Annotated in this window: 42 protein-coding genes, 2 tRNA genes and 2 pseudogenes (1 of these 46 cut by a window edge); 13 read left to right on the top strand and 33 right to left on the bottom strand. The window is 66.5% G+C overall.

Going from position 1 to position 40,608, the window contains the following annotated elements; genetic code table 11:
* A pseudogene (locus tag ACZYZE_RS16350) lies at positions 1-969 on the top strand (HNH endonuclease); the annotation flags it as partial.
* A 191-nt stretch (positions 970-1,160) separates the two neighbouring features.
* Here ACZYZE_RS16350 and ACZYZE_RS16345 read toward each other — a convergent pair.
* Positions 1,161-1,481 carry a GYD domain-containing protein gene (locus ACZYZE_RS16345; protein ID WP_459317710.1) on the bottom strand — a complete coding sequence of 107 codons (321 nt, stop codon included), beginning with the start codon at positions 1,479-1,481 and terminating at the stop codon, positions 1,161-1,163.
* Positions 1,482-1,913: 432 nt separating this feature from the next.
* Here ACZYZE_RS16345 and ACZYZE_RS16340 point away from each other — a divergent pair, with 432 nt between their 5' ends.
* Both ACZYZE_RS16340 and ACZYZE_RS16335 read left to right on the top strand, forming a co-directional pair.
* Positions 1,914-2,471: a hypothetical protein gene (locus ACZYZE_RS16340; protein WP_463908883.1), complete on the top strand. Its 558-nt coding sequence runs from the start codon at positions 1,914-1,916 to the stop codon at positions 2,469-2,471.
* An 83-nt stretch (positions 2,472-2,554) separates the two neighbouring features.
* A complete protein-coding gene (locus ACZYZE_RS16335) occupies positions 2,555-3,037 on the top strand; it encodes a hypothetical protein (RefSeq protein WP_459317707.1) in 483 nt (160 codons plus the stop codon).
* A 10-nt stretch (positions 3,038-3,047) separates the two neighbouring features.
* On the opposite strand, the gene ACZYZE_RS16330 is transcribed toward ACZYZE_RS16335, so the two are convergent.
* The 4 genes from ACZYZE_RS16330 to ACZYZE_RS16315 form a co-directional block, all read right to left on the bottom strand.
* The gene (locus ACZYZE_RS16330) at positions 3,048-3,560 is read right to left on the bottom strand and encodes a mycothiol transferase (RefSeq protein WP_459317706.1); all 513 of its coding nucleotides are present in this window, start codon (positions 3,558-3,560) and stop codon (positions 3,048-3,050) included.
* Between the two features lie 149 nt (positions 3,561-3,709).
* The gene (locus ACZYZE_RS16325) at positions 3,710-4,102 is read right to left on the bottom strand and encodes a VOC family protein (RefSeq protein ID WP_463908881.1); all 393 of its coding nucleotides are present in this window, start codon (positions 4,100-4,102) and stop codon (positions 3,710-3,712) included.
* Positions 4,103-4,137: 35 nt separating this feature from the next.
* Positions 4,138-5,964, bottom strand: a complete 1,827-nt coding sequence (gene ggt / locus ACZYZE_RS16320; RefSeq protein ID WP_463908879.1) for a gamma-glutamyltransferase — start codon at positions 5,962-5,964, stop codon at positions 4,138-4,140.
* A 167-nt stretch (positions 5,965-6,131) separates the two neighbouring features.
* Positions 6,132-6,611, bottom strand: coding sequence for a plasmid pRiA4b ORF-3 family protein (locus tag ACZYZE_RS16315; RefSeq protein ID WP_459317703.1), 480 nt, complete (start codon positions 6,609-6,611; stop codon positions 6,132-6,134).
* Here ACZYZE_RS16315 and ACZYZE_RS16310 point away from each other — a divergent pair.
* Positions 6,598-8,079, top strand: a complete 1,482-nt coding sequence (locus ACZYZE_RS16310; protein WP_463908877.1) for a pectate lyase-like domain-containing protein — start codon at positions 6,598-6,600, stop codon at positions 8,077-8,079. The genes ACZYZE_RS16315 and ACZYZE_RS16310 overlap by 14 nt on opposite strands.
* Positions 8,080-8,197: 118 nt before the next feature.
* Here the strand turns inward: ACZYZE_RS16310 and ACZYZE_RS16305 are convergent, their stop codons facing one another.
* Positions 8,198-8,542, bottom strand: a complete 345-nt coding sequence (locus ACZYZE_RS16305) for a hypothetical protein (protein ID WP_463908875.1) — start codon at positions 8,540-8,542, stop codon at positions 8,198-8,200.
* A 241-nt stretch (positions 8,543-8,783) separates the two neighbouring features.
* Between ACZYZE_RS16305 and ACZYZE_RS16300 the strand changes: the two genes are divergently transcribed.
* Positions 8,784-9,461, top strand: coding sequence for an HAD-IA family hydrolase (locus tag ACZYZE_RS16300; protein ID WP_463908893.1), 678 nt, complete (start codon positions 8,784-8,786; stop codon positions 9,459-9,461).
* A gap of 138 nt (positions 9,462-9,599) precedes the next feature.
* Here ACZYZE_RS16300 and ACZYZE_RS16295 read toward each other — a convergent pair whose 3' ends face one another.
* Positions 9,600-10,451 carry a phosphatidylinositol-specific phospholipase C/glycerophosphodiester phosphodiesterase family protein gene (locus ACZYZE_RS16295; protein WP_463908873.1) on the bottom strand — a complete coding sequence of 284 codons (852 nt, stop codon included), beginning with the start codon at positions 10,449-10,451 and terminating at the stop codon, positions 9,600-9,602.
* Positions 10,452-10,715: 264 nt separating this feature from the next.
* Here ACZYZE_RS16295 and ACZYZE_RS16290 point away from each other — a divergent pair, with 264 nt between their 5' ends.
* Complete coding sequence (locus ACZYZE_RS16290) at positions 10,716-12,386, top strand: phosphodiester glycosidase family protein (RefSeq protein ID WP_463908871.1); 1,671 nt, start codon at positions 10,716-10,718, stop codon at positions 12,384-12,386.
* Positions 12,387-12,599: 213 nt separating this feature from the next.
* Here the strand turns inward: ACZYZE_RS16290 and ACZYZE_RS16285 are convergent, their stop codons facing one another.
* A complete protein-coding gene (locus tag ACZYZE_RS16285; RefSeq protein ID WP_463908869.1) occupies positions 12,600-12,776 on the bottom strand; it encodes a CsbD family protein in 177 nt (58 codons plus the stop codon).
* A gap of 349 nt (positions 12,777-13,125) precedes the next feature.
* Positions 13,126-13,311: a hypothetical protein gene (locus ACZYZE_RS16280; protein WP_459317696.1), complete on the bottom strand. Its 186-nt coding sequence runs from the start codon at positions 13,309-13,311 to the stop codon at positions 13,126-13,128.
* Positions 13,312-13,544: 233 nt separating this feature from the next.
* On the opposite strand from ACZYZE_RS16280, the gene ACZYZE_RS16275 reads away from it, so the two are divergent.
* The gene (locus tag ACZYZE_RS16275; protein WP_463908867.1) at positions 13,545-13,757 is read left to right on the top strand and encodes a hypothetical protein; all 213 of its coding nucleotides are present in this window, start codon (positions 13,545-13,547) and stop codon (positions 13,755-13,757) included.
* A 48-nt stretch (positions 13,758-13,805) separates the two neighbouring features.
* A pseudogene (locus ACZYZE_RS16270) lies at positions 13,806-14,036 on the top strand (type I restriction enzyme endonuclease domain-containing protein); the annotation flags it as partial.
* A 249-nt stretch (positions 14,037-14,285) separates the two neighbouring features.
* On the opposite strand, the gene ACZYZE_RS16265 reads toward ACZYZE_RS16270, so the two are convergent.
* Positions 14,286-14,411 (bottom strand): hypothetical protein, encoded by a 126-nt coding sequence (locus ACZYZE_RS16265; RefSeq protein WP_463908866.1) that lies wholly within the window; start codon positions 14,409-14,411, stop codon positions 14,286-14,288.
* A 20-nt stretch (positions 14,412-14,431) separates the two neighbouring features.
* Between ACZYZE_RS16265 and ACZYZE_RS16260 the strand changes: the two genes are divergently transcribed.
* Positions 14,432-14,689, top strand: coding sequence for a type II toxin-antitoxin system RelE family toxin (locus ACZYZE_RS16260; RefSeq protein ID WP_463908864.1), 258 nt, complete (start codon positions 14,432-14,434; stop codon positions 14,687-14,689).
* Between the two features lie 115 nt (positions 14,690-14,804).
* Here the strand turns inward: ACZYZE_RS16260 and nrdF are convergent, their stop codons facing one another.
* From nrdF to ACZYZE_RS16225, 7 genes are all read right to left on the bottom strand, one after another.
* The gene (gene nrdF / locus ACZYZE_RS16255; protein ID WP_463908862.1) at positions 14,805-15,779 is read right to left on the bottom strand and encodes a class 1b ribonucleoside-diphosphate reductase subunit beta; all 975 of its coding nucleotides are present in this window, start codon (positions 15,777-15,779) and stop codon (positions 14,805-14,807) included.
* A gap of 91 nt (positions 15,780-15,870) precedes the next feature.
* On the bottom strand, positions 15,871-17,991 hold the full coding sequence (gene nrdE, locus ACZYZE_RS16250) for a class 1b ribonucleoside-diphosphate reductase subunit alpha (RefSeq protein ID WP_463908891.1): 2,121 nt from the start codon (positions 17,989-17,991) through the stop codon (positions 15,871-15,873).
* 95 nt (positions 17,992-18,086) lie between these two features.
* Positions 18,087-18,584 carry a class Ib ribonucleoside-diphosphate reductase assembly flavoprotein NrdI gene (nrdI, locus tag ACZYZE_RS16245; RefSeq protein WP_459317691.1) on the bottom strand — a complete coding sequence of 166 codons (498 nt, stop codon included), beginning with the start codon at positions 18,582-18,584 and terminating at the stop codon, positions 18,087-18,089.
* 27 nt (positions 18,585-18,611) lie between these two features.
* Positions 18,612-18,857, bottom strand: a complete 246-nt coding sequence (gene nrdH / locus ACZYZE_RS16240) for a glutaredoxin-like protein NrdH (protein WP_459317690.1) — start codon at positions 18,855-18,857, stop codon at positions 18,612-18,614.
* Positions 18,858-19,317: 460 nt separating this feature from the next.
* Positions 19,318-20,679, bottom strand: coding sequence for a class I SAM-dependent methyltransferase (locus ACZYZE_RS16235; RefSeq protein ID WP_463908859.1), 1,362 nt, complete (start codon positions 20,677-20,679; stop codon positions 19,318-19,320).
* The gene (locus ACZYZE_RS16230; protein WP_463908858.1) at positions 20,676-21,407 is read right to left on the bottom strand and encodes a DUF1365 domain-containing protein; all 732 of its coding nucleotides are present in this window, start codon (positions 21,405-21,407) and stop codon (positions 20,676-20,678) included. The genes ACZYZE_RS16235 and ACZYZE_RS16230 overlap by 4 nt, the downstream gene beginning before the upstream one ends.
* Positions 21,404-22,816: an NAD(P)/FAD-dependent oxidoreductase gene (locus tag ACZYZE_RS16225; RefSeq protein ID WP_463908856.1), complete on the bottom strand. Its 1,413-nt coding sequence runs from the start codon at positions 22,814-22,816 to the stop codon at positions 21,404-21,406. The genes ACZYZE_RS16230 and ACZYZE_RS16225 overlap by 4 nt, the downstream gene beginning before the upstream one ends.
* 202 nt (positions 22,817-23,018) lie before the next feature.
* On the opposite strand from ACZYZE_RS16225, the gene ACZYZE_RS16220 reads away from it, so the two are divergent.
* Positions 23,019-23,966: a LysR family transcriptional regulator gene (locus ACZYZE_RS16220; protein ID WP_463908854.1), complete on the top strand. Its 948-nt coding sequence runs from the start codon at positions 23,019-23,021 to the stop codon at positions 23,964-23,966.
* Positions 23,967-24,158: 192 nt separating this feature from the next.
* Here the strand turns inward: ACZYZE_RS16220 and ACZYZE_RS16215 are convergent, their stop codons facing one another.
* Complete coding sequence (locus ACZYZE_RS16215; protein WP_463908852.1) at positions 24,159-25,556, bottom strand: aldehyde dehydrogenase family protein; 1,398 nt, start codon at positions 25,554-25,556, stop codon at positions 24,159-24,161.
* A 99-nt stretch (positions 25,557-25,655) separates the two neighbouring features.
* On the opposite strand from ACZYZE_RS16215, the gene ACZYZE_RS16210 reads away from it, so the two are divergent.
* On the top strand, positions 25,656-26,162 hold the full coding sequence (locus ACZYZE_RS16210) for a DUF2004 domain-containing protein (protein WP_463908850.1): 507 nt from the start codon (positions 25,656-25,658) through the stop codon (positions 26,160-26,162).
* An 84-nt stretch (positions 26,163-26,246) separates the two neighbouring features.
* Here ACZYZE_RS16210 and metE read toward each other — a convergent pair whose 3' ends face one another.
* The 4 genes from metE to ACZYZE_RS16190 all read right to left on the bottom strand — a co-directional run bounded on the left by metE (position 26,247) and on the right by ACZYZE_RS16190 (position 30,973).
* Positions 26,247-28,592, bottom strand: a complete 2,346-nt coding sequence (gene metE / locus ACZYZE_RS16205; protein WP_463908848.1) for a 5-methyltetrahydropteroyltriglutamate--homocysteine S-methyltransferase — start codon at positions 28,590-28,592, stop codon at positions 26,247-26,249.
* A 48-nt stretch (positions 28,593-28,640) separates the two neighbouring features.
* The gene (locus ACZYZE_RS16200; RefSeq protein WP_463908846.1) at positions 28,641-29,615 is read right to left on the bottom strand and encodes a methylenetetrahydrofolate reductase; all 975 of its coding nucleotides are present in this window, start codon (positions 29,613-29,615) and stop codon (positions 28,641-28,643) included.
* Between the two features lie 339 nt (positions 29,616-29,954).
* Positions 29,955-30,533, bottom strand: coding sequence for a hypothetical protein (locus tag ACZYZE_RS16195; RefSeq protein WP_463908845.1), 579 nt, complete (start codon positions 30,531-30,533; stop codon positions 29,955-29,957).
* Positions 30,530-30,973, bottom strand: a complete 444-nt coding sequence (locus tag ACZYZE_RS16190; protein WP_463908844.1) for a hypothetical protein — start codon at positions 30,971-30,973, stop codon at positions 30,530-30,532. Before ACZYZE_RS16190 ends, ACZYZE_RS16195 begins: the two co-directional genes overlap by 4 nt.
* 188 nt (positions 30,974-31,161) lie before the next feature.
* On the opposite strand from ACZYZE_RS16190, the gene ACZYZE_RS16185 reads away from it, so the two are divergent.
* Positions 31,162-31,359 carry a hypothetical protein gene (locus ACZYZE_RS16185; protein ID WP_459317679.1) on the top strand — a complete coding sequence of 66 codons (198 nt, stop codon included), beginning with the start codon at positions 31,162-31,164 and terminating at the stop codon, positions 31,357-31,359.
* Positions 31,360-31,416: 57 nt separating this feature from the next.
* Here the strand turns inward: ACZYZE_RS16185 and ACZYZE_RS16180 are convergent, their stop codons facing one another.
* The 3 genes from ACZYZE_RS16180 to ACZYZE_RS16170 form a co-directional block, all read right to left on the bottom strand.
* Positions 31,417-32,619 (bottom strand): ROK family transcriptional regulator, encoded by a 1,203-nt coding sequence (locus tag ACZYZE_RS16180; protein ID WP_463908843.1) that lies wholly within the window; start codon positions 32,617-32,619, stop codon positions 31,417-31,419.
* Positions 32,620-32,752: 133 nt separating this feature from the next.
* Complete coding sequence (locus ACZYZE_RS16175; RefSeq protein ID WP_459317677.1) at positions 32,753-33,922, bottom strand: class I SAM-dependent methyltransferase; 1,170 nt, start codon at positions 33,920-33,922, stop codon at positions 32,753-32,755.
* Between the two features lie 425 nt (positions 33,923-34,347).
* Positions 34,348-34,701, bottom strand: coding sequence for a zinc ribbon domain-containing protein YjdM (locus tag ACZYZE_RS16170; protein ID WP_463908842.1), 354 nt, complete (start codon positions 34,699-34,701; stop codon positions 34,348-34,350).
* Between the two features lie 172 nt (positions 34,702-34,873).
* Between ACZYZE_RS16170 and ACZYZE_RS16165 the strand changes: the two genes are divergently transcribed.
* Positions 34,874-35,281 (top strand): DoxX family protein, encoded by a 408-nt coding sequence (locus ACZYZE_RS16165; RefSeq protein WP_459317675.1) that lies wholly within the window; start codon positions 34,874-34,876, stop codon positions 35,279-35,281.
* Between the two features lie 30 nt (positions 35,282-35,311).
* Here ACZYZE_RS16165 and ACZYZE_RS16160 read toward each other — a convergent pair.
* The 8 genes from ACZYZE_RS16160 to proB form a co-directional block, all read right to left on the bottom strand.
* Positions 35,312-35,384 (bottom strand) — tRNA-Ala (locus ACZYZE_RS16160).
* A gap of 222 nt (positions 35,385-35,606) precedes the next feature.
* Positions 35,607-35,679: transfer RNA gene (locus tag ACZYZE_RS16155), tRNA-Ala, on the bottom strand.
* Between the two features lie 150 nt (positions 35,680-35,829).
* Positions 35,830-36,231: a ribosome silencing factor gene (gene rsfS / locus ACZYZE_RS16150; protein WP_459317674.1), complete on the bottom strand. Its 402-nt coding sequence runs from the start codon at positions 36,229-36,231 to the stop codon at positions 35,830-35,832.
* A 103-nt stretch (positions 36,232-36,334) separates the two neighbouring features.
* Complete coding sequence (locus ACZYZE_RS16145) at positions 36,335-37,618, bottom strand: hypothetical protein (RefSeq protein WP_463908840.1); 1,284 nt, start codon at positions 37,616-37,618, stop codon at positions 36,335-36,337.
* A 7-nt stretch (positions 37,619-37,625) separates the two neighbouring features.
* Positions 37,626-38,270, bottom strand: coding sequence for a nicotinate-nucleotide adenylyltransferase (gene nadD / locus ACZYZE_RS16140; RefSeq protein ID WP_463908889.1), 645 nt, complete (start codon positions 38,268-38,270; stop codon positions 37,626-37,628).
* A gap of 55 nt (positions 38,271-38,325) precedes the next feature.
* Entirely contained in the window at positions 38,326-38,565 is a 240-nt protein-coding gene (locus tag ACZYZE_RS16135; protein ID WP_463908838.1) for a hypothetical protein, read from the bottom strand.
* A gap of 82 nt (positions 38,566-38,647) precedes the next feature.
* Positions 38,648-40,003, bottom strand: coding sequence for a glutamate-5-semialdehyde dehydrogenase (locus ACZYZE_RS16130; RefSeq protein WP_463908836.1), 1,356 nt, complete (start codon positions 40,001-40,003; stop codon positions 38,648-38,650).
* 26 nt (positions 40,004-40,029) lie between these two features.
* Positions 40,030-40,608 carry the 3' portion of a glutamate 5-kinase gene (gene proB / locus ACZYZE_RS16125; protein WP_463908834.1) on the bottom strand. Its footprint extends 591 nt past the window's final position, so 579 of the gene's 1,170 nt are visible here — the last part of the coding sequence; the start codon falls outside the window, past its right edge; it ends in the stop codon at positions 40,030-40,032.

Raw genomic sequence — 40,608 nt, 5'->3', positions numbered from 1 at the left:
CGGCGCCGGAGACCGGGCAATTGTTGCTCTCGCCCGCACCGCAGCCTACCGCCGCGACCCCCGCACCGTCACTCAGCGCGCGGCCCACGCCGCCACCGACCGGCACGTCAGCCTCCGCCCCGCCCCGCCCCGGACACCATGACCTGCCTCACCGCGCTGCTCCCGGTCGCCGAAGGCGTCGCCGTGTACACCGCCCTGACCCGGCACGCCGACACCCTCCGCGCCGCCGGGGACCCCCGCTCCCGCGGCCAACTCATGGCCGACGGCCTCGTCGAACGCACCACCGGCACCCCCGGCGGGATCACCGGAATCGAACTCCAGCTCATCATGACCGACCGCACCCTCCTCCAGGGCGACTCCGAACCCGCCCGGCTCCCCGGCTACGGCATCGTCCCCGCCGGCCGGGCCCGAAACATCCTCAAGGACGCGGCACGCGGGAAAGGCACGGCAACGGTCAAGGGCACCGAGGGAACGGGACACGAGGGAACAGATAACGAGGCCGGCGAGGAGGCGGTCAACCTCTGGCTCCGCCGGCTCTACACCGCCCCCGGCACCGGAGACCTGGCCGCGATGGACTCCCGCGCCCGGCTCTTCCCACCCGGGCTCCGCCGCTTCATCCAGGCCCGCGACGACACCTGCCGCACCCCCTACTGCGACGCCCCCATCCGCCACTACGACCACATCATCCCCTGGCACCACGGCGGCACCACCAGCCTCACCAACGGCGCCGGGCTCTGCGAAGCCTGCAACCACACCAAAGAAAACCCCGGCTGGAGCGCCCACCCCAGACCGGGGCCACGGCACACCATCGAACTCACCACCCCCACCGGCCACACCTATGAGTCCACCGCGCCACCCCTGCCGGGAGCGGATCCCCTCCTCAAGAGGCCGGGGGATATCCGATACCAGCGGCGGGAACAGGTCAAGGCCCTCAAACGCACCCGGCTGCACCGCCGGCTCGCCGCCTGAGCGGACAATCGTCATGGGCGCCGCGGCGGTTTGGCCCCAGGTCCTATGAGAACGGCCACGCACCGCCGCGGCGCGCACAAATGTGTCGTGAATCCAGCGGCCCGTCAGCGCCGGCAGGATCGCCACGCCCAGCAGTCCTTGGACCGCGTAAGCGTGACCCGGCGGACAAGAGTGCGGCGGCAGCCGGTTCCCTACTGTCCGGGGGCCCGGTAAGACGGCGTTTTCTTTGCTGCTGCGTCAAGATCTTCCGGGGTCAATAGCGGTTTCAGACGCACGCTCACGGAGCCCGTCGAATTGATCATGAGAGAAAGCGCGGCGGCGTCGGCCGCCCCCGGGACTTCAAGAACCCCCAGCACATCGGTCTCCCCGAAGGCGTAGTAGAAACATTCGAGCGAGCCTCCGACTGATTTGAGGGCTTCGACGAGCGCTTCACGGCGCTTTGTGCCCCCTTCGCGCATGAGGCCCTTGATGCCCTCTCCCACGTAGTTCGCTTCGAACAGATATTTGGCCATTGTCTTTCCCATCGCGTGGTGTCCAGGACTCGCGCATCCGAAGATGTACCTGAAACCCTTGAGGGCAAGTCCCGGAGGTGGTCCCCAGAGTGGGGCTGCAGCCACATCGTAGGCCCTCCCCCTTTTCCTTACAACGGTCGGTGAAGAGTACGCCTGCCCGGCGGCCGCCGCCCACCTTGTCTTCAGCGGCCTTCAGGGCATCAGCCTGGAACGTCGCTGCTATTCTTCCGGGGAATCCTGAACCGGTCATTTGTCTTTGACGCCCCAGTCTCAGCGAGCGGCCTGGAGCAGACGACGGCGGACCCTATGACAACGCGTCCGGAGCAACTATTCTCATGCCATGAGAGTTGGGGGCACATGTCGGCGAAGGAAATCCCGCCGTCCCGGGTGGGAGTGCATGGGCCGCGCGGCGGCCCGGCGTGCGAGTGGCGTATGAAAGCCAACAGCACCCCGGCCCCTGACAACTACGACGCATTCCTGTCGAGGCTGGACGCCGCAACAACAAGCCTGAGCACGCGGGCAGCGTCGTTGGACAAGGCGCTGGCAGCCGTCTGTTTGCTCTTGAGACCCTACGAGTCTGCCCTCGGGGACTGGGAACGACGGCGCCATTACGTCAGCGGGCAGCTCACACGGCGCTCCGGGTCGCCACAGTCAACCAAGGCCCTGAGCGAACTCCACGACGTGGCAGTGAAGATGGAATCGATGCTCCGCGGCCGTGTGCTGCGTCTCACCGAAGAGCTATCGGTCATGCAAGGGCGCCGCGAGGCGATCGACAAGTCTCTGCTGGAGCTTGAGCTGAGCAGAGCCAAACTGAATTCGTCCCGGATGGTGTCGCAGGACCGCGAAAAGTTAAGCGGCGTCCTTTCGGCACTCACCGGCTCAACCGTCAGCACCTCAGCCCTGCCAGACATGGGTCTGCTGAGCGATCTCAAGGATGCACGCGAGGCAGTCATCCTGGCCGAAGCACTGATGGAAGTGAAAGGGTACTAGTCATGGCACATTCACTGCGGGATCGGTCCCCTAATGACACCGTCGCTCTTGTACGGTGGTCAAAGAAACTAGGCGGAAGCCCCGTGACCAGGTTCGTCCTGTTAAGTATCGATGGTTTGATTCTGTGCCTGATCCTGATGATCTTTGTGCCCGGCCTCAGAAATTTCGGTGCCGTCTTGCTGTTCATGATCATCTTCCCGGCACTACTTACGGTTCCCGCTGTCTCAAGTCAGAGGACATTCATGCGGGGCCTGACGAAGAGCGTAAACGACGCCCTCGCCGAGGTGACCGACACGCCCGGTGACCAATTGTCGGTCAAGGAATTCCGGCGCCTGGTCAAGAGCGGCGAGAAGCTTCCGCTCCTCGTCAGCGGGCTACCCGGTTTGAACCTGCAAGTGGCCCGGGCTTCAACGCTGGAGAGATATGCCCCCGAGAAATGGGTTGCGGTCTTTACCGTCAACCTTCCGGAAAACGGGACCGCCAGCTTCGATCGTTTGGTTGCGGCGGCAATAAATGCCGGCCCTGGCACCGCCGGTGCGGGTGCCAACAGCGCCGACGCGTCCTAGACTGTGCAGTTTAGGCTCCGCTGGCCGGGTTCAACCCCCGGACGTACGCGGCCTGCCCCACGTGCTGGAGGCAATCGGCGATGGTGCTGACCAGCCGCACCCCAAGCGTGACAGGCGGCTCCCAGCGGGTGTCGACGATGCGGTTGAAGTCCTCATCGCCGAGGGTCTTCAGGAACTCCGCGGTCTGCCGGTGAACGGCTTCGTGGTACTCGAGCAGGAGCTCCGGCGGGGCCTTCACAGCGGCGACTTGGTCTGAAGAATGTCCGTAGCCGGTGTCGCGTTCGGGCAGCGGCAGATTGAAGCGGCCCGCAAATTCCCGCGAGGTCCAGACCTGTGCCAGGCCTGCGGCGGAGGCGAGCTGCGCATCCTCGACCCGGCTGAGGTGCCAGATCAGCCACGCCACCGAGTTTCCGTTGCCGGAAGGCCGGCGGAGCAAAGACGCATAGTCAGCCCCTTCAAGAGTGGCAGCCACGGTGTCACGGATCCGCCCGAAGGCATCCAGCAGCAGCTCGTTGGATTTCATCGGGTCCCCTCACAGTGCATTCGGTGGCCCCATGTTCGCATGGAAGCCGCACCACCGGATAGGTCAAATGCGGCTGACCGCCGGGCCGCCGCGGTTGCCAACGCCGCCGATGAGCACTTGACCATGAACGACGGCGGCCGGCTGGCTCGTCAGGGATCGACTCCGGGTTCATAGGTTCCCGCACTCCACTCCTGACCTTGGGGGTCCAGAACCCGTGCGCGCCTGGCACCCCATTCCGTGCTCTCGGGCTCGATCACGGTGCTTGCCCCAGCAGCCATGGCGCGGCCATAGAAATCGTCCACGTCATCAACAAGCAGGTATAGCCCCTGTCCCGTAGATGGGCCGACCAGGGCGGGCCGTTGATACCCGGCATCATCACTCGCCACCATGATCACGGCATCACCGAGGCGGACCTCCGCGTGAATGACCTTGCCCGGAGCCCCGTCCTGACGGCGGACCACGTCGAACCCCACCTGCTCCAGCCACTCCAGCGCCGCTGGTGCATCAGGGTAGCTGAGGTAGGCAAACAGATTTGCAGTCATGACGGCATGGACACGACGGCCCCGGCTGAGCGGACCTACGGCGAGCGTTTGAGCACCATCGCCGAGCCGCCCCCTCGCCTCACGGGCTCGGCCGCCGCGATCATCCCCCCGTCGGGGCGGAACTCGATGGCGGTGGCCGCGCCGATCTCTGCTGCCGAGGTGAACGCATCCCCGGACGGCGTGAACTGATGGCCGAACGGCGCCAGCCGGCTTCCGTGCGCCGCGATGAACTCCGGCTCGGCCGTGACCTTGGCCGTGTTCCGTTGCGAGGCACGCGGTGCCGCGATGGCCTCGGAAATGCTCATGCCCAGGTCCACCCGGTTCACGATGGTCTGCAGGACGGTTGTGATGATCGTCGATCCGCCGGGCGAGCCGAGGGCGAGGAACGGCTTGCCGTCCTTGAGGATGATGGTCGGGGACATGGACGAGCGCGGGCGCTTCCCGGGCTCGATCCGGTTCGGATCGGTCGGGTTGTACACCGTGGAGAAGTCGGTCAGCTCGTTGTTGAGCAGGAAACCGCGGCCGGGGACCACGATGCCGGAGCCGCCGGTCTGCTCGATCGTGAGCGTGTACTCGACGACGTTCCCCCACTTGTCCGCGACCGTCAGGTTGGTCGTCGAGATGTTTTCGGTGTCCTTTTCGTGGGCGGGGGCCACAGCGGCAGCCGGACACGCGCCGTCGTACGCGGACACATCCCCCGGTGCGACGGGCTTCGCTGCCGCGCGCAACGGATCGATCTGGCAGGCGCGCTCCTTGCCGAACAGCGGGTCAGTGAGCGCGGCGGTGGGGACCTTGCCAAACGCGGGGTCACCCACGTACTTGCCGCGGTCCGCGAAGGCAAGCGCGCTCGCCTCCAGATAATGATGCAGGGCGCCGGGCGGACGCATCTCGGACAGGTTGACCGTGTCCAGGATGTTCAGTGCCTCGCCAACCGTCGTGCCGCCGCTGCTGGACGGCGCCATGCCGTAGACGTCCAGGTCGCGGTAGTCCACATGCGTGGGCGCCTGATCCAGGGCACGGTAGGCGGCGAGATCCGCCGTCGTCAGCTGGCCGGCGGGGGCGGGCAGCTTGGTGCCGGCAGTCTTCGGCGGAGCCTGGACCGTGGCGGCGATTTCCGCCGCGAGCGGGCCGCCGTAGAAGCCGCGCGTGCCCTTCTTCGCGAGGAGCCGGTATGTCTCGGCGAGGTCGCGATTCTGGAAGACGCTGCCGACGGCGGGGGCGTCGCCGCCCGGGAGGAAGAGTCTGCTCGTCGAGGTGAACGCCTCGAAGCGGACCTTGTTGTCGAGGGTCTGCTGACGGAACGTCTGATCGACCACGAAGCCGCGGGTGGCCACCTTGATAGCGGGCTTGAGGGCATCGCCGAGGCTCAATGTGCCCCACCGGTCGAGGGCGCGCTGCCAGGTGGCCGGTGTGCCGGGGACGCCGACAGAGACGCCGCTCGTGACGAGCTCGGGCGTGAAGCGGTAGGGCTGGCCGGTCGCCGGGTCGATGAAAGCATCGCGCGGCATCGCTGCCGGTGCGGTCTCGCGGCCGTCGATGGTGCCGACCTTGCCGGTCTTCGCGTCGAAGAACACAAAGTAGCCACCGCCGCCGATGCCGGCGCTGTACGGCTCGGTCACACCGAGGGTCGCGGCTGCGGCGACGGCGGCGTCCGCCGCGTTGCCGCCCTTGCGGAGGACCTCAATCGCCGCAGCGGATGCCTCCGGGTCCACGGTGCTCACGGCGCCGCCGTAGCCGGTGGCGGTCGGGTTCTTCACTGTCTCCCGCGGATCGGCGAACGCGGGGCCGGCGACTGCGCCGCCCGTCACGCTCAATGCCAGTGCCGCCGTGACGGCAGCAAGTCGACGTTTCACAGATGGCATGGTCGCTCCCGGGTGAGGGTGGTGCGAGTTGACGGTGGGGCCACACTACTCCGACGCGATGCGACACTCAACACTTCCCGCGGCAGGATGGTAGTGACCGCAGGACGGCTCCTCCTGGCAGCGAAGGCGCAGGTCGACGCCCGGTAGAGGACGCGCTCCGGCAGCCGTCAGAACAGTTTGGCCAGATCCTCGTTGGCCTCTTCCATGTCGAAGGACATTGGATCCAGCGTTTGGCCCGGCAGCATTCCCAGCCATTCCCGGTAATCCGTGTGCTCCTCATGGCTGGGATCGTTGACGGCCTGGACGATTGTCGCCCAGCCCCGGGTGCCGCCGCTGTCCTCCGCCGGCGCCGCGCCGCGGCCCGCGGTGCATCGCGGGAGCCGGCCGCCGCCGTCGTCCGGCAGAATTTTCTCCACCTTGAGGGTGTGGACCCAGTTGTCGCCAAAGTCGTACGTGTAGGTCATTGTGCTGCCCACGGCCGGCAGCAGCTCGCCGACCGTCGCCTGCGATTCGTCGAGGGGAGCCTCGCCGAAGAAATCATCGTCGCCGTCCGGGTCCGCCGGCGCATATGCGGGGCCGCGGAAGCCCCGGGTCTGGAACTGGTGCAGATGGTAGTCCAGCCAGCCGAACAGTGTGACCGCGGTCAACTGCATCGCACTCAACAACTTCTGGCGCTCGCTGTCCAACCTCACCATTAACGTCACCGGGCTCGACGGCTGCCGCGGCTCGGCCAACTTCTGGGCCGCCTCGCAGGCCTCCCCCATGCGGCGGGTCAACGTCACCGGCGGCAATCTCTCCCTGATGGACTACTGCACCGCCGGACCGCAGCACGCCAGCGGCGGCTTCATCTCGGATTCGAAGACCGGCAGCGTCATTAATGGCTCGCAGCAGCAGTACTTCGTGCGGGACAGCAGCATCGGCGGCTGGTCCAACGGCGTCTGGAACCAGGTCTTCTCGGGCGTGAACGGCGCCCCGGCGCAGTCCTTCCCGAATCCGCCTTACACCAACCTGGCCGGCACCCCGATCAGCCGGGACAAGCCCTACCTCACCCTCGACGCGGCGGGCCAGTACGGCGTCTTCGTTCCGGCCGTCCGCAAGGACTCCGCCGGGACCACGTGGGAAAACGGTCCGACGGCGGGCCGCAGCACCGCAATGTCCGACTTCTTCGTGGCCAGGCCCACCGATTCGGTCAAGACCATCAACTCAGAGCTGGCGCACGGCAAGAACCTGCTGCTCACACCGGGGGTCTACGACATCGACCAGAGCATCGAGGTCAAGCGTGCCAACACCGTCGTTCTCGGTCTCGGCATGGCCACCCTTACCGCCGTCAACGGCGCCGTGCCGCTGCCTGTCGCGGATGTCCCCGGCGTCGACATTGCCGGCGTGACCATCGATGCCGGTGAGGTGAACTCGCCGGTGCTGATGCGGACCGGCAAGGCAGCCAAGCCTGTCAAGGACGGAAAACCCGCGCGGGAGAGTGTTGCCGAATCCGGCAAGTCCAGTCATCACAGTGACCCCGTCAACCCCACCACGCTCCACGATGTGTTCTTCCGCATCGGCGGCCACGTGGGCAAGGCCACGTGCGGCCTGGAGGTCAACAGCGACAACGTGCTCCTGGACCACATCTGGGTCTGGCGGGCGGACCACGGCAACGGCGTCGGCTGGACCACCAACACGGGGGACAACGGCGTCATCATCAACGGCGACCACGTCACGGCCACCGGCCTATTCGTGGAGCACTACCAGCAGTACAACGTCATCTGGAACGGCGAGCACGGCAAGACCGTCTTCTTCCAGAACGAACTGCCCTACGACGCGCCCAACCAGGCCGCCTGGCAGCACGACGGGGTCCTGGGCTGGGCCGGCTACAAGATCGCCGATTCGGTCAAGACCCACGAGCTCTGGGGCGGGGGCAGCTACGTCTACAACAACGTCGACCCCACGATCCACGCCACGCGGGGCTTCGAGGTGCCGGTCACGCCCCGTGTGAAGCTCCACGGCCTGCTGACCGTCAACCTCGGCGCCGGGACCCTGGACCACGTCATCAACGGCACCGGAGCACCGGTCTCGACAGACGCCGTCGGGGTGCCCAGCTACGTCGCCAACTTCGGCTGAGACGCCGGCGGGCGGGACCCACGGGCCCGTCCGCCGGACACGGCCGGGCGAGCGCGGCCGGGCCGACACGGCCTGGCCGGCGGGAAGCGCACGTCCGGCCAAAGCTAAGGTAAGGCTGCTAAGCGCCAATCCTGCCCGAGTTCGGGAGGCTCCCGATGATGGTGAAAATCAGGGCCAGGTACACAATGAAGAACACCACCCACATGATGAATAAGCCAATCCCCACCCAGCCGAGCACCCGCCCCTCAGCCGCAGGCACGCCGTAGGCCTCAGCCTTCTTCGACCGGGCTATCGCCAGCGGCCCAAACAGGGCCCCCAGGCTGAAGACCGCCAGGATGCCGAACACTGTGGCCAGCCGGGCGTGCCGCATGCCCTCCATGTACCAGCGCAGCTGCCCCATCGTCACTGGCTGCTGATCCGGGTTCTGATGGGCGTTGAGTGGTCCGTACTGGCTGGTCGACATGGGTTCCCCTGGTGTTCCGTGGTGCTCGTGATGGTTGCCGTCACAGCATAAGGCGTTTGGTGGCACGTGAGGCCCGCATTGAGGCGGACACGGCCTGCTGGTCTGGGCGGTCGTCCGGTGGCACGCAATAGCGCGCGTGCGCGGGCCACTGGCGCCGTCACCCCATCCGAGGATAAGCTCCGGGGTGTTGTTGGTGCGTAACACTCGTCCGTCCAGCGGCGAGGTGGGCCATGATTGGCTGATGGCCATCCCCTCCCCCGCTCCACGCACCCTCACCTGCCGTGCAGTCCTGTTTGACATGGACGGCACGCTGGTGGATTCCACGCCCGTTGTGGAACAGGTATGGAGTGAGTTCGCGGCCCGGTACGGCCTGGACTCCGTCGAGATCCTGCGCACGTCCCACGGTGTGCGGGCAATCGACACCGTCCGCCGGTTCGCGCCGGCGGGCGCCGACGTCGAAGCCCTTGCGTCCGAGCTCGGTGCCATGGAACGTGTCCGGACCGGCGGGATTGTGTCACTGCCCGGGGCCGCGGAAATCCTGAGCATTCTTCCCGGCGACGCCGTGGCCCTGGTGACGTCGGCCGATCGGATCCTGGCAGACATCCGCATGGACGCGGCCGGCCTGGCCATGCCCACGACCGCTGTCACCGCAGACCTGATCACCCGCGGCAAGCCGCATCCCGAAGGATATCTGCGGGCGGCCGAGCTATTGGGTGTGGAACCCGCGGACGCCCTAGTTTTCGAGGATGCCCCTGCTGGGATCGCGGCCGGCCTGGCTGCGGGCATCCGCACGGTAGGAGTCGGCCCGAATACCGGGCCGCTCCCTGCGGGCGTGCTGCACATCAATGACTACACTTCGGTGCGCGCCACCGTGGAAACGGACGCCGCGGGCTCGCGGACCATTACTCTCCGGCTCTAAGACCGCCCACCGCCGGGTGATTCGCCCCGCCGGTCGCGGCGGGCTCTGGGCCGGTCACACATCCGTTGCGATGGCCGGCAGCGACGGCGTAGTCTCCCCCTGTCAGCCATCGGGGGACGGAAGTTCCACGTGGAGGGGTTATCCCTGCTGGTCTTTCAGGAACTGCTCCAGGGCTGCGAGGTCGTCGGTGTTGATGTGGTCAACGCCTGCCCGGTGGAGCTCGGTCCACAAGGCTTCGCGTGCCTCGCCCGGCTGGTCCGGGGTCGCCCAGAAACGGACCCGGTACCCCTTGGAGTGGGCGTCCGCTACATAGGCGTGCAGTTTGGCGCGTTCCGCCTCGGGCATCGGGCCGATACCCTGCCACGTGAACAGCTTTGTCCAGTTGTCACTGACCAGTGGCATTAACGTTGAGGGCATCCCGGAGGCAAGGTCGGATGAGCGTCCGTCGAAAAACCCGTAGCGTTTCTCGTCCGCCTGCATGGTGATCAGCGGCCTGTTGCCGCTGATCACGGCGGTCACCGGGCCGGTGCTGACTTTGCCCTTGCTGTAGTGCGTCATGAGGGCCGGGTGCTTGCGCAGTTCCTGCTCGATCGCAGCGTAGGTACTTTCGCCGTCGCTCTTGATGTCGATCAGCAGCTGTAAGCTGCCGTCCCAGCCCGGATAGACGCTGTGGCCTTCCTGCCGGACGACTTCGTCCAGCGGATCCAGGTAGAGGCTCTCCAGCGTCTTCCCAGGCTGTGCGTTCTCCCGGTCATGAGCGACCAGAAGCTTACCGTCAACCAGCCAAACGTCCGCCTCGACGCTGGTGAACCCATGCTCCAAGGCGTCAAAGAGCGGGCGGCCGTGCTCGTAGTCGTTGTGCGCATGGGCCTCCAGCAGCGGCTGGCCCAGCACAACATCCCGGGATGACAAGGCGGCAGACGAAGGGACAGCGATTCCGGTCAGGGACGCCAGGGCCACCAACACGGCGGCAGCACTCTTGAAAAGCACGGGATTCTCCTTGGAGCGGTTCAGGGGGTGTGGTTCGGCTCGGCCGGTCAGGCGCGCCGATGCCACAAACAGGCTCCCCGATCCGCACTAACAGGGAAGGGCCACGCGGTGGAGGGCCGGTAAACGGCAGTGAACGGTCGCGTTGAGCCGGTTGTTCATCTGCCCGTTCGCGCCGTGAAAACGCCGTGTGAACAGTCGGCAAAGGCCTTCCGAACTGGGACGCACGCGTGGCCGGGGCCGGTGACGGGAAGGTAGTTTCGAACCATGACAACTCCCCCTTTGCGCTGGGGCAGGGCGGCGATCGCTGCCGTTGCCCTTGGACTTCCTGCGGCGTTCCTTACTCCAACGGGCGTGTCCTTTGCAGACGCCGCAGCGCAGGCATCCCAGGTGGACGGACAGCAGGACAGCCGGAAACTGGAGCTCGGCGCCCCGGATCTTCCCGAGACGCGGACTGTCACCACGTTGGCCCGTGGACTGACACGGACCTCAATCACCCGCGGCACCCCGGACGCCTCCCTGTTCTGGACCGCCGAAGTCGCCATCCCGTCCACATCGCCCGATCCTGACGCCCCGGCCTCGGCGCTGTCCGATGAAGCAACAGCCCAGGCAGTAGCGCTCAAACTCCGGGACGCCGGAGTCCATGTCCGTGTTGAGCACGTCCAGTCCCCCCAACTCGCCGACGCCGGCGGAGACCTTGGATACCGCGTGAGGGCCGGAGCATTTCAATCCAAGGCCGACGGCACAGCAACGATCAGCCAGATCAAGGCAGCAGGCTACAACGCCTCCACCGTGTACACCGGCTGGGACGGCGACACCGAGACCACAGGCAAAACCCGCGGTCCATGGAAGCTGGAAGTCCTCACCCTTGATCCGAAGCTGTTCCGGGGAGAGCTCACCTCCGGCGTCGGCCCGGACCTGCAGGGCCGGGAAACCACAAGCCAGCTCGCGGCTGCCAAAGGTGCCCTGGCAGCGGTGAACGGCGGATACTTCGTCCTGGACCCGAAGGCCGGGGCGCCGGGCGATCCGGCCGGAACCGCCGTCGTCGGTGGCAAACTGCTCAGCGAACCTGTCGGGGACCGGCCCTCTCTCGTCATCGACGGCAAGAAAAACAAATCTTCCGTTCAACGGCTGACATGGACCGGACGTGTCTCGTCGCCCGGCCACGGCATGCCCGTGGCGCTCGACGGCCTCAACCGGGTACCGGGGCTGATCCGCAACTGCGGAGGTACCGGTGACTTCCCCACCGATCTGCCGCTGCACGACGCCACCTGCACGGACCCTGACGAGACCGTCGCCTTCACCGGGGAGTTCGGGTCCTCCACACCGTCCGGTCCAGGACTGGAAGTTGTCCTGGACCAGCATGGCACGGTGACAGCCATCAACGCCGCCCGGGGTTCAGCCGTTCCGGCCGGAGGAAGGACCGTGCAGGCCACCGGAGCGGACGTCACGAAGCTCAAGGACGTCGCAACCCCCGGCAAACGCCTCGACGTCGAGTCCGAGCTGACCAATGAAGCCGGCAAGTCCGAGAAGACGGGCGGGGCCACATCCGTTGTCAACGGCGGTCCGATGCTGGTGTCCGGCGGCGCCGCGAACATCACGGCCCGGCGGGACGGCATGGTCCATTCCGGAGACAGCAACGGCTTCTATTACGGCTGGGTCCACAAGCGCAACCCCCGGACCATCGCGGGCGTCGACGCCCAGGGCCGCACCCTCCTGGTCACGGCCGACGGACGCCAAACAACATCGCTCGGGCTGAGCATCAAAGAAGCGGCCGACGTCGCCCGGTCCCTGGGGATGGTGGACGCCATCAACCTCGACGGCGGCGGCTCCACCACCATGGTCGCCGACGGCCGGGTGGTCAACTCCCCCTCCGATGCGGCAGGCCAGCGTCCGGTGGGCGATGCGCTGCTGGTCCTTCCAAGCCGCAAGGATTGATGGGCAGGCGCCCCGGCTGCGAAACGGCGGCATCTGATGTTCAGGATGGTTCACTCATTCTGGGCAATCATGCGAGACCAGGCAGCCAAGATCATTGCTTTCGGCTTCCGGCCACACGACAACTCGCCGGGGTCAGCTTCAGACGATCCTGGCCAGCCACAAGCCAGAGGTGCGGTCCGTCCGGACCGCACCTCTGGCTTGTGGCTGCCTGTCTTAGCGTTTCTTGAAGGCGTCTTTGACTTTTTCGCCGGCCTGCTTCAGGTCCGCTTTGACTTGTTGGCGTTTGCCCTCGGCCTTAAGCCGGTCGTTGCCGGCGGCATCGCCGGCGGCCGCTTTGCCCTTGCCGTGGAGTTTCTCGGCGGCGTTGTGGATCTTGTCACCCAAACCCATGGTGGTTCTCCTTATTTGGCCGTCCCCGCGGCGTGAATGCCGTGGAGGCCGACAGTTAATTGTAGGGACGGAACCGTCAAAAAAGCCGGTGCAATGGGCGATCGGAATATCCGTCGATTTCGGCCGGAACTGTCGGTCTGTTCCGGCCGCTGGGTCCGCCACATGGATTTTGGCACCGTTTCTTCGCTGCGTGTATCCGGGTGCTATTTCGGCGCTGAGTGGCTCGTCGGCATCGGTGCTGAATTGGCACCCGGACGCGCAGAACCGTTGTGATGTACCGCCTCCGCATCGCCGCAAGCGGTCGCACCCACGGCTGGTGAGGGCCCGTCAGCAGCCACGTTTTGGGGTCCTATGCGATCAACGTGTGCAGATCGACCCCGAAGAGGGCCACGAGAGGCCAGAGGACAATCGCCGCGAGCCCTTCCAGGATGTTGCCGGGAACGTTCCATGCCACGAGATAGCCGTGGGTGGCGGCGACCACTACCCCGATGATCAGATACCCGATCCCGATCAGACCTATTCCGCGCCTGCCCACTTTGCGCCTGCCAATTCCGCGTATCATCACTCATCTCCCGCTGCGGGGTGTGAATCACATTATAGTAGCGCCGGGGGCGTTAGGGGAGGCCCGGGCTTCGCCTTTGTTGTTCCGGGGGACGGTACGAGGGCTGCCGACCAGGTGCTCAGGCTCCCGGACCCGCGAGTGGGCTCTCTGCTTGATGACACGGGCCAACGTCAGTGGTAATGCCCCCAATGCTGATGGTCCGGGTCATGGCTCAGCGCACCGAACTCCTCTCGCAGGTGCTGCTGAACCGCTTCTGCGACAGCGGAAAAGATCTGATCGGCGTCCACGACATACGATATGGCTCGATGGGACAAAGGACCTCGAGGGCGATCGGCGTCGAGCGGAACTTCGCGAAGGCAGCGCCGACCCGGCTGTTCGCGCAGGCAAATTCGAAGATGCGCCGTACCAGTTCTGTCTGAAGAGCGTCGTGATCTGTTTGAATCCCTGGCTGAACCGTTGCGGGAATCGGCAAAGGAATTCTTGCGGATTTCGCCCGGGAGCTGGTCTCGGTGATGGGCCGGGATGTCCGAACTGACTGGCCCGTGCGTGATGATGTCCGGGCAAAGCTACGGTCCTCGATCAAGCGGCCTCTGGTCCGCTTGGGTTACCCGCCGGATAGGCAGCCCGAGTCGATCAAGCTGGTCATGGAGCAGCTGGAATCCATGGCGCCGCGGTTCGCTGACGCACGGGCTAATTAACTGAGATTTCCGCCAACGGGCGGTTGCAACAAACAATGTGGAACATGGGGAAATGACTACATACGAAGCATCCACCGGCGCGGTTACCGAAGTACCTCCTGCGCCGGACCACGCGCCTCAGCTCCAGTCCAAGCCGCGCAGACTATCGAAGCTTCGATCGGCCAACGGCGCACACTCGGCACGGGCACCCGTCGGCTGTGTTGATGCCGGCCGCTGATTTGGAGTCCCTTTCAAGAAACTATCCATTGGCTATCGCAGCCTGGCATCAGGGAGGACATGGAGCAGGCCGAACGCGACATCGCGGAAGGCAACACGGTCAGCGGCGATGACCTCCGCCGCGAGTTTGGACTTCCGCCAAGGTGAGCGAAGCAGCATCGGATGACCGAGGTCCTTGGATGGTCGACGTCACCAGCCCCGCGCTGAAGGGATTTCGCCGGCTGCCGGAGAACGCTGCCGCCGCAATCGTAGAGTTCGTTACCGGAGCTCTGGCTGACAATCCTGGGAGGCTCAGCAAGCCGCTCACTAATGAACTCCTGGGCCTGCGTACTGCACGCCGTGGTGATTACCGCGTCCTGTTCACACTCGATCCTGAAGCGCACACCCTGTATGTTCATCGGATCGAACACCGATCTGATGTTTACAATCCGCGCTGACTAGATTCCGGTAGCCGGGTTGAGCATGCTCAAGGGGCCCCGTGCTCCACGGGGCCCCGCCATGAGTCAAAGAGTCAGCAGCCAACCTGCAGCCTCCGACCTCACAGGAGAAGAACTAGAAGTCCCAGTCGTCATCCTCAGTATTAACGGCCTTACCAATGACATAAGAAGACCCGGACCCCGAGAAGAAGTCGTGGTTCTCGTCCGCGTTCGGCGACAGCGCAGACAGGATGGCCGGGTTCACGTCGGTGACCGAAGCCGGGAACATGGCCTCGTAGCCGAGGTTCATAAGCGCCTTGTTGGCGTTGTAGTGCAGGAACTTTTTGACGTCCTCGGCCAGGCCGACGGAGTCGTAGAGGTCGTGCGTGTACTGGACCTCGTTCTCGTAGAGCTCGAAGAGCAGCTCGAACGTGTAGTCCTTGATCTCCTGCTTGCGCTCCTCGGAGCACTTCTCGAGGCCCTTCTGGAACTTGTAGCCGATGTAGTAGCCGTGCACGGCCTCATCGCGGATGATCAGGCGGATCAGGTCGGCCGTGTTCGTCAGCTTGGCCCGTGAGGACCAGTACATCGGCAGGTAGAAGCCCGAGTAGAACAGGAAGCTCTCCAGCAGCGTGGAGGCCACCTTGCGCTTCAGGGGATCGTCGCCCTGGTAGTAGTCCATGACGATCGCCGCCTTCTTCTGCAGGTTCACGTTCTCGGTGGACCAGCGGAAGGCCTCGTCGATCTCCTTGGTGGAGGCCAGCGTGGAGAAGATGGAGGAATAGCTCTTCGCGTGCACGGACTCCATGAAGGCGATGTTCGTGTAGACGGCCTCTTCGTGCGGGGTGATCGCATCCGGAATCAGCGAGACGGCGCCGACGGTGCCCTGGATGGTGTCCAGCAGGGTCAAGCCGGTGAACACGCGCATGGTGAGCTGCTGCTCGTCCGGGGTCAGCGTCGCCCAGGACTGAACGTCGTTGGACAGCGGGATCTTCTCCGGCAGCCAAAAGTTGTTGACCAGGCGGTTCCAGACGTCCACGTCCTTGTCGTCCTGGATGCGGTTCCAGTTAATGGCTTCAACGTGGCTAAGCAGCTTGACCTTCTCGGTCATGTCATCCCCTAAAAAGTTGGGTTCTTCGTGAAGTTAAGCGTACGACGGCGGGCGGTTGCCCGCCGTCGTACTGTCGCGATTTAGTTGAAGATTAAAGCATGCAGCTGACGCAGCCGTCCACCTCGGTCCCTTCCAGCGCGAGCTGGCGGAGACGGATGTAGTAGATGGTCTTGATGCCCTTCTTCCAGGCATAGATCTGGGCCTTGTTGATGTCGCGCGTGGTGGCGGTGTCCTTGAAGAACAGCGTCAGGGACAGGCCCTGGTCCACGTGCTGCGTGGCGGCGGCGTAGGTGTCGATGACCTTCTCGTAGCCGATCTCATACGCGTCCTGGTAGTACTCCAGGTTGTCGTTCGTCAGGTACGGCGCCGGGTAGTACACGCGGCCCAGCTTGCCTTCCTTGCGGATCTCGATCTTGGACGCCACCGGGTGGATCGAGGAGGTGGAGTTGTTGATGTAGGAGATCGAGCCCGTCGGCGGAACGGCCTGCAGGTTCTGGTTGTAGATGCCGTGCTCCATGACGGACGCCTTCAGCTCGCGCCAGTCATCCTGGGTGGGGATGTGGATGTTCTGGAACAGCTCGGCAACCTTGGCGGTCTGCGGGACCCATTCCTGGTTGGTGTACTTGTCGAAGAACTCACCGGAGGCGTACTTGGACTTCTCGAAGCCGCCGAAGGTCTGGCCGGTCTGGATGGACAGGCGGTTGGAGGCGCGGATCGCGTGGAACACCACCGAGTAGAAGTAGATGTTGGTGAAGTCGATGCCTTCTTCGGAGCCGTAGTGGACCCGCTCGCGGGCCAGGTAGCCGTGCAGGTTCATCTGGCCCAGGCCGATGGCGTGGCTCTGGTCGTTGCCGCGGGCGATCGAGGGCACCGAGGTGATGTTGGACATGTCCGAGACGGCCGAGAGCGCGCGGATGGCGGTCTCGATGGTCAGGCCGAAGTCCGGCGAGTCCATGGCCTTGGCGATGTTCAGCGAACCCAGGTTGCAGGAGATGTCCTTGCCGGTCTGGTCGTAGGACAGGTCATCGTGGTACGTCGTGGGCTGGGAGACCTGGAGGATCTCGGAGCACAGGTTGGACATGATGATCTTGCCGTCGATCGGGTTTTCCCGGTTCACGGTGTCCTCGAACATGATGTACGGGTAGCCGGATTCGAACTGGATCTCGGCGAGGGTCTGGAAGAACTCGCGCGCCTTGATCTTGGTCTTCTTGATCCGGGAATCGTCCACCATCTCGTAGTACTTCTCGGTGACCGAGACGTCGGAGAACGGCATCCCGTAGACGCGTTCGACGTCGTACGGCGAGAACAGGTACATGTCCTCGTCCTTCTTGGCCAGCTCGAAGGTGATGTCCGGGATCACGACGCCGAGCGAGAGGGTCTTGATGCGGATCTTCTCGTCCGCGTTCTCGCGCTTGGTGTCCAGGAAGCGGTAGATATCCGGGTGGTGCGCGTGCAGGTACACGGCACCGGCACCCTGGCGGGCACCGAGCTGGTTGGCGTAGGAGAAGCTGTCCTCGAGGAGCTTCATCACGGGGATAACGCCGGAGGACTGGTTCTCGATCTGCTTGATCGGCGCGCCCACCTCGCGGATGTTCGTCAGCGCGAAGGCCACGCCGCCGCCGCGCTTGGACAGCTGCAGGGCGGAGTTGATGGACCGGCCGATCGATTCCATGTTGTCTTCGATGCGGAGCAGGAAGCACGAGACCAGCTCACCGCGCTGGCGCTTGCCGGCGTTCAGGAACGTGGGGGTGGCCGGCTGGAAACGGCCCTCAATGATCTCGTCCACCATCTGCAGGGCGAGCTGCTCGTCGCCGCGGGCCAGGTGCAGGGCCACCATGCAGACACGGTCCTCGTAGCGCTCCAGGAAGCGCTTCCCGTCAAACGTCTTCAGCGTGTAAGAGGTGTAGAACTTGAACGCGCCGAGGAAGGTCTCGAAGCGGAACTTCTTCTTGTAGGCGCGGCTGTAGAGCTCGCGGATGAAGTTCATCGTGTACTGGTCGAGGGTTTCGCGCTCGTAGTACTCGTTCTTCACGAGGTAGTCGAGCTTTTCCTCGAGGTCGTGGAAGAACACGGTGTTGTTGTTCACGTGCTGCAGGAAATACTGGTGCGCAGCCTCGCGGTCGGCCTCGAACTGGATCTCGCCGTTGGGCCCGTAGAGGTTCAGCATGGCGTTGAGCTCGTGGTAGCCCAGGCCCTGGAAGGCGGCCGGCATGGCCGGCTTCTCACCGGGGACCGTGTGCTTCTCGACGGCGGCGGCGGGCTTCCCTGCGCCGGGCTTCTCTGCGGCGCCGAGGGAGCCGGATCCGGTCACTTCGGTGTCTGCGACAGTCGTGTCCAAAATTCTTCCAATCCTTGTTGTACACGGCTGACGTCTTCCGGCGTCCCCATGAGTTCGAATCGATATAGGTGCGGGACCTGGCATTTCGTGGCGATGATGTCCCCGGCCATGCAGTAGTTGTCCCCGAAGTTCGTGTTGCCCGCCCCGATCACGCCCCGGAGCTGCTGCCGGTTGCGCGGATCGTTCAGGAAGCGGATGACCTGCTTCGGAACGGATCCTTCTCCCCCGGTGCCCCCGTAGGTGGGAAGCACCAGCACAAAGGGTTCGGTGGCCACCAGGGCAGGTTCCCTCGTGTGGAGGGGGATCCTGGCGGCGTCCATGCCCAGTTTCCTGACGAAGCGTGCGGTGTTCTCCGAGGTGGAGGAGAAGTATATGAGGTGGCTGCCGGTGGACCGGAGGGCTTCCGCCGCCGGCGCAGTGTCCGCCGCCGGCTGCGCAGCGGGTGCTGCTGTTGCAACTGGTGCCATGCGGGTCACCTCATCTCAAACAATGGTTCAGGCTACGGCGACGGCGGCAGCCAGCGCCAGTTCTTCGATCTTGTCGGGGCGGAAACCGGACCAGTGGTCCTGGTCCGTGACGACAACCGGGGCCTGCATATAGCCCAGGGCCTTCAGGCGCTCGAGGGCATCCGCGTCCTGCGAGATGTCGACGCTCTGGTAGGTGATGCCCTTCTTGTCCAGTGCGCGGTAGGTCGCGTTGCACTGGACACAGGCCGGCTTCGTGTAAACCGTTACGGTCATGGTCCCTGTCCCCTTTTGCTGAAGTCTGTATTCTTTCGTTCACCGGGCCGGTGCGGGACAGGAATCCTTATCCGTTGCTGGCCCCAGCCGGCGGACTTTGCCGCTGGTCTGGAACTGTAGTCCGATACTACATGCAGCACTACATGTAGTGCGCGAGGTCGGCGCGGACCCCTAGATGATGTATTACAAGTATGTCATTTTATGCACCGTCCGTCCACAGGCAGGGCACCTCAAAATGTCCGTAATTCCGCCGTTTTGGCGGACGAAATCCACAGGCTGTGGAGTACCTATACACAATTAACTCCCCTGCGTGTCGCGTTGTGGACGGCGTGTCGCGGTGCCGCGGAACAGTGCCCGGTGGTGGTGCCAAACACTAGATGTGGTGTCCGGGAACACGAAAAAGGCGGGCACCCCGGGGTGCCCGCCTTCCGCGGGGTGCCTCGACTAACAGAAGGCGGCCCTAGGCTCCCCTACCGGCCTCGCCCGCTGTCCGGCGGTCCAGCACGATCTGCTGCACGTCGAGGTAACCGGTCTCGAATCCGGCGCGGGAGTAGCAGAGGTAGAACAGCCACATGCGCTGGAAGATCTCGTCAAAGCCCAGGCCCCGGACCTCCTCGGCGCGCGCCATAAAGCGTTCTTCCCAGAGCCGCAGGGTCTGCGCGTAGTGCTCCCCCATGGCGAGCCGTTCACGGACCCGCAGTCCGGTCTGCTTCGCCGTGATGTCCTCGATGGCGCGGACGGACGGAATGACGCCGCCCGGGAAGATGTACTTGTGCACCCAGGTGTAGCTGGAGCGGGTGGCGAGCAGCCGGTCGTGCGCGATGGTGATGGCCTGGATGGCCACCTTCCCGCCGGGGGCGAGGACGCGCTCGATCGTCTGGAAGTACGTGGCCCAGTACTCGAAGCCCACGGCCTCGATCATCTCCACCGAGACGACGGCGTCGTACTCGCCTTCGACCGCGCGGTAGTCCTTGAGCTCGATCGTGACGGCGTCGGCATAGCCTGCCTCGGCGACGCGCCGGCGGGCCAGTTCCTGCTGCTCGCTGGAGAGCGTGACGGAGTAGACCGTGGCGCCGCGCCGGGCGGCCCGGAGGGCCAGCTCGCCCCAGCCGGTGCCGATTTCCAGCACGCGGGTTCCCGTGGTGACGCCTGCCTTGTCCAGCAGGCGGTCGATCTTGGCCTCCTGCGCGACGGCGAAGCCGTCCCATTTGACGCTCTTCAGGGCCTCACCCGATTCCGGGAAGAGCGCGCTGGAGTACGTCATGCTCCCGTCCAGGAAGGTCGCGAAAAGATCGTTGGAGAGGTCGTAGTGCCGCGAGATGTTGGAGCGGGTGTTCTGTTCGGTGTTGCGCTCCTTGCGCGGCTGGCGCGGCAGGTAGAGCGCGCGCAGCCGCTGCAGCGGCTCGGGCACGAGCGTTCCGACGCGCGCAGCGAAGACCTCCATAACGGCGGTGAGATCGTCCGCGTCCCAGTCACCGGCCATGTAGGACTCGCCCAGGCCGATCAGGCCGCCGTCGCCGAGCCGCGCCGCGAAGGCCGCCGGCCGGTTGACGGTCATGACGGGGACGGACTGGCCGGGCCCGGCTTTGCCCAGGACGGTGCCGTCCGGGTAGCGGACTTCGATGGGGAGCCGGCGGACGGCCGCCCTGAAGATGGCAGCGGCGGCGCGCCCGGCCAGGCCGGCCTTCAGCCCGGAGGGCACCGCGGCGATGCTGGGCCAGATGGCGGCGTCGATGACCGCCGGCGGCCGGGGAACGGTGTAGGGCACCGCACTGGGAACCCGCTGGGCTGCGGATGATCCGCTCGCATCGGTCATTGTCACTGAACTGCCTCCTGTGAAGGGTGGTGTGGTCGTTTGACGATGGGCAGCCGACGTGCCCACAGCTTAATTCCCTGCCAGCGGATCAGGGCCGAGACACGCAGCGGTGCCAGCGGGACCGCGAGCGCAGCGGCAAGGATGTTCGGCACGGTGGCGTCCCGGCGTTCGCCGTCCACGCTGGCGATGAAGGGCTGCTGCCCCTCCCGCTCCAGGACGATCGAGACCGCGAGCCGGTCGCCGGGTTCCGGGAGTTTCATCCGGTACTGGCCCTCGACGTCGTTGAACGGCGAAACGTAAAGCGCTTTAGGGACGCTGGCCCGGCCGTCGTCTTCCGTTTCAAGAAGGTAGCAGTGCCGTTCGCCGTAGGTGTTGTGGACCTCGGCGACGACGCAGCGCAGCTCCCCGGCGGCGTCGTGGCACCAAAAGAGACTGAGCGGGTTGAAGACGTGTCCGAACACCCGGGCGCTGGCCAGCATGGTAATCCGGCCGCCGTCGAGCGCTATCCCCCGGGTGGCGAGGAACCGTTCAACGTTGCCGCGGAGCGTTCCGCCCGGGTCACCCAGATGGTCCGCAACGGCGAATCCGGCGAGCGGCCTGAGGGGGCGGGGCAGGGTGGGGAGCCGGTCGACGTCGACGTACCAGCTGTAGCTGCGGTAGGTGAAGGCATTCTTCAGCGGGGTGCGCCGCACGTGCGCGATGGATGTGCGGTAGATGGCTGCCGGTGCGCTCATGCGCCCTCCGCCGAGACGGTCTGCAGATCAGGGTCAAGGGAGACCCCGGCCGGCACAAAAGCGGCCTCGTCCCAGTCTCTTCCGAGCCGTGCCGCCGCCCGTACGCCGGAGAGGGCGCCATCCTCATGGAATCCCCAGCCGTGGTAGGCGCCGGCGAAGGACAGCGTGCTGTCGCCGAGTGCCAGGATCTGCTGCTGCGCCGCGAGGGACTCCGGGGTGTACTGCGGGTGCTCGTAGACCATCCGCTCCAGCACCGTGGTGTCTTCGATGAGCCCGGATTCGCCCAGGCTGACGATGTAGCGGCCGCCGTCCGCCGGTTCCAGGCGCTGCAGCCGGGTCATGTCGTAGCTGACCAGGACCTTGTCCGGGCGGGCGTCGCAGGAGGGCAGGCGGTAGTTCCAGGAGGCTTTGGCGTTGTCGCTGGCCGGCAGCACGGAGTCGTCGCGGTGGAAGACGGTGTGGTTGACGGAGTACGGCATCCTGCCCAGGGCCTCCTGCTCGGCGGGCGAGGCGTCGCTGAGCATACGCAGCGCCTGCTCCGGGTGGGTGGCGATCACGACGGCGTCGAAGGTCTCCGTCGTGACGGTGCCGGAGCCGTCCTTCGTGGTCAGCTCGACGCCCGCCGCGTGGCGGCGCACGCCGGTGACGGGACTCGAGAGTCGAATGTCCGGCAGCGTGGCGGCGAGCTTGTCCACGTAACCGCGGGAGCCGCCGGTGACGGTGCGCCATTGGGGCGAGCCCGCGACGCCGAGCAGTCCGTGGTGGCCCAGGAAGGTGAAGAGGTAGCGGGCCGGGTAGGCCAGTGCGGTGGTGGGGTCGCAGGACCAGACGGCGCTGACGATCGGGGTCATGAAGTGGGAGACGAAGTAGCTGCTGAACTTCTCGCGGGCCAGGAACTCGCCCAGGGTGATGTCCGTCGCGGCCGTATTGGCCACAGCGCCGCCAGTCTCCGCTGTATCCGTTTCTGCCAGCAGGGCACGGGCCCGGCGGTAGAAGCGCATGACCTCCACCAGCATCATCAGGTACCGGCCGCGCAGCAGGGTGGAGGGCCGCGGAATGATGCCGCGTCCCTTGGCGCGGGCGCCGGCGTATTCGAGGCCGCAGCCGTCGCAGCGGACGGACATGCTCATTTCCGAGTCCTGGGTTTCGACGCCCAGTTCCGCGAAGAGCCGAAGCAGCGTGGGGTAGGTCCGCTCGTTGTGGACGATGAAGCCGGTGTCGATGCCAAGGACCGGGCCGTCCGTCTGCGGCACGTCATGGGTGTGGGCGTGGCCGCCGAGCCGGGGGTCGGCTTCGAAGAGGGTCACGTGGTCCACCCGGTTGAGGACATAGGCGGCGGTCAGCCCTGCCACGCCACTGCCGATGACGGCTACCCGGCGCCCTGCCGGAATCCCTGCTGCTAGTGACACTGATCTGCTCCTGTTTGCTGATTGAACCGATGTGGCTGATTGAACCGAGTGCCTGAATCGTCCCGATAAATCGTCGTATGGGCAATTCGTAACCACCGGCGCTCCGGATGTGTACCACTTCCAGACATTTCGCCTCCGACCAATGTGCCAGAATGAAGCGGGATTGCGGTCCCGCCTCACCGGAACCTGCGAAGGGCAGCCCTTGATCAACCCCGTCCATCTGCGGACCCTCGTTGAAGTCACCCGGCTGGGCTCCTTCGCGGCGGCCGCCACCCGGCTTGGCTACACGGCGTCGGCGGTGTCCCAGCAGATGTCCGCCCTGGAACGCGACGCCGGCGTCGAACTGTTCACCCGCTCGGCCCGCAGCATCCACCCCACCGAAGCCGCACTGGTGATGACCCGGCACGCGGCCAAGGTCCTCACGGACATCGAGGCCCTCCTGGCGGCGGCCTCCCGTACGGGTGACACCACCCGCCAGGAACTCCGGCTGGGCATCTTCCCCAGCCTTGCCACCTATGTGCTGCCGAGGGTCCTGGAAAATCCGGCGTGGAAGAAACTAGGGATTGACCTTCGCGTGTCCGTGGCCGAACCCGCCCAGACCATCCAGGGCCTGCGCTCCGGCGGCGAGCTGGATGTGGCCCTGGTGTACCAGGTGGGCCAGTCCGGGCTCGCGTGGCCGCACTCGGTGAAGAGGCAGTGGATCGGCGACGACGACTTCCGCGTGGTGCTGCCCGCGGCGTGGGGCATCGGCACGGAGTCCAAGGTGGCCGCGGACCACCTGTCCGATATGCCGTGGATTGTCCACCACCCCGGCACGAGTGACGCCACCGTGATCGAACGGCTCTTCGCCAGCTGCAACCTGCACCCGCGGGTAGTGGCGTACAGCGACGATTTCCATGCCAGCGTGGAGATGGCGGCGGCCGGGCTCGGCGCGGCCCTGGTTCCCGAACTCGCCCTGCGGCACCGCCCCGCCGGTGTGGTGGTCCTGGATGTCCCGGAGATCCGGCTGGCCCGCAACGTCTTCGCCCTGCTGATCAACGAGAAGCAGACGGCCCGGGTCCAGCTCTTTGTGGAGCTGCTCGGCGACACGTTGAACAAGGACACGTTGAACAAGGACTCGTTGAACAAGCTTGGGGCCGGCAAGGGCTGAGCATGTCCCCCGGCGCCGGCCGGGCTAGCGGGCATATTCGCTAGTTCGCGGGAGGACATGTCCATCCTTCGCGCCCGGGACTGGGCACAACGGGACTATGTCCATCCGTAGACCCCGGCGCGGGGCATGTCCCTGAGCAGTGCCCGCCCAGCCCCCGGGCCAAGACCCCCGACGAACTAACGAAAATGCCGGCTAACGCTTCCCGGGCCGCTTTCCTGCCGGCGCCACGAGCGAACTGATGATCCGGTGCTTGGCCCTGGTGTAGGGCGGGAAGATGAGTTCCAGGGTTTCCGGCCAGTGCGGCTTCGACAGGGTGGACCGCTGGTGCGAGAACGTCCGCAGCGAGTGTTCCCCGTGGTAGGCGCCCATGCCGCTGCCGCCCACGCCGCCGAACGGCAGCCCCGGCACCAGCAGATGCGCGGCCGGGACATCGAAGCACAGTGCCCCCGAGGAGGTCCGTTCCGAGAAGGCCCGGCGGGTCCCGGCGTCGTTGCTGAACACATACAGCGCAAGGGGCTTGGCGGCGTCGTTGATCATCCTGATGGCCTCGTCGGGCCCGCCGACCGGGACCAGCGGAAGCAGCGGCCCGAAGATCTCCTCCCCCATCACGGTGTCCCCCTGGGCGGGCCGCAGCAGCGTCGGGGCGAAGTGGCGGCTGGCGGCGTCCCGTTCCCCGCCGTGGACCACGGTGCTGCCGTCCGCGAGGGCCGCGATCCTCGCAAAGTGGTGGTCATTGACGATCCGGCCATAGGAGTCACTGACGGAAGAGTCCGCCCCGAAGAGTGCACGGATGGCCTTGACCAGCTCGCGCTCCAGCGGAACCAAAACGTCCTCGGTGGCCAGGACATAGTCGGGCGCCACGCAGGTCTGGCCCGCATTCAGGAACCGGCCCCACGCGAGCCGCTTGGCCGCCCTGGCCAGGTCCGTGGAGGAGTCCACGTACGCCGGGGACTTCCCACCGAGCTCCAGGGTCACCGGGGTGAGGTTCTCGGCTGCCGCCCGCAGCACCGCCTTGGCCGCGACCTCACCGCCTGTGAAGAAGATGTGGTCGAAGCGCATCGTCAGGAGGGCGGTGGTTTCGGGAATGCCGCCCTGGACCACCTCGGCCGCTCCGGCCAGGTACTCCGGGATCCAGCGCGCCATGGCCGCCGAGGTGGCGGGGGCGTGTTCGCTGGGCTTGAGGACCACGGTGTTGCCGGCCGCGAGGGCGCCGGCCAGCGGGGCGAGCAGCAGCTGCAGGGGGTAGTTCCACGGGCCGATCACCAGGACCACGCCCAGCGGAGTCAGTTCGGTCCAGGCCCTGGCCGGCTGGACCGCGAGCGGCACCGGCACGGGACGCGGCCGCAGCCAGGCCTCGAGGTTTTTCGCCAGGTGCGCGGCCTCGGCTGTGACAAACCCGATCTCCGTCAGCTGCGATTCGGTGGCGTGCTTGCCCAGATCGCTGCCGAGCGCCGCCGCAAAGTCGTCGCGCCGCTCGATCAGCATCCGGCGCAGATTGGACAGTTGCTCCAGCCGCCAGGCCAGCGGACGGGTGGTTCCGCTGTCAAAAACTTCACGGGAACGGGCGACGGCGGTGGCGACTGTTTGCATCCGCTCAATGTACCGGCCATGGGCCTCCCAACTGGTCCGGTACCGGATAAAAGCTTGGGAATGCTGGAACGGGCCGGTATTCAGGACTATGTTGAAGATATGAACAAGGTAGCGAGCAAGCACTTCGGCGAGGTCGAGCTCAATCACGGACGGGATCACAATTTCACCGCCAAGCAGGAACTGGCGGGCCAGACCGTGGAGCTTGACTTAAATGTCAACGCGCATGACCACTTCGACGAGGCGGCCATGCACAAAGTTGACTACCGCCTGCGCTTCCTGCCTGAACTCGTGGACCAGGTCCGGGAGATGATCGCCGAGGAGCTGGTCCAGGATGGCACCAGCCCGCAGGAATACCGGCACTTCCACTGCAACGCGATCAAGGACGAGCAGCTGCGGAAGGTCTTCGGCGTCGAGGACAAGAGCCAGCTCACGGACGAGGTCTTCCTCAAGGCACTGAAGCTGGGCCATGTGGGTATTTTCCCCGGCCAGCCGGAACGCTACTTTGTGCTGGACTTCACGCTCGGCACACATTTCACCGACGAGGTCCTCGTGGCCTCCGCGGATGAGGACGGCGTCGTGGACGACGAGATCCTCTGGGAGTCCTGACTCCCCGCCAACGCTGCGGAACGTACGACGGCGGCCGGTCACCTTTGAGGGGTGACCGGCCGTCGTCGTTTCTGGTGGATCGGGTTACTTGGCGGCTTCGAGCAGTTCCGCGCGGACCGTCTTCGTGGCGTGGACCAGGTTGCGCAGGGACTCTTCAGTCTCGGCGTAGCCGCGGGTCTTCAGGCCGCAGTCCGGGTTGACCCAGAGCTGGCGGGACGGGACGTGCTTGACGGCGGTGCTGAGCAGTTCGGTGACTTCCTGCTCGCCCGGGACGCGCGGCGAGTGGATGTCGTAGACGCCCGGGCCCACGCCGCGGCCGAAGCCGTGGGACTCGAGGTCGTGGACGACCTCCATGCGGGAACGGGCGGCCTCGATCGAGGTGACGTCGGCGTCGAGGCCGTCGATTGCGTCGATGATGGCGCCGAACTCGGAGTAGCACAGGTGCGTGTGGACCTGCGTGGCATCCCCGGCGCCGGCGGTGGCAAGGCGGAAGGACTTCACGGACCAGTCCAGGTACGCGGCCTGGTCGGCCTTGCGCAGTGGCAGGAGTTCGCGCAGGGCGGGCTCGTCCACCTGGATGACCTTGATGCCGGCGGCTTCGAGGTCCGCGATTTCGTCCCGGAGGGCGAGGGCCACCTGGTTGGCGGTCTCGCCGAGCGGCTGGTCGTCGCGGACGAAGGACCACGCGAGGATGGTGACCGGTCCGGTGAGCATGCCCTTCATCGGCTTGTTCGTCAAAGACTGCGCGTACGTGGCCCATTCCACCGTGATCGGGGCGTTGCGGGTGACATCACCCCACAGGATCGAGGGGCGGGTGCAGCGCGAGCCGTAGGACTGGACCCAGCCGTGCACGGTGACGTCGAAGCCTTCGAGGTTCTCGGCGAAGTACTGGACCATGTCGTTGCGCTCGGGCTCGCCGTGGACCAGGACGTCGAAACCCAGCTCTTCCTGCAGTTCCACCACGCGCTTGATCTCGTCCTTCATGAGCTGCTCGTACTGCTCCGTGCTGAGTTCGCCCTTGTTGGCGCGGGCCCGGGCGGTGCGGATCTCGGACGTCTGCGGGAAGGAGCCGATGGTGGTGGTGGGCAGCGGCGGCAGGTGCAGGGCCGCGGTCTGCGCGGCTTCGCGGACGCCGTAAGCGGAGCGGCTGAAGTCGGCGTCGGTCAGTGCCGCGGTGCGGGTCCGGACCTCGGCGCGGCGGACGCCGTCGGCTGCGGCGCGGTCGGCGATGATGCGGGTGGCCGCCTCGATGGCCGGCCGGACGGCTTCCGGGTCCGTCAGGAGGCCGGCGAGGGTGACCACCTCGGTGGCCTTCTGGTCGGCGAAGGCCAGCCAGCTGCGCAGCTGCGCGGAGAGCTGGACTTCCTCGTCGACGTCGTGCGGGACGTGCGCGGTGGTGGTGGAGGTGCTGACGGCCAGCCTGGCCACGGACTTCTTCAGCTCCGCGATCTTGGCCGCCGAGGCGGCAAGGTCGTTGCGCCAGATGTTGTGGCCGTCCACGACGCCGGCGACGAGGGTCGTGTTGCCCAGCGCTGCCAGGGCCGCGGCGGACGGAACCTCACCCTTGAAGACGTCAAGGTGCAGGGCGTCGATACCGGTCGCGGCAAGTGTGCCGAGCTGGCCGTTGAGCGTGCCGTAGGGGGTGGAGACAAACAGCTGCGGGCGCTTGGCGGCGGCGGCGAGAGCCTCGTAGGAGCGGGCGGCGGCGGCCTGGATTTCCACCTCCGGGGTGTCCTGGTCCACCACGAGGGCCGGCTCGTCGAGCTGGATCCAGCTGGCGCCGGCGGCGGCGAGCTTTTCGAGCAGTGCGGTGTAGACCGGGAGGACGTCCTCGAGCCGGGACAGCGGGCTGAAGCCGGCCGGGGCGTCGTCGGAGGCCTTGCTGAGCAGCAGGAAGGTGACCGGGCCGACGATGTACGGGCGGGTCTGGACCCCGTTGGCGAGGGCGTATTCGAATTCCTCGACGATCCGGCTGGAGGTCAGCGCGAAGTTGGTCTCGGGGCCGATTTCCGGGACGAGGTAGTGGTAGTTGGTGTCGAACCACTTGGTCATTTCCAGCGGCTGCTGGTCCTTGGTGCCGCGGGCCAGGGTGAAGTAGCCGTCGAGGTCGAGCTGGCCCCCGGCGTTCAGGAGGTTGCCGAAGCGGGCGGGTACGGCGCCGAGGTGGGCGGCGGCGTCGAGCACCTGGTCGTAGTAGGAGAACGTACCGGGAACCGCCGCGGCTTCGGTGAGGCCCAGGCCCTGGAGGCGCCTGGCGGTGCCGAGCTGGATCTCCTTGGCGGCGGCGTCGAGCGCGGCGGCGTCGATCGCGCCGGCCCAGTAGGCCTCGACGGCTTTCTTGAGTTCGCGGCGGCGGCCGATGCGCGGATAGCCCAGGATCGAGGCGGACGGGAAGGGGGTGTTGCTGTTGGCAGTGTGCTTGTCAGTCATGGGGAGTCCTAAGCGTTGGTGGTGTACTGCGGAGGGAAGTTGTGGTTCCTAGCTGGCGAGCTGGCGGCGGCCGGCATTGCGCTGCTGGCCGCTGTGCCGGTTGCCGCTTCGCGGCCGGGGCAGCGCCAGCTTGTCCAGCACGTTGAGGGCGGCGGCGTGTTCGTTGAACGTGTAGAGGTGCAGTCCCGGGGCGCCAGCGTCGAGGGCCGCATTGGCCAGGTCCACGGTGGCGCCGACCCCGATCCGGGTCCGCTCGGCGTCGGTATCGGCGGCTGCGAGCCGTTCGATGAGTTGCGGGTCCGGTTCGACGCCGGTCAGCTCGCCGAGGCGGGTGAGCCGGCGGATGCTGGTCAGCGGCATAACGCCGGGGATGATCGGGATGGTGACGCCGGCCCGGCGTGCCCGGGTCAGCAGGTTCGCGTATTGCTCGGTGTGGAAGAAGACCTGGGTGATGGCGAAGTCGGCGCCGGAGCGCTGCTTGGCGAGAAGCACCTCGACGTCGTGCGCCTCACTCGGGGATTCCGGGTGCCGGGTGGGGTACGCGGCCACACCGACGGCCACCTTGCCGGCGCACAGCAGCGCCGAGCGGCGCTGTTCCACGCGGCGGATGAGTTCGATCAGGTCCTGGGCGTAGCGCAGCGATCCCTCGGGAGGGACGGCGCCGTCCTTGGGCCGGTCGCCGCGCAGGGCAAGAATGCCGCGCACGCCGACGTCGAGGAGCTCGCCGATGATGTCGGCGAGTTCCTGCGGGGAATTCCCCACACACGTCAGGTGCGCCAGGGGCCGGAGCGTGGTTTCCTGTACGAGACGGTTGATGAGCTCGACGGCGGTGTTCCGGTTGGAGCCGCTGGCGCCGTAGGTCACGGAAACGTAGTCCGGGTCCGTGGTTTCCAGTTCGCCGATGGTGGTCCAGAGTGATTCCGCAGCCGCGGGCGACCGGGGCGGGAACAGCTCATAGGAAAGGGCGACAGGGGCCGCGCCGGCAAGATTCGGATGGGTGTCAATAAGGCTTGGTGGAGACATTTGCGTCCTTGGCTGTGAACACTGACGGTTTTCCCGGAAGACGGGCGACGTCGGTGAATTGAGTTGGGGAACACGGTGAAACTTCAGCAGGGCGCGGCCGCGACTGTTGCGCCTGATACGAAGTTGTCCGTGAGCAAATGTCAGGCCCACATGGGGGCACCCACATCCTCCTCGGCCGCCGTGGGGCTGGCCTTCAGCGGAGGATCGCTGACACGTTACTGAGGTAACTTGTTTAGAACTTTAGGGCCCGCCGGCGGGGACGTTCAAGTCGGTCCCCGAATTAAGACGCACCTTTACGGCATATTTCGGGGCCGGACAGAATATTCTTCGCCCGGAAAGTCACCAGGGCTTGTCCGTGAGCGGGCCGGGGCTGCCGCCGTTGAGAAAGTCCTCCCGCTGCAGGTCGCGGTTGCGCTCCTGCTGGGCGGATTCTCCAGACTCCCTGAGCTGCTCAAGCTGTGTCTGCTGCCGCGTCGGCGGGGCTTCGACGGCGCCGTTGCCGTCCGTGTTGCCGGCACCGCCCCGGTCGAAGCAGCCGTCGGGGGAAGCCTTGACCACGTGCGCGGCTTCGTCGAAGAGCCGGACCCCTTCGGGGATATTGGCTGCGGCGGCATCGCCGAGCCGCTCGATGCTGAGGGCCAGGTTCACCCGCACCCGGCATTCGTCCTCCGGCGGGGCGCCGGCCAGGGCCGTCTCGAACGCTGCCCTGGCACCGGGGTAGTCGCCCCGGAGCACGAGGGCGTCGCCGGCGGCGAAGGGTGCCTTGTGCGGCTCCAGGAAGTTCGCGAAGGCCGCTGCGGCCTGGCCGCCGAACCACGCCGCGGCCAGCAGCCTGGCGGCCAGCGCGAGCGCCGGCAGCACGGGCAGGGCGGACCACAGCAGCAGCCGACGGCGCCGGTGGGAGGGCTGGCCGCTCATGCGTTCACACTTTTGGTGGCAGCCGGTGCCGCGCCCTGCGATGCGCTGCGGACCGGCCGCAGCTCCCGGAGCCGACCTAACACCAGCAGGGTTTCGCGCAGCGCCAGCAGGAAGGCGGCGAGCGCGAGAAGCCAGTACAGCTCCGTCCTGCCCTCGAGCGAGTCCCCCGTGCGGTCCAGCGTGACGGGGGTGGCCTTCTGCAGCATCGGGGCGGCGGAATCGCCGGCGGCCCGGTGGACATAGGGAACGGTGAGCCCGCGGGCGATGTCCCGCAGCCTCGTCGATCCGGGATGGAGCGTCCGTGCCGGTGCCCGGGTCCTGGATGTACGTCCCGGCGGGCTGGGCCGGGTCGCCGCTGGCTGCCGCGGTTCACTGGTTATGCCGCTGCCGGTGCCGTAGTAGTATTCGTATTCGCCGGGGTGGAGGGCGTACACGCGCATGTCCCAGTTCCGCCGGTTCGATCCGGACGGCGGCCATAGCCTGAAGCACCCTGAGATCCCCCTGGTAGCTGGTCTGGTCCGGTGGCGGCAACTGCCGCGGCCACCGGGCATCCTATCCAAGCCTGTGCCCGGGGTCCCGGCATTGGGGACCCCTCCCCATCGTGCCCGCACAGGGCTATCCTGTTGCCATGATTCAGCTTCCAGCCAGTTATCAGGAGTACCTCGCCGGCAAGAGCGAGAGTTTCGTCAACACGGTCCGGCCCGTTCTGATGCAGTCCGCGGCGGACAAGTCGCACGGCGTCAGGATTCTCGTGCTTCCGCACGGCCATCAGGCACACCTCGACAACACCATCCCCTTCGGCACCGTCATCGAGGACATCGACTGACCGGCACCGCCGACGGGAGCCCCGCCGGAGACGGCCCCGGATCAGCCCTCCAGCGGATCAGCCCTCCAGCAGGAGGCGCTGCGAGCGCGGCGCCAGCGTGTGCTCGAGGACGAGGCAGGCAGCGCCGATGGCGCCCACATCTTCGCCAACGCCGGTGCCGACCACCTCGGTGGCGTGGATCTTCCGGGTGGCACTGTTTTCCCTGACCAGCTCCGGGATCCGGCCCAGATAGCGGTCAGCGAGGCAGGTCCAGAAGGGGCCGCCGAATACGACGCGGTCCACGTCCAGGGTGTTGGTGATGGTCGAGACGGCCCGGGCGACGAGCACGGCGGAGTGGTCGATGATGTCTGTTGCCCGGGTGTCCCCGGCGGCGGCCGCGGCGCACAGCGCGGCGAAACTGTCCTGGATCGCGGGGCCGTTCGTGGCCTGGTGGGACGCATCCAGCACACCGGCCTCGATGGCCTGGGCCACCAGCACCTGCGGGATGCAGGAGGACTTCACGCAGCCGCGCAGCCCGCAGTCGCAGGGCGCCCCGCCCGGATCAACCACGATATGGCCGATTTCGCCGGCGTTCCCGGACGTGCCGCGGACCACTTCGTCGTTGAGGACGATCCCGCAGCCGATGCCGGTGCCCATGTACATGAAGATGAAGCTTCCTGCGCCGCTGGGGCCGCCGGCCCAGGTTTCGGCCACCGCGGCGCTGGTCACGTCCTTGTCCACGAGGGTGGACAGTCCGGTGGCCTCCGCCAGGGCATCCCGCAGCGGGACCCGGTCCCAGCCCAGCAGGAGTGGAGGGTCAACGACGGTGCCCTCGTTGAGGTCGATGGGGCCGGGCGAGGCGACGCCCAGTCCGGCGATCCGGGACGGGTCCACGCCGGAGTCCGCGATGAGCTGCTTGATCTCGTCGGCGATGGTGTCGATGACGGCCTTGGGATCGGTGCCGGCAGGGGTTTTGATCCGGGAGTGTTTGACCACGGCGCCCACGAGGTCCAGCACCACGAAGGTGGTCACGGCGGGGTCCAGGTGGACGCCCACGGCAGACATTCCGCCGGCGTTGAGCCGCAGCATGGTCCGGGGCTTGCCGGGCCCGGTGCCTTCCTTGCCTGCCTCGTAGATCAGGTTTTGGTCCAGCAGGCGGCGGGAGATGTTGGAGATCGTCTGCGGGGACAGGCCAACGATCTGGGCCAGCTCCACCCGGCTCAGACCGGCCGGGGAGCGCCGGATGGCATCGAGGATGACCGTGAGGTTAAAATCGCCCATCCGGGGCAAATTGGTTCCGCGCCTCGGCGAGGGCTGGCGGATCTCAGACACTGATACCCCTAAACGTCTTTGGCTAAGCACTGCTTATGTGAGAATGCTACGTCACGGGCCGGGACCCGCCCACACGCCAGCTTCATTCTTCCGCGGATTTGCGGATACTCGCGGTCACCGTGAATTTCGGGTTCCGGCCGATCTCCCGGGTGGGGCCGATCAGCCGCTCCAGGACCGGCCGGTAGTGCAGGTGGGTGTTGAAGACCGTCCAGAGTTCCCCGCCCGGTGCGAGGACCCGCCCCGCGGCCTCGATCAGCTTGATGCCTGCCCCGGCATGGACCGCGGCGCCCACATGGAAGGGCGGATTCAGCAGGATCAGCTGGGCGCTGGCCGCCGGCAGGGAGTCCATGGCGTCGTCCTGCAGGACAGCGATCCGGTCCTGGAGCCCGTTGGCCAGGGCGGTGGCACGGGCGGAGTCGACGGCGGCCGCGGACTGGTCGGTGGCCGTGACCATGGAGCCGGGGTTGCGGCGGGCGTACATCGCCGCGAGGATCCCGGTGCCGCACCCAAGGTCGACTGCACGGCGTGCGGGGGGCATTTGCGGGAGGAAGTCCAGGAGGAAACGGGTTCCGATGTCCAGTCCGGTGCCTGCGAAGACGGCCCCGCGGGCACAGACGGTCAAGCCGAGCTCGGCGTTGTCCGCGGAGATGGGGAACCGCGGGGCCGCAGTGGCCGGTTTGGGGCCCCGGGCCAGCAGTATCCGGGACTTCTGCCGGGCTAGCTGCGGCTGGACCTCGCTGAAGTAGCGCTCCAGGACGGCATTCATGCCAAGGCTCATGTGCTTGACCCGGCCGCCGGCGAGAAGTACGACGCCGGGCGCCGCATGGCGGGCCACGGCGTCGGCGATTTCCTCCAGTTCGGCGAGGGACTTGGGCAGCTGGACCAGCACCACCGCGGCGCCGGCCAGGAGTTCGGCGCCGAGCGGGAACTGTTCAAAGCCCCCCGTGATGCCCAGAGTCCCGGCGTTGTGGCGAAGGGCGCGTTCTCCCGTGATCAGGTCCTGGTGGACGCGGACCGGGCCGGCATCCGGGCTGACGACTCCGAGGCCGAGTGCCCCCAGAGTCAGCGCGCCGTAGCGGTCTCCCACGATGGCGATCCTGCTGCCGGGCTCCAGGAGTCCGGCCGCCAGCATTTCGAGGGCGGTGTCCAGCAGGAGCTTGTCCGTGGCGTCCCAGGCCTGCAGGTTCGTCGCGTCGACGTCCGGGAACCTCCGCAGCCGGGAGAAGAAGGATTCGAGATTGTTGTCCGCCACGCGCGAGCTTCCGCCTTTTGTTGGGTCAGGTGTTCGGGCCCGGAAATTGAGGACCCCTGCAAAACTTATCCTGCTCCCCCATGGAGCATCTCTTTTTGACCCTGCCCACGGGATCGCGTCCGGTTGTTCGCCGTCCGGTTGTTCAGCGACTTGTTGTTCAGCGGGGGCTTCGCCGGCCGGATGCCAACCATCCGGTGATCCCGCCCAGCAGGGTGAGGCCGGGAACAAGATTCCACGACAGACCCTGTATTTCCCGGAGCCACCCCGGGCTGGCTTCCAGCACAGGCGTTATCAGCAGGTAGGCAATGGACGCCAGGGCGAACCCTGCCACTCCCCCTCCGGCTGCTCCCCACATCCGCCGACGGAGTTCGCCCTTCCTCGGCGCCGGGGACGGTGACTGAGTCATGAGCTGGCTCCCTGGCTGGTCAGATCTTCTTAACCACACTGGATTTCAGCTGCATGGGACCGACGCCGTCAACCTTGCAGTCGATGTCATGGTCGCCCACGCCATTCACGAGCCGGATGCCGCGGACCTTGGTGCCCACCTTGATCACGGTGGAGCTCCCCTTGATCTTGAGGTCCTTGATGACCGTGACGGTGTCCCCGTCGGCGAGGATGTTGCCGACGGCGTCCTTGATCGGCTTCGCTTCCTGCTCTTCGGAATCCTCCGCTGCGGCGGCTGACCACTCATGCGCGCACTCCGGGCAGACCAAGAGCGCCCCCATCTCGTACGTGTATTCGCTGGAGCATTCGGGGCACGGCGGCAGGTTCTCATTCACGTCCCCAATATTAGTCCAGCGGGGCCGGGGCCTACGAGGCTTCGTTGCTAAGCTGATTCCACCCCAGCGAAGGTGGCGCCGCATGGCCGACAGTCCAGTTCGATCCCACGGTCCGGTCCGTACCCCAGGTCCACTTCCAGCCCGCGCCGCGGATTCCCGGCTGCGTTCGGTTTTGCGGACCGCCGGCCGTTTGCTGCTGGGCGGATTCCTGGTCCTGGCCGGCGTCAGCCACCTCGGCTGGAGCCGTGCGGCGTTCCGCGCCCAGGTGCCGCCCTGGCTGCCGCTCGACGTTGACTTCGTCGTAGTGGCCTCCGGGCTGGTGGAGATTGTCCTGGGACTCGGCCTGCTGCTGCTCCGGCGACGGCGGACAGCCCTCGGCTGGATCGTTGCGGCCTTCTTCGTGGCGGTGTTCCCGGGCAACATCTCGCAGTTCGTCACCGCCAGCGATTCATTCGGTCTCAACTCGGACCTAAGCCGCGGCATCCGCCTGCTCTTCCAGCCGCTGCTCGTGGTGTGGGCGCTGTGGGCGACGGGTGCGTGGCGGACCCGGCGGCAGGAGGGCCGGCCGGAAAACAGCTGAGGCCCCGCTCGCTGAGCGGGGCCTCTTCGGTGGAGCTGAGGGGACTCGAACCCCTGACCCCCTGCATGCCATGCAGGTGCGCTACCAGCTGCGCCACAGCCCCGAATTGGTGGTGAAGAACCGGTATCCCGGAAGCAACCTGATTATCTTAAGCCACATTTGCCGCTGACGCGAATCGACCCCCCGCGCAGTGAAATTGGCAGTCAAAGGGGCAGCGACAGCCGCAGGAAGAACCGTCCCGGATTTCCGCAATGTCCGTGCCGGGGAGCCCGAAAACAGGCAAAAAAAATCCGCCGGAATCTTGCGATTCCGGCGGATCATCCGGTGGAGCTGAGGGGACTCGAACCCCTGACCCCCTGCATGCCATGCAGGTGCGCTACCAGCTGCGCCACAGCCCCGAATTTGCGTTGCTCCGACTCCGTAACGTGCGCTACCGGATCCGGTTCGTCGTCCGGATCTCTCCGAAGCAACTCAAATATCTTAGAACAGCCTTTCGGAAAATTCCAAATCGGGCATACTCGGACTTCCCGCCCGGCTGTTCCGGCCTGCTACTCGGTTTCGGCGGCGACAGTGGCCTTGGCCGAGGTGTCATCGCCCAGCTGCAGGTCGACCACGGGGCAGTCCTTCCAGAGGCGCTCGAGAGCGTAGAACACGCGGTCTTCCTCGTGCTGGACGTGGATGACAATGTCGCCGTAGTCCAGCAGCACCCAGCGGCCGCCGGATCGGCCTTCACGGCGGATCGGCTTGAGATCGAACTTGGAGAGTTCATCTTCAATGCCGTCAACGATGCCGTTGACCTGCCGTTCGGACGGTGCCGAGGCGATCAGGAAGATGTCGGCCAGGGCCAGACGCTCACTGACGTCCATGGCCATGATGTCCTCGGCGAGTTTCTCCGCGGCAGCTCGGGCTGCGTGTCGGGCTGTGGCGATGGCTGAATCTGTTGCAGTCACGGGACTCCTTGTTGGGGTGAAAAGCTTTGGTGTTGAATTCTGTGGGGTTGAACGGCCGGGGTCAGGGTCCTCGGCGGAACATCAGGTGCCGAAGCCTGCAGGCCTAACGGCCCAGACCGGTGATGATCAGTGTGATGCCGGCGATGAGGGCCAGCACACCCAGGGTCAGCACGCCAAGCTGCAGCAGGCGGAGGCGCCGGGCCCGGCCCAGGCCCGCAGTGGCCGCATCCAGCGGATCGAGTCCGTAGGCCGAATTTGCGGCCACCGGTGTCCGGCCGGCCAACTCGTCGTCGGACTGGTCCACCGTGGTCCGGTTTACCGCCTGCGGTGACGGTGCCGGTGTTCCGGAGGCGGCCCTGGCGGCAGCTTCGGCGCGGGCGAGCACGCCGGCACGGCCGGTCACGGGCCCTGCGCCGCGCTGGCGCGAGGAACCGGGACGGCGGTTGCCGGACTTCCGGGGGGCATCAACCCGGGGACCCGAGTTGGTGACGACCGGAACGTAGGACGTGGCAGGGCGCTTCATGACGGGCCGCTCCACGCCGGGAACCTGGACGAACTCCAGGGGTGTCACCATGGCCAGGTTGTTGGCGGTGGTGGGATCGTTCCGCACCGGCTCCGGCTGGCTGTTCTGCTCGGCGAGCTTCTGCTTGGCGGCGGCCCTGCGGTTCAGCACCGCTGCCCGCTCGGCCAGGGCAATCTGCTCGGCCAGTACGTCAGGATCAACGGCTCCGGGATCCGCCGCGTTAATGTGTTCGGTTTTGGCCAGCTGGTTCTGGGCCTGCTGGGCGAGGAGTTCACGCGCGGCCAGGGCCTGTTCCACGGTCATCCCCTCGGGACCCTTGCCGCCGGGACCGGGACCGGGGGCACCGGCGTCCTGGTCTGCGGCCTTCGGGCCCTTGGGTGCCGACGGCTGCTCTCCCGGCCGGGCGCCCGGCTGGGGTACGACCGGTGTGGCCCGGGTCCGCGGCGAGGCGGGGACAATCAGGTTGGCCGACGTCGCGGGGGCCGTTTCGGCGGCCAGCTGCAGGAGCCGGAGCTGGCGGCGGGTGGGCGGTCCGCCGCCTGCGAGGTGGCCCTCTTTTTCGGCAAGTTCCTTGATGGTGCGCAGCGTGGCGCGATCCCGGGCGCGGACCTGGGAGGAGCGTTCGGGACCCGTTCGCACGGAGTCCACGGGGCCCTCGGCCACGCGGCGGCTGCGGCCGGTGACCTCGGCGGGGGTGGGCTCCCCGGGGTCAACCTGGGCGGCAGGCTTTGAAACAGGCGTGTTTGAGGCAGGCGAAACCTCGCCGGGACCTTGTGTCCCGGACTCCTGGTTCGCTTCCAGGCGTTCATCTCTGGCCTGCCGCAGTTCGCGGCGGCTGCGGACGGGTGGCTGTTCCTGACTCATTTCAGACTCATTCGGTGCTGGCGGGTTGGGCTATCTCGGTGCTTCGGTCATAACGTGCGGCGCGGTTTCCGGCCCCGCGGTCGACTGTTGCCGGGTCGCCGTCGTACAGTCCGTACTTGGCGATGTACTGGACCACACCGTCCGGCACGAGGTACCAGACGGGATTTCCTGCCGCGACCCTGGTGCGGCAGTCGGTCGAGGAGATCGCCATGGCGGGAACTTCAAGCAGGCTGACGTCCTTGCGTCCCATCCCGTCCAGGACGTGGCCGGGGCGGGTGACGCCGACGAAGTGCGCAAGGGACCACAGTTCGTCGATGTCTTTCCACGAAAGAATCTGGCCCAGGGCATCCGCACCCGTGATAAAGAACAGATCCGCGTCGGGCCGCAGCGTGTGCAGGTCCCGCAGTGTGTCGATGGTGTACGTGGGGCCGGGCCGGTCGACGTCGACCCTGCTCACCGTGAACCGCGGGTTCGAGGCCGTGGCGATCACGGTCATGAGGTAGCGGTGCTCGGCCTCACTGACCTTCTTGCTCAACTTCTGCCACGGCTGGCCCGTAGGCACAAACACCACTTCATCCAAGTCAAACTTGGCCGCGACCTCGCTGGCCGCGACAAGGTGGCCGTGGTGGATCGGGTCGAAAGTGCCGCCCATCACACCAAGCCGCAGGCGGCGCTTAGCGTCGCGCTGCTTCACGGTGGCGGAAATATTAGTGCCCTTGGCCGTGATCGTGCTTGTTGGGGTGCTGGCGGTGCGGATCCGCGTGCTCCTCGACGGCTTCGTGGCGCCTGCCCAGGTTGGAGTAGGACAGCGTGATGAACATCATCACGAGGAGGATCGCGAAGATCGATGCCCCAAACACCCACGGCGGCGCCCAAATCGGTGCGAGTTCCTCGTGGCCGGCCTCGCCGGCAGCGGCGATGATGGTGGCGATCTGCTGCGACAGCATGTTCTCCCCTTATGAGTTCAAAAATTTTTGCGACGACGGATGTCCCCGCCGTTCCGGACTTCTGTTCCATGTTACAGCGTTGCTAGCCCCTGATCTGGCCCTCGCCCTGCACGATCCACTTGGTGGTGGTCAGCTCGGTCAGTCCCATCGGGCCGCGCGCGTGCAGCTTCTGGGTGGAAATCCCCACCTCGGCGCCCAGGCCCAGCTCGCCGCCGTCGGTGAACCGGGTGGATGCGTTCACGATCACGGCGGCCGAATCGATCTCGGCAATAAAACGTTCGGCGTTGGCGAGGTCGTTGGTCAGGATGGCCTCGGTGTGGCCGGTTGACCAGGTGCGGATGTGCTTGACGGCATCGTCCAGGCTGTCCACCATGGCGACGGCGAGGTCCAGGTCCATGTACTCGGTGGCCCAGTCCTCCTCGGTGGCGGGAACGGATGCGACGGTGGCCGGCAGGGCCGCACGGGTCCTTTCATCGACGTGCAGGGTGACGCCGGCGGCACGCAGGGCGGCGGCGACGGCCGGCAGCACGGTGGAGGAGGAGTGGACAAGGAGCGTTTCCACGGTATTGCAGACGCTGGGCCGCTGGGTCTTGGAGTTGAGCAGGATGTCCACGGCCATTTCCTCGTTGGCCGAGGCATCCAGGAAGATGTGCACGTTGCCTTCGCCGGTCTCGATCACCGGCACCTTGGCGTTGGTCACGACGGACTGGATCAGTTCGCGGCCGCCGCGGGGAATCAGCACGTCGACGCGGCCGCGGGCCCGCATGAGGGCGTTGGCGCCTTCGCGGCCGTACTGGTCGACGGTCTGCACGGCGTCCGCGGGCAGTCCCACCGATTCGAGGGCCTCGCGGAGGACGGTGACCAGGGCGGCGTTCGTGGCGGCGGCGGCGGTCCCGCCGCGCAGGATCACGGCGTTGCCGCTCTTCAGGCCCAGCCCGGCAATGTCCACTGTGACGTTGGGGCGCGCCTCGTAGATGGCGGCGACGACGCCCATGGGCACGTTGATCTGGCGCAGCCTCAGCCCGTTGGGGAGGGTCTGGCCGCGCACCACGTTGCCGACCGGGTCGGGCAGGTTCGCAAGGCTTTCGAGCGCCGTGGCAAGGGCCTGCATGCGGGCGCCGGTGAGGGTGAGGCGGTCCAGCAGGGCCGCGGAGGTGCCGTTGGCCCGGCCGGCGGCGACATCCTTGGCGTTGGCGGCGAGGATCTGGCTCTGGCGCTCCAGCAGGGCCGCAGCGATGGCGCGCAGGCCCCGGTCCTTCCACGCACGGTTGGCGTGGGCCATCCGGCGGGCGGCGTGGCGGGAGCGGTCGGCGATGGCGTGGACGGCGGCCTCGACGTCGGCCGCCGAAGGACGCACCTTCCCTGCTTCGGGCATCGGGGCTGCCTGCGTGGCATCGTTGGAAGTCGCAGCGGCTTGGGGAATCAGTGCCTCAGTCATCCTTCAAGTCTAGGCGGGTGCGCCGGCTAAACCAGAACCAGGTCGTCAACGTGGACAACCTCGCGGTCAAATCCGCGCCCCAGCGACTCCCCGAGTTCCACCGTGGAGCGGCCCAGCATCTGCGGCAACTCGGCAGCAGAATAGTTGACCAGGCCGCGCGCAATGACGGTCCCGTCGGCAGCGACCATTTCCACGGCATCCCCTGCTTCGAAAACACCTTCAACCGCCGAGATCCCGGCCGGGAGCAGCGAGGTGTGGTTATCACAAACAGCCGTCACCGCGCCGTCGTCGAGGATCAGCCGGCCCTGCACGTGCGCGAGGTGGGCGAGCCACATCATCCGCACGGGCTTGCGTGCCCCGTTGACGGTGAACCATGTTCCAACGTCTTCGCCGGCCAGGGCTGCTGCCACATTCGCCGTCGACGTGACCATCGCGGGGATTCCGGAGTCGGCCGCCATGATGGCCGCCTCGACCTTGGTCTGCATTCCGCCGGTGCCCACTCCGGCCTTGCCGGGCGCGCCGATGGTCACACCTTCGAGGTCCTGCGGGCCGTCCACGCGGGGAATCCGCTTGGCACCCTTCGCCGGAGGTCCGTCGTAGAGCGA

The organism is Pseudarthrobacter woesei, assembly GCF_055412745.1.
Note: the sequence above shows the minus strand (reverse complement) of the source record. Positions and strands in the feature narration are given on the sequence as shown.

Excerpts from the sequence above, each read along its gene's own strand:
- ACZYZE_RS16185 (WP_459317679.1), top strand. The coding sequence starts at position 31,162 with ATGATTCAGCTTCCAGCCAGTTATCAGGAGTACCTCGCCGGCAAGAGC.
- ACZYZE_RS16265 (WP_463908866.1), bottom strand. The coding sequence starts at position 14,411 with ATGCTGCTTCGCTCACCTTGGCGGAAGTCCAAACTCGCGGCGGAGGTC.
- nrdE (WP_463908891.1), bottom strand. The coding sequence starts at position 17,991 with ATGCCGGCCGCCTTCCAGGGCCTGGGCTACCACGAGCTCAACGCCATG.
- ACZYZE_RS16300 (WP_463908893.1), top strand. The coding sequence starts at position 8,784 with ATGGCCATCCCCTCCCCCGCTCCACGCACCCTCACCTGCCGTGCAGTC.
- ACZYZE_RS16195 (WP_463908845.1), bottom strand. The coding sequence starts at position 30,533 with ATGAGCGGCCAGCCCTCCCACCGGCGCCGTCGGCTGCTGCTGTGGTCC.
- ACZYZE_RS16145 (WP_463908840.1), bottom strand. The coding sequence starts at position 37,618 with ATGAGTCAGGAACAGCCACCCGTCCGCAGCCGCCGCGAACTGCGGCAG.
- nrdI (WP_459317691.1), bottom strand. The coding sequence starts at position 18,584 with ATGGCACCAGTTGCAACAGCAGCACCCGCTGCGCAGCCGGCGGCGGAC.
- ggt (WP_463908879.1), bottom strand. The coding sequence starts at position 5,964 with ATGCCATCTGTGAAACGTCGACTTGCTGCCGTCACGGCGGCACTGGCA.
- nrdH (WP_459317690.1), bottom strand. The coding sequence starts at position 18,857 with ATGACCGTAACGGTTTACACGAAGCCGGCCTGTGTCCAGTGCAACGCG.
- nadD (WP_463908889.1), bottom strand. The coding sequence starts at position 38,270 with ATGGGCGGCACTTTCGACCCGATCCACCACGGCCACCTTGTCGCGGCC.
- metE (WP_463908848.1), bottom strand. The coding sequence starts at position 28,592 with ATGACTGACAAGCACACTGCCAACAGCAACACCCCCTTCCCGTCCGCC.
- ACZYZE_RS16130 (WP_463908836.1), bottom strand. The coding sequence starts at position 40,003 with ATGACTGAGGCACTGATTCCCCAAGCCGCTGCGACTTCCAACGATGCC.
- ACZYZE_RS16330 (WP_459317706.1), bottom strand. The coding sequence starts at position 3,560 with ATGAAATCCAACGAGCTGCTGCTGGATGCCTTCGGGCGGATCCGTGAC.
- ACZYZE_RS16210 (WP_463908850.1), top strand. The coding sequence starts at position 25,656 with ATGAACAAGGTAGCGAGCAAGCACTTCGGCGAGGTCGAGCTCAATCAC.
- ACZYZE_RS16230 (WP_463908858.1), bottom strand. The coding sequence starts at position 21,407 with ATGAGCGCACCGGCAGCCATCTACCGCACATCCATCGCGCACGTGCGG.
- ACZYZE_RS16135 (WP_463908838.1), bottom strand. The coding sequence starts at position 38,565 with ATGCTGTCGCAGCAGATCGCCACCATCATCGCCGCTGCCGGCGAGGCC.
- ACZYZE_RS16215 (WP_463908852.1), bottom strand. The coding sequence starts at position 25,556 with ATGCAAACAGTCGCCACCGCCGTCGCCCGTTCCCGTGAAGTTTTTGAC.
- ACZYZE_RS16345 (WP_459317710.1), bottom strand. The coding sequence starts at position 1,481 with ATGGCCAAATATCTGTTCGAAGCGAACTACGTGGGAGAGGGCATCAAG.
- ACZYZE_RS16180 (WP_463908843.1), bottom strand. The coding sequence starts at position 32,619 with ATGGGCGATTTTAACCTCACGGTCATCCTCGATGCCATCCGGCGCTCC.
- ACZYZE_RS16305 (WP_463908875.1), bottom strand. The coding sequence starts at position 8,542 with ATGTCGACCAGCCAGTACGGACCACTCAACGCCCATCAGAACCCGGAT.
- nrdF (WP_463908862.1), bottom strand. The coding sequence starts at position 15,779 with ATGACCGAGAAGGTCAAGCTGCTTAGCCACGTTGAAGCCATTAACTGG.
- ACZYZE_RS16325 (WP_463908881.1), bottom strand. The coding sequence starts at position 4,102 with ATGACTGCAAATCTGTTTGCCTACCTCAGCTACCCTGATGCACCAGCG.
- ACZYZE_RS16260 (WP_463908864.1), top strand. The coding sequence starts at position 14,432 with ATGGTCGACGTCACCAGCCCCGCGCTGAAGGGATTTCGCCGGCTGCCG.
- ACZYZE_RS16200 (WP_463908846.1), bottom strand. The coding sequence starts at position 29,615 with ATGTCTCCACCAAGCCTTATTGACACCCATCCGAATCTTGCCGGCGCG.
- ACZYZE_RS16275 (WP_463908867.1), top strand. The coding sequence starts at position 13,545 with ATGGCTCAGCGCACCGAACTCCTCTCGCAGGTGCTGCTGAACCGCTTC.
- ACZYZE_RS16340 (WP_463908883.1), top strand. The coding sequence starts at position 1,914 with ATGAAAGCCAACAGCACCCCGGCCCCTGACAACTACGACGCATTCCTG.
- ACZYZE_RS16290 (WP_463908871.1), top strand. The coding sequence starts at position 10,716 with ATGACAACTCCCCCTTTGCGCTGGGGCAGGGCGGCGATCGCTGCCGTT.
- ACZYZE_RS16285 (WP_463908869.1), bottom strand. The coding sequence starts at position 12,776 with ATGGGTTTGGGTGACAAGATCCACAACGCCGCCGAGAAACTCCACGGC.
- ACZYZE_RS16190 (WP_463908844.1), bottom strand. The coding sequence starts at position 30,973 with ATGCGCGTGTACGCCCTCCACCCCGGCGAATACGAATACTACTACGGC.